The sequence below is a fragment of the Kribbella deserti genome (genome assembly GCF_042434725.1).
Taxonomy (GTDB): Bacteria; Actinomycetota; Actinomycetes; order Propionibacteriales; family Kribbellaceae; genus Kribbella; species Kribbella deserti.
The window spans coordinates 340,717-397,714 of the sequence record NZ_JBHLTC010000001.1 but is presented as its reverse complement, the minus strand read 5'-3'; the positions used below and the strand labels follow the sequence as shown (position 1 = coordinate 397,714).

The window sequence follows — 56,998 nt, the reverse complement described above, 5'->3', positions numbered from 1 at the left end:
CGTCGCCCGATAACTCACCCACAGGGACACAGATGACCTCCGAATCGTTCTCCGTCGAGCCCGTCGCAACCGTCGTCGGCGGACGCACCGAACCGACTGACGACTACTGGGGTGGCACGCAAGCCATCATCCGGATCGACAGCGACCGCTTCACGGCAGCGGCGACCGAAGGTCTCGAAGACTTCTCGCACCTCGAAGTCGTTTTTCACTTCCATCTCACCGACCAGAGCGACCTGAACCTCGGCTCACGTCGGCCTCGCGATAACCCAGACTGGCCCTCGGTTGGCATCTTCGGGCACCGCAACATGCGACGCATCAACTGGCTCGGCGTCTCTCGCTGCAAGCTGCTCAAGGTCGACGGACTCGATCTTCACGTTGAGGACCTCGACGCCGTCGACGGGACACCGATCCTCGACATCAAGCCCTGGTTCGCAGAGTTCGGCCCACGGGGCGACGTTCGCCAGGCCACCTGGACCACCGAGATGCTGGTCGACTACTTCGCACCGAAGCAGTCGTGAGCAGACTCTAGGGGGCCCAAATCGCGAAACTGGTCACGGAGTTGGTAACTGGAGCTGTGGCCAGGTGCCCCTGACTTGCATCATTGCAGGTCAGGGGCTTCTTCGGTGGGGCGGGTGGGACTCGAACCCACGACCCAGGGATTATGAGTCCCCTGCTCTAACCGGCTGAGCTACCGCCCCGGAACGGCCTCGTTGAGGACGTTTCGCCGGGAGATCGTATCCGGTCGGTGGGTGAACACGGCGCCCCAGGTGGTTGGGCGGGTCGGACCGCGGCGGGGCGGCGTGGGCGCGGGCGGTCTGCACGTTGGGGCGAAGCGCGCGGGGTGGCGTGGGAAATCAGGGGGTGGTCAGGGATGTGCCTGGGCGGGGAAGGGGGTGGGGCGCGAGATGATGGGGGTAGGTCTATCGAAGGGGACAGCGATGTTCTGGTTCATCCTGATCGTGCTCATTGTTGGTAGCGTCGCCGCGTGGAAGTTCCGGGTGCCGTTGCTGGCGAAGTTGACCGGGCAGCCGCAGCACCGGATTCAGCGGGCGATCGACAAGCGTAAGGAAGGTCGCTGATCAGGCTGTCGCTGAGCGGCGCCTGGGGAATCAGCACCCCCAGGCGCAGTAGGCGCCCTCACGCGCCGCAGGACTCAGGAGCGGAGGACTGGGCGCCGTAGGAGGCATTCGCGGCGGGCTGGGCGTAGGAAAGTCTGGGAGATGACGAGAGGCCGGTTCCCTGGTGGGGACCGGCCTTCGGTGGTGAGGCTGTTCTTGCTCCCGCGACTGGACTCGAACCAGTAACCTGCCGGTTAACAGCCGGCTGCTCTGCCAATTGAGCTACGCGGGATCGCGCTCGCCTCCCGATTTCCCGAAGGCTGGATTAGGTTAACAGGCCTGGGCCGCCCCTCAAAATCGGGTTTCCCGTCGCCCCTGCGAAGGGGTCGGGAGGGCCAGGCAGGTGCCCTCGGCATCGGTTGCGGGTCAGAGCCCGAGTTCGTCGCGGAGACCCTTGAGCGCGCCTTCCGCGGCGTCGATCAGACCGGGCCTGGTGGGCTCGATGCCCTTGTCCAGAACGAAATTCCAGGACACTTCGGCCGTGGTGTCAGCCGGATTGCGGCGGCCGACGACGCGGAGGCCCTTCTTGCCGGTGATCGGGTAGTGGCGCTGGATGACGATGCTCGCGCTGACCCGTTCGCGCAGGAGCTGGCCGAACTTGCCGAGGTCCTCGACCGGGAGGTGCGTTCCGGCCAGCGGCGTACCGAAGGCGGTGGTCTCCCAGACGTGCAGAATCGACTGCTCCGAGTCCCACTCGGCCCGCTCGATTTTCTCCCAGCCGATCCTCCGTACGTCGTACAACGGGCTGGCTCCGTCCGAGTCGGCGGCAGGGGCCGACGGCAGGTAAAGGGCGGAGCGGCCGCCCGCGAGCCAGCGGCCGTCGGGAAGCTGGATCGCGGACAGGATGCTCTCCTTGCCCACGCCGTCGGCTTCTGCGGCCAGCTTGACCGCGGTGGTGAGCTCGGGCGGCACTGGAGTACGGCGGAGTTTCAGCACCTAGCCATGATCGCAGGCGTCTAACAAGGGCCTTAGCCCAGGAGGAAGCCGGCGGCGAGCGTCGAGGCTTTGCCGCCGCTTGGGTAGAGGTGGCCCTTGCCTTCGTAGATGACGGCTCGGCCATCGGTGACGCCTGCAGCGGTACGTTCGAACAGATTGCGCGTATACAGCGGATCCTTCGCTCCACCGAGTACGAGGGTTGGAGCGGTCACATTCGACAGGTACGGCTCGGCGTCGAAGCGGTCCTCGGCCGACACAGTGGTGAGCATGTCGCCGTGGTCTACCCCGGAGACGGCTCGGCCGAGCAACCAGCCCATACCGCCTACAGGCCGCCGTAGAGCCCCGGGCGCGAGCACCCCGGCGAGATACGCGTAGGCGCCTCGTATGTCGCCTTCAGCCACTAGGCGCGCGAATTCCACCTGGATGTACCGGCCACGGTCCGAGAGGCTGCAGGCGGCTGACGCGATCACCATGCGCCGTACAAGCTGGGGGTTGTCCGCGGCAACCTGCAGCGCCACAGAACCGCCAGTAGAGGCTCCGTGCAGCAAAACCGGTTCGCTGAGCTCTTCGATGGCACTTGCGTAGTCAGTAGCTATATCCCGCAGCTCCCAGGTCTTGGGCATTCCGACGCGGCGCTGCAGCACATACACGGTGAAGTGCTGGGCGAACGGTTGAGCCGACGCCAAGGATGCGTGGCGGCTGAGACCGGTAGGAAGCTCGTTGGACGGCCCGAGGCCCGGCGACATCACTAGAACTGGCCCTTTGCCCAGCCGGAGGAACTCCAGGCCGTTCGCAAACCGGCCTTCGGTGGTCTCCGGCATGGGAAGTCCTCTCTAGTTGATCAAGGCGTTGCAGGGTTCGCGGCGGAGTCACGGACTATGAGGCGGGTGGCCAGCTCGACGTGGTGGGAGTCGACCTTCTCCCCTGCCGCCAACTGCAGGGCGGTACGCAGTGCGACGGCGCCCATCTCCTGCAGGGGCTGCCGCACGGTCGTGAGCTGGGGTGAAGCCAGACGAGCCACCTGAGTGTCGTCGAAGCCCACCACGCTCAGGTCCTCCGGTACGCGAAGACCGCGCGCCCGGGCCGCCTCCATCGCCCCGAGGGCCACCTCGTCGCTACCAGCGAAAATCGCGGTAGGCGGTTCTGGTAGATCCAGTAGCGCCGCACCACCCGCGAGGCCGTCGTCGTACAGGAACTCCCGCAGCCAGACGTACTCCTTGGGTACGGGCGCACCGGCCGCCTCCATCGCTCCGCGGAAGCCGTTCATCCGGGCCTGGTTGCAGCCCGAGGTCGGTGGTCCGCCGAGATAGGCGATCCGGCGGTGGCCGAGCGAGAGCAGGTACTGGGTGGCGGCCATTCCGCCCGCGAAGTTGGTCGAGCCGACGCTGGTGATATCCGGCTGGGCGATGTTGAGCGGGTCCACTACGACCAGCGGCAGGCGGGCTCGCGAAAGCGCGGCCAGGTCTGCCGCGGTCAGATCGCTGGTGATGCCGATCGCGGCACGCCGGCCGGTCGCGGTCAGCTCGCGGATCCACTGCGCAGCCCTACCGGTATTACGCGGCTGGTGCCGGTGCGGGCGCGAGCTCAGCACGACGTCGACCCCGGCGGCGTTGCCCGCTTCGAGTACGCCCTGGATCACTTCGATCGAGTAGCTGTTCAAGAAGCCCTGGTAGAACAGCTCGACCGTCGCCCGATCGACCGGTTCGGGCCGTCGCCCGACGTAGTCGTGCTGGCGCAGGATCTCCTGGACCCTGGCCCGGGTCGTCGGCGACACGTCGCTACGGCCGTTGAGCACCTTGGAGACGGTGGCGACGGAGACGCCTGCGGAGGTCGCGACGGTGGCCAAAGTGATGCGGCCGCTCACGGGCGGAACCTCCTCACGCTTCTCCTCCTGTCCTGAGGGCGTCGCCGGCGATCGGCGTCAGGTCAACAGGGGTCACCATCGTACGATCGTGTCCCACCAGACGCACATCTCCCACGATTCGCACGGTGCTCCGGCACGGCAGATCCATCGAGGACGTACCGGCGAGCACCTCGATGTCGCCCGGTTCGACAATCCGGCGCAGGTCCGCCGCGGTGTAGGCGGTGCGATCCGCGTGGACCTGGAAAGTGACGTCCACTCCGGCGCCGGGCTCCAGCGACACCCGCGCGAACCCGATCAGCAGCTTCAACGGCCGCGCGACCTGGGCCACCACGTCGTGCAGGTACAACTGAACGACCTCGTCCCCCGCCCTGGCCCCGGTGTTGCGAACCCGAACGGTTGCCGTGAACTCCCCGTCAGTCGGGATCTCCCCTGCGCTCATCCGCAGGTTCTCCACCTCAAAGCTGGTGTACGACGCGCCGAATCCGAACGGGAACAGCGGTACGGCGTCCAGGCCGCTGATGCCGGCGCTCTCCACACTGCCGAGAGGTGGTTGCAGGTACGTGCCGGGTTGTCCCCCAACGTGGCGCGGAATCTGCACGGGCAGCTTGCCGCCGGGCACAACCCTGCCGCTGAGGACCCCAGCAATCGCCGTACCGCCCTCTTGACCTGGGATGAACGCCTGCACCAGACCCGCGGCACGTTCCGCGAAGTCGCCGAGCGCGTACGGCCGGCCGGAGACCACTACGACGACTACCGGCGTTCCAGTATCTAGAAGCTGGTTCAGCAGTTCGTGTTGTACGCCGGGCAGGCGGAGGTCTTCGGCGTCGCAGCCCTCTCCCGACGAGCCGTGCCCGAACAGGCCGGACAAGTCGCCGACATAGGCGACACAAACGTCAGCGCTGCGAGCCGCCTCGACAGCCGCGGCGATCCCGGAACGGTCGTCTCCCAGCACTGAACAGCCTGGTTCGTGTACGAGCTCGATATTTCCGAGTTCGTCGCGCAAGGCGTCCACCGCGCTCTGCACCTCGATCCCGAGACCACGGTCGGGGTAACGCGGCAACACGTGGTTGGGGAACGCGTAGCACCCCATGAGCGTGCGGGGATCGCCCGAGCACGGTCCAACGACTGCTACCCGCTGCAGCGCGGGACGGTTCTCCCCGAGCAGCGGTAGGGCCGAACCGGCGTCCAGCAAGACGATCGACTTCTCGGCCACCTCCCGGGCAAGAGCCCGGTTAGCCGGGGAATCGAGATCCACCGTCTCCTTGCGGACTGAGCCTTTTGGAGTCCAGTCCGGGTCCAGCAGACCTAGTTGCGCCTTCTGTACGAGTAGACGCCGGGCGGCACGGTCGACCAGGTCCTCTGACAGTTGGCCCGACTTCACTCGTTCGACCAGGCCCGAGCCGAAGCCGAGCGTGTCCGGGAGTTCGACGTCCGTCCCGGCGGTGAGCGCGAGGGCGCCCGCGGCGTCGACATCCTCGGCCACGCGGTGCATCGTCGCGAGGAACGGGACCGCCCAGTAGTCCGAAACCACCGTGCCGGTGAAGCCCCAGGCGTCGCGGAGCAACTCCGTGAACAGCCACGGATCGGCGCTCGCCGGCAGGCCGTCGATATCGGAGTACGAGCTCATCACCGAGCCCGCGCCGGCCGTCGCGATCGCCATCTCGAACGTCGGCAGGATGACGTCGAGCAACTCGCGGCGGCCCATTGACACCGGGCCGTGGTTCCGAGCCGCCCGGGAGGCGGAGTACCCGGCGAAATGTTTCAGAGTGGCGATCACGCCGGCGCTCTGCAGACCGCGCACGTACGCCGAACCGAGCAGGCCCACCAGGTACGGGTCTTCGCCGATCGTCTCCTCCACGCGGCCCCAGCGATAGTCACGTACGACGTCGAGCACCGGCGAAAGGCCTTGGTGTACGCCGAGTGCGGCCATGTCGCTTCCGATCGCGGCGGCCATTCGCTCCACCAACGCCGGGTCGAACGTCGCGCCCCACGCCAGCGCCGTCGGGTAGACCGTGGCCCCGTAGGTGGTGAAACCGGTCAGGCATTCCTCGTGCACGAGCGCCGGGATGCCGAGGCGGGAACCGGCCAGGACCACCTCGTGCTGGCGGATGATCTCCGCGACGCCCTCGTCGACCGTGAGCGGGACGCTGCCCCAGACCCGGGTGAGGTGGCCCAGGCCGTTGCGGCTCGCCTCGTCCAGCGGGATCGTGCCGCCGGCCGCGAAGACGTCCTGCATCGGAGCGACGTTGATCTGCTCCTCGGTGGGCCGCTCGACGTCGGCCATGTCGTTGCCCGCCCACCGGCTGCCGAGCTGCGCGACCTTCTCATCGAGCGTCATCGCCTGCAGCAGGAGCTCGGCCCGCTTCTCGGCCGAGAGCGAGGTCTGCCACAAAGGCCGCTCGTCGGGACCGGTCGCCGCGTTAGAGCTCGTCACGAAATTCTCCCTGCTACTCAGCCAGTGTTGATGCGAAGTATCGAAAAGTTTCGAAGATTGCGACTACTGTCTTCAATGACAGTCGATCTGCCTTCGCTCGCTAGATTCCCTCGTAAATAGGTGAATCTGCCGAGTCACTCTCCCCCAGCAAAGCTGGGACTTCAAGACCTTGACAGCGTCATCTCCGAAACCTACGTTACGAAACACAGTTTCGACCGACAGGTGCTTCCGCTACCTCGTGGAGCAGTCGGCTCGCGCGGCTCAAGGTCGCGCCGACGGTCATCGCACCTGATAACCCACACGCCGTGGAGTGGTCCACGGCCACGGAGTACGGAGATCACGGTGGATCCCATCACGACATCCCGGCGCACTTTCCTCCGCTTGACCGCCGGCGGCGCGGTCGCTGCCGGGCTCGCCGCTTGCGGCACCTCCGGCCCACAGAGTTCCGGCGGCTCCTCCACCGGGGCGGGCACCGGCGGAGCCACCTACTGGTTCCTCACCGGCCAGCCTCAGCAGGCCATTCGCGAAGCCCAGGTCAAACGGTTCAACGAGGCGAATTCCGCCACCCCGATCAAGACCACCCAGTTCCAGAACGACGCCTACAAGCAGAAGATCAAGACCGCGATCGGCGCGGGTCAGGGCCCGACGCTGATCTGGGGCTGGGGCGGCGGCGGCCTGAAGAGCTACGTCGACGCGAACCAGGTCGAGGACCTTACCGACTGGTTCGGCCAGAACGCCGAGCTCAAGAACCAGATCTTCCCGTCGGCCTTCGGCGCGGCGACCGTGAACGGCAAGATCTACGCGATGCCGGTCGAGACCACCACCCCGATCGTTCTGTACTGGAACAAGAAGGTGTTCGACAGCGTCGGCGTGCAGCCGCCGCAGTCGTGGGGCGACATCATGGACCTGGTGCCGAAGTTCAACGAGAAGGGCATCGCGCCGTTCTCGCTCGGTGGCCAGTCCCGCTGGACCAACATGATGTGGCTGGAGTTCCTCTTTGACCGGATCGGTGGCGAAGAGGTCTTCCAGAACATCTTCGACGGCAAGCCGAACGCGTGGTCCGATCCCTCCTCGCTGAAGGCCCTCGAGGAGATGCAGAAGCTGATCAAGGCCAACGGCTTCATCAAGGGCTTCTCCTCCATCACCGCCGACTCGAACGCCGACCAGGCACTGCTCTACACCGGCAAGGCCGCGATGATGCTGCACGGCGCCTGGACCTACGGCGGCATGAAGGCCGACGGCGGCGACTTCGTCACGGGCGGACACCTCGGCTACATGAACTTCCCGCCGGTCGACGGCGGCAAGGGCGATCCGAGCAGCACCGTCGGCAACCCCGGGCAGTACCTCTCGATCTCGTCCAAGGCCACCGAGCAGGAGAAGGAGGTCGCCAAGAAGTTCCTGGCCACCTCAACGCTCGACGCCGCCTCGGTCGACGCCTGGATCGCCTCCGGCAGCGTGCCGGTGGTGAAGGGCACCGAGGCGAAGCTCAAGGCCGTCGCGGACAAGAACGACGCCGCCTGGCTCAGCTTCGTGTACGACACCTCGAGCAAGGCGAAGAACTTCGGCCAGTCCTGGGACCAGGCCCTCAGCCCGACCGCGGCGGAGACACTGCTCGACAACATCGCCAAGCTGTTCCAGCTGTCCATCTCGCCGCAGCAGTTCGCGGACAACATGAACGCGGTGATCGGCAAGTGACCGTGGCCGCTCCGCCCGATGCGCAGGTCGTTGGGCGGACCGCTCCCTCGCGCGCCGGGCGGAGCGGCCCGGTGGCCTGGATGGTGATCCCGGCGCTGCTGATCTTCGTGGTCTTCGGCGTCGTACCGCTGCTCGGGGTATTGCTGCTCAGCTTCGCCCAGTGGGACGGCCTCGGCCCGATCAGCCTGGCCGGGCTGTCGAACTGGCGCACCGTGCTCAACGACCCGGGCCTACCGCATACGGTCCTGGTGACGTTCGAGGTGATGATCCTGTCCTGGCTGGTGCAGACGCCGTTGAGCCTGTTGCTCGGGGTGTTCCTCGCGGGCCGCCAGCGCTATCGCGCGTTACTGGCGGTGCTCTACTTCATCCCCTTGCTGCTCAGCTCCGCGGCGATCGCCATCACCTACAAGGCCTTGCTGGACCCGAACTTCGGGCTCGGCGCCGGACTGAAGATCGGCTTTCTGACTCAGGACTGGCTCGGCAACAGCAACCTCGCCCTCGGCGTGGTCATCTTCGTTGTGTCATGGCAGTTCATTCCCTTTCACTCGCTCATCTATCAAGGTGGCGTCCGGCAGATTCCAGCCACCATGTACGAGGCGGCATCCATCGACGGCGCCGGCCGGATCCGCCAGTTCTTCAGCATCACCGTGCCTCAGCTGAAGTACACGATCATCACCTCCTCCACGCTGATGGTGGTGGGCTCGCTGACCTTCTTCGATCTGATCTTCGTCCTGACCGCGGGCGGTCCCGGCGACGCGACCCGGGTGCTCGCGCTCGACATGTACAAGCGCGGATTCCAGGCCAACCTGATGGGTCCCGCCAGCGTGATCGCGGTCCTGCTCGTACTGCTCGGACTTGCCTTGGCGTTGTTGCTGAGAAGGCTTGGCGGCAGTACGACGGCAAGCCAGCAGGAAGGGGCCTGACATGGCGGTGGTGACCAGCAACGTGGCCGCGCCGGCCGTGCGCGGTGGATCCTCCCGCGCCCGGCGGCTGCTCCGGCTGAACTGGCTCGGCGGCACCGCTGGCTGGATCTGGCTCGTGATCGTGTTGATCCCGCTCTACTGGATCGTGATTACGAGTTTCAAGGACCAGGGCGCGTACTTCACCCAGAACCCCTTCGCCTTGCCGACCGACCCAACCGTGGCCAACTACGGCCTCGTGATCAGGTCGGACTTCCCGCGGTACTTCCTGAACAGCGTGATCGTTACTATCGGCACCATCCTGCCCGCGGTCGCGATCTCTTTCATGGCGGCATACGCGATCGTGCGCGGTGCGGGTAGCCGCTTCCTCGCCGGCGTCAACGGGTTGTTCCTGATGGGGTTGGCGATTCCGCTGCAGGCGACGATCATTCCGGTCTATCTGCTGATCATCCGGATGAAGATGTACGACAGTCTGCTCGCGATCATTCTGCCCTCGATCGCCTTCTCGATCCCACTGTCGATCCTGGTGCTCACGAACTTCATTCGGGACGTGCCGAAGGAACTCTTCGAGTCCATGCGCGTCGACGGCGCGAGCGAGTGGGGAATGCTGCGCGGTCTCGCCTTGCCGCTGACCAGGCCCGCGCTGGTGACGGTCAGCATTTACAACGGTCTTGGCGTCTGGAACGGATTCCTGCTGCCGTTGATCCTGACGCAGAGCCCCGACAAGCGAACGCTGCCGCTCGCGTTGTGGACCTTCCAGGGGCAGTACAGCGTGAACGTGCCCGCGGTACTCGCGTCGGTCGTGCTCACCACCTTGCCCATCGTGATCCTGTACGCGATCGGGCGGCGCCAGCTGTTGAGCGGGCTCACCGCCGGATTCAGCCGCTGACCCTTCAACGCACGGCACGCCTTGCCGTCCTGGAGCCGAGGCCGGCAATCGCCGCGGGCCTCGGCAGGGCGGCTGGGCCCGCACTCGGTAACACCTTTGGTACGACAAGAGATGAGGACCACCATGACGGATGCCGACATCACCCCCACCCGGGAAGACAAGTTCTCCTTCGGCTTGTGGACGGTCGGCTGGCAAGGCGTCGACGTGTTCGGCGGAGCGGTACGCCCGGTGCTGGAACCGGCCGAGGCGGTACGCAAACTGAGCGACCTCGGCGCCTACGGCATCACCTTCCACGACAATGACGTCTTCCCGTTCGAGAGCACGGCCGCGGAGCGCGATGCCCACTTGAAGCCGTTCCGCGCTGCGCTGGACGAGACCGGGCTCGCCGTACCGATGGTGACCACGAACCTGTTCTCGCATCCGGTCTTTCGCGACGGCGGTTTCACCAACAACGATCGCGACGTACGCCGGTTCGCGATCCGCAAGACCGCCGACCAGCTGGACCTGGCCGCCGAACTGGGCGCCGAGACCTTCGTGGCGTGGGGTGGTCGCGAAGGCGCGGAGTCCGGCGCGGCCAAGGATGTCCGGGCCGCGCTTGATCGCTACAAGGAGGCCTTCGACATCCTGGGGTCCTACGCGATCGAACAGGGCTATGACGTCCGGTTCGCGATCGAGCCCAAGCCGAACGAGCCGCGCGGCGACATCCTGTTGCCCACGATCGGTCACGCCCTGGCCTTCATCGAAGAGCTGGAGCACTCCGAACGCGTTGGGCTGAACCCCGAGATCGGCCACGAGGAAATGGCCGGGCTCAACTACGCGCACGGCATCGCGCAGGCCTTGTGGCACGGCAAGTTGTTCCACGCCGACCTCAACGGGCAGACCGGGCCTCGGTTCGACCAGGACCTTCGGTTCGGCGCGGGCAATGTCCGTGGGGCCTTCTGGACGGTCGACGTTTTGGAGAACGGCGGCTACGAAGGGCCGCGGCACTTCGACTTCAAGCCGCCGCGCACCGAGGACATGGACGGCGTGTGGGCATCGGCCGAGGGCTGCATGCGCAACTACCTGATCTTGCGGAACAAGGTCCGGGCGTTCCGCGCGGATCCCGAAGTACAGCAGGCGTTGCTGGCTGCCCGGCTGGATCAACTCGCTCAGCCGACCCTGGACGCGGGCGAAACGGTCGCGACCTTGCGCGCCGAGGACTTCGATCCGGAAGCCGCCGCAACCCGCGGCATGGCCTTCGAACGCCTCGACCAACTCGCTCTCGAACACGTCTATGGCACCCGCAACTAGGCCCCGGCCGTGGTCTAGTGAGGCACGCGCCACCACCCACCACCAGCCAGTTGCCACCGCCCGCTCCCACGACCATCGGCGGTCGGGCAGCGTGCTTGCGGGTGGACGTTGGCGGTCGCGTGGCGTGGTTGCGGGTGGGTGGTGCTCGGGTGGTGTGGGGGTGGCGGGTGGTTGCCAACGGTTAGGCGGCGTAGTGGCGGAGGGAGTCGGGGCAGCGGCGTTTGAGGTCGCGGAGAGCTGCGGTTTCAATGCGTTTCACCTCCGTCAGGTTGAGTCGTAGGGCCTCGGCGGTTTCCTGCAGCGTGAACTGGCCGGAGCCCGCGAGGCCGAAGCGAAGGGCGAGCACGGCTTGGGCGCGTTCGTCGAGAAACGCGAGTTGGTGGCCGACGTCGCGGCGAATACCAGCCAGGGCGACAAGGCGTTCGTCGTCCACCGGCTGATCGAGGTCCGCCGCGTCGAGGGACTCCGGTTTCAGCCGCCAGGCGAAAGCCCGCTCCACCCTGGCCAGGCTGAGTGAGGCGGCGTCGGCCAGTTCGGCCTTGGTCGGTTCGCGGCCGAGGCTCTGGGTCAGCTCGCGCCGGATCGCTGTCACCCGGGCGGAGTCCATGCAGGCCTGCGCGGGCATCCGGACCAGGCGCGAGCGATCGGCGATGGCCCGGCCGATCGCTTGGCGGATCCACCAGATCGCATAGGTGGAGAAGCGATAGCCGCGGCGGTAGTCGTACCGCTCGACGGCGCGCATCAGGCCGACGTTGCCCTCCTGGATCAGGTCGAGCGGCGACATGCCTTGGCCGACGTACTTCTTCGCGACGGAGACGACCAGGCGCAGGTTGCCCTCGATCAACCGATCGCGGGCGCCGAGACCCGTCACGACGATCGACGGCAGCTCTGGCGTGGTGTCGCCGTCGGCTATCCGCTCGGCGGCGAGCAGGCCCGCTTCCACCCAGAAAGAGAGATCCTCGACCTCCTCGCTGGTGAGCACCTCCTGGCGGCCGATCCCGCGCAGATATGTCACCAGGGCATCAACGTCGGCCGGTTCGCAATCAAGTGGCAGCGCCATCGGACCCTCCCAGTCCCCGAGTTTGTCTCCTAGGGAGAGTGCCTCGAAATGGCCTGGGTTGGACCGGCGATTTTGGATCGGTGGACAACTTGCGAGCGAGCGTCCACCTGCCTGTGGATAACCTCCGGCGTCAGGCCGGCTTTTGTGCTTCGATCAGGAAACGCTCGCTCGTGGCGGCGAACGAGCCCTCGGCGCGGATCAACCGATCCAGCTCCGCCAGGCGATCGCGGTACTGCTCGACCGTGAAGCCCGGCACGATCCAGATCACCTTGCGAAGGAAGTGCACAACTGCAGCGATATCGAAAAACTCCATAGGCAACGATTCGGCGCGCAACTCGGCCACGGACAGGCCCACGGCCTCCGCGTCGGCGACCGCGCGGTCGTGCGCCCGGTTCTGGCTCACCGGCTGAGGTCCCATCATGAAGTCGGTCAGCTCGCGTACCGTGCCGGCGCCGACCTGCTGTGACAGATAGGTGCCGCCTGGGCGTAGTACGCGCGCGATCTCCGGCCAGATCACCACGGTCGGATGACGGCTGACGACCAGGTCGAAGGACTCCGCCTCGAACGGCAGCTCGTCGTGGTCCGCCACCTCGACGACGGTGCCGCCAAGCGGTGCGAGGTTGCGGCGAGCGACTGACAGGTTCGGCGGCCAGGACTCGGTCGCGACCAGGCGTGCGGGGGCGGCCGGGATGCTCGCGAGTACCTCACCGCCGCCGGTCTGCAGGTCGAGCGCGGCGGATGCCTTGGCCATGCGTTCACCCAGCAGCCGGGCATAGCCCCAGCTCGGGCGCTGCTCGGTCGCGCGTCCGGCAAACCAGGAGAAGTCCCACCCCTCGGTCGGTACCGCGTCACCCTCGGCCAGCAACTCCTCGAACGACGCCTCGCTCCGCCGAGCCGTTCCACCCGCAACGGATCCAGACGCGGCGGATCCAGACGCGGCAGGTCCCGGCGTAGCGGTTCCGGACGTGGCGGTCTGGTTGAAGTCGTCTGGCGTGGTCATAGGCCTCAGTGTTGCCGCGCCCCCGCAAGCCGGGCAACAGGATTAACAGCCCGACGACGAATAGCAACGAACCGGCGATGGGCACGCGCGGGACCGGCGACCGCCAAGCAACGAACCGGCGATGAAACCCGGCCGCTGGTGGTCAGGAAGTGCTGATGGCGCGTTCGCGGAGGTGGGCTCGGTGGCTTTCGAGGGCGATGAGTTCGCCGAACATGCGGTTGTACTCGTCTACTCGTTCGATGGGGTTGGTGCGCTGGAGTTTGGACTTCAGTTCGGTGATGCGGCGCATGCAGGTGAGTTCCTGCAGCCGGGCCAGGTGGGCTTCGGCGAAGCGCTCGTCGGGGTCGCGGTCCAGGCGCAACGGTTCGACCGCGAGGGCGCTGATCACGGCGACGGCTGGGTCCTCGCCCATCGCCTCGCGGACCGCGACCACCCAGGCCTCGCCGGGCTGGGCGTTCTCGGGGCCACCGGCTTTCGCCATCGCGGCACGGACGGACGCCAGCCACGGATGCGTGAAGTCCTCGTCGTCCAGCTCGCCGAACTTGCCGTGAACGAGGTGCGGGTACTGCATGACCATCTTCAGCACGTCCCACTCGATCATGAACCGCGGATCGCGTGGGCTCGGTACGTCGGGACGACGCGGCGGCGCCTCGGTCTGGGCCTGGACCCCGGCGCGCTGCTGGTGCTCGGGCTCGCGCTGCGGCGGGCGGCTCGCGGCTCGGTGTACCTCCGAGCGGACTTGCTCGACCTCAAGCCCGAGATGCCCTGCCAGTTCGCGGACGAAGCCGTCGACCTTGGACCGGTCCCGCACGCTGACGACCAACTGAGCCGCCTCGCGCAGGGCGTCCACGCGGCCGTCGGCCCGGTCGAGGTCGTACTTCGACAGCACATTGCCGAGCACAAAGCGGTACAGCGGAACGCGCCGGCCGATCAGCTCGCGCACGGCCGCGTCGCCCTTCTGCAGGCGCAGGTCGCACGGGTCCATCCCGTCGGGTTCGACCGCGACATACGTCTGAGCCGCGAAGGCCTGGTCTCCCCCGAACGCCTTGAGCGCGGCTCGCTGGCCGGCGCCATCGCCGTCGAAGGTGAAGATGACCTCGCCGCGGAACTGGTCGTTGTCCAGCAACAACTGGCGCAAGACCCGCGCGTGGTCCTCGCCGAACGACGTACCGCAGGTGGCGACGGCGGTCTGCACGCCCGCCAGGTGACACGCCATCACGTCGGTGTAGCCCTCGACCACGACGGCCTGCCGGCCCTTGGCGATCTCCCGCCGGGCCAGGTCGACGCCGTACAAGACCTTGGACTTCTTGTAGATCGCCGTCTCGGGTGTGTTGAGGTACTTCGCTTCGATCTTGTCGTCGTCGAACAACCGCCGCGCGCCGAATCCGATCACGTCGCCGCCAGCATCCCGGATCGGCCAGAGCAGGCGGCCGCGGAACCGGTCGTACGGACCGCGCTGGTTCTGCGCGCAGAGGCCGGACGCGACCAGTTCCTCGTTGCTGAAGCCGCGACCGCGTAGGTGCTTCAAGACGGCGTCGCCGCTGCGAGGGGCAAAACCGACGCCGAAGAGAACCGCCGCGTCACGGTCGAACCCGCGCTCCTTCAGGAACTGCCGGCCGGGCTGGGCCTCGGCGGCACCGAAGAGTTGCTCCACGTAGAACTCGGCCGCCATCTTGTGCGCGAGCACGAGCCGGGGGCGCTGGTTGGCCTCGCGTTTGGGCATCGGCCCGCCGGACTCGTCGTAGCGCAGTTGCACGCCGACCTTGGCGGCGAGCGTTTCGACGGCCTCATGGAACGTGATCTGGTCGATCTTCTGGATGAAGTCGATCACGTCTCCACCCTCCTGACACCCGAAGCAGTAGAAGAAGCCCCGGGCCGGGGTGACGTTGAACGAGGGCGACTTCTCGTCGTGGAACGGGCACAAGCCCTTCAGCGAGCCGCCGCCGGCGTTCTTCAAGGTCACGTAGGACCCGACGATGTCGTCGATCCGAGCACGCTCGCGAACCAGCGCGATGTCCTCTTCCTTGATCCGGCCTGCCACGTCGCGAGTCTACGGTCAGACCGAAGCGCCAGGTACGCCGGACGCCGCAACGGCCCACTTGAGCCGTCGCGGCGCACCGTCCCAGGGCTGGGGTTACAGCTCGTCGAGGCTGATCGACGGGTCCGCAAGCTTCGCCGGATCCACCGGTGCGTCGGAGGCGACGAGCTTGCGCAAGGCGTCGGTGGAGTCCCAGACGTTGACGTGCATCGCCGCGAGCACGTGGTCGGCGTCATCCAGCCAGAAGGCCTGGTACTCGTTGGTGGCGGGCTCACCGCGGACCACCACGTGGTACGACGCCCCTCGCGGTACGTCGCCGACGTACTCCATGCCGAGGTCGTACATGTCGGTGAAGAAGTACGGCACGGAGTCGTGCGAGACCTCCCGGCCGAACATGGCCTTTGCGGCGACGGCACCACTGTCCTTCGCGTTTGACCAGTGCTCGACGCGGATCGGCCGGCCCAGCGACGGGTGGCTCCAGCGCACGACGTCACCTGCGGCGTACACGTCGGGGGCCGAGGTCTTGAGGTCCGCCCCGGTGACGATGCCGCCGCCGTTGTCTGGAGTGGCTACCTCGATCCCAGCGGCCTGGGCGAGTTCTACGTTCGGCTGGACGCCTACGCCGACTACGACGAGATCAGCCGGTACGACGCCCTTGGCCGTCTGCACGCCGTTGACCCGGCCGTCGGCGCCGGTGAAGCCCTCAACGCCGGTCTCGAACTCGAAGACGACACCGTGGCGCTTGTGCAGGTCCATGTAGTAGCCGCCGACCTGTTCGCCGAGGACCCCGGCGAGTGCCGTCTTCTGCGGCTCGACCACCGTCACGTCGCAGCCGTGCTCCCTCGCGGCGGCGGCGACCTCCAGGCCGATCCAGCCCGCGCCGACGACGACCACCCGGGGCTTCACCGCGAGCGCCTCGAGCAGCGAAGCGGATTCCGCCGCCGTACGGAGATAGCGGATGCCGCCGAGATCGGCCCCTGGTACGTCGAGCTTGCGGACGCGGCTGCCGGTCGCGAGCAGGAGGCGGTCATACCCAAGGGTGGAGCCGTCCGGCAGCGTCACGGTATGACCCGCGGGGTCGATGGCCGAGACGGTGGTTCCGAGGCGAAGGTCGACGTTGTTGTCGTCGTACCACTGCTGGTCGTGGACCTGGGCGGTGACGGGTTCCTTCTTGCCGAGCAGGACGTCCTTGGACAGCGGTGGGCGCTCATACGGCAGTTCCGGCTCGGTGCCGATCAGCACCACCTCACCGGCGAAGCCCTCGCTCCGTAAGGTCTCCGCCGCCTTGGCTCCGGCCAGACTGGCCCCGACGATGACGATCCGTTCTACGTCGCTCATGGCCCCACGGTACCCACGCGTCACCGCGGCAGGCGGCTGTGCCATTCGACGGCGGACGGGTCGGTGAGCGAGGCCACCTGGTCGATCACCACGCGCAGCCGCGCCGCGTCGTCGACCGCGCGCACGAAATCCGCCGCGAACGCTGGATCGAGATCGCGCGGCGCCGACTTCCACAAGGCGGCGACCAGTTCGCCGAGGAGCTCCCGCTGCCGCGCATGCCGCCCTTGCCGCTCGGGTGAATGGAACGCGTGCCACATGCCGACGCCCTTGAGCACGCCGATCTCGGTCGCGATCCCGTCGGGAACGACCAGATCCGCCTCATAGCGAATCAGGCGGCCGCGACCGAAGGTGACGCGCGTGGCCTGCTCCGCGGCCGTGCAGAACCGCCCGATCAGCTGGCTGGTCAGGTCCTTCAGCCCGCCGAGGGCCCGGCGGCTGTCGTCGAACGGCCCGGACGGCCAGTACGTCGTACTGCTGAGGCGGTGCCAGGCTTCGTCTAGCTCGTCGTCGCTCGCCTCGGGCAGGTAGAACCGGCGCACGGTCTGCCAGTACGGCGCGGGGTCCTGCCCGACCCGGCCGAGATCGATGCTGTGGGCAACGATCCCGTCCTCGACGTCGTGCACGGAATACGCCACGTCGTCGGCGAAATCCATCACCTGGGCCTCGAGGCACCGCCGCTCGGCATGCGTGACGCCGTCGCGAAGCCAGCCGAAGACCTCGGCATCGTCGTCGTACACCCCGAACTTGCGCTCGCCCGGGCGCCTGGTCCACGGATACTTCGTGGCGGCGTCGAGGGTGGCGCGGCTCAGGTTCAGCCCGGCGCTACGGCCGTCGGGATCGAAGGCCTTCGACTCCAGCCGGGTCAGCAGGCGCAGGGTTTGGGCGTTGCCCTCGAAGCCGCCGATCTCGCGGGCACACTCGTCCAGCGCGCGCTCGCCGTTGTGCCCGAACGGCGGATGGCCGAGGTCGTGCGCGAGGCAGGCCGCGTCCACGATGTCGGGATCGCAGCCGAGAGCCGTCGCCAGTTCGCGCCCGATCTGCGCGACCTCCAGGCTGTGGGTCAGCCGGTTGCGCACGAAGTCGTCACTACCGGCGGTGAGCACCTGCGTTTTGGCCGCGAGCCGCCGCAGGGCCGCACTGTGCAGCACGCGCGCCCGATCGCGGGCGAAGGGTGATCGGCCGGGCCGTTTGGCCGGCTCGACCACCCATCGCTCCGCGTCGCGCTCGCCGTAATCCACGAGCCGTGCAGGTCCTGTCATCACCACCCACAGTAGTGGGCGGCACCGACATTTCCCGCGCTACTCAATCGCCTCATCCAAGCGGCCCGATCACCCCGGCCAAGCGCCTACCTGGCCGGGGCGCCGCACGGACCGCCCGCTCGAAGCTGGCCGGGTTATCCCCAGCCGCCCTGGGCCATGGTCTGGAACTTCCACTGGCCGTTGACCTTGAGCAGCAGATCGCCGTAACGCATCGGCATGGTCTGGCCGCCGAACGACATCGTGCCCTCGGTGACGACAAAAACCAGGCTCTCCGACAGGAAGTGCGGCGTCCGGGTCGACTCCATCTCCACGTCGGCCGGTCCGCCTCCGATCACCTGCTCCATCTGCGCGATGAACGCCTCGCGGCTGATGGATTCCGCTTTGCCGTTGCCGTTGCCGTCATCGCTGACCTCGTTGAGCGGGAAGACGGCTTGGTCGGCCATTGCCTCGTAGTCGTGCGCCGCCGCCAGGGCGTCGTACCGCTCGAACCACGCCTGAACACTCGCAAGATCCTCCTCGGTCGGCTCGAATCCACTGGTCGGCATGGTCTGTGTGTCGGTCAAGTCACTCCTTCGATCGATTAACTTCGTACACTGTACCCAGTAAGACGCCAAACGCAAACCTTTTGTTCCCCACTCCCCGAAATTTCTTCCGGCCCCGCTCCGGCGACCACTCCCAGAACCAGCAGAGACGGCGACGGCCCCACCCGGGTGGGGTGAGGCCGTCGCGGGTGAAGTGTGGGGTCAGATGTCGCGGAAGGTTTCGATCTGGGCGCCGAGGGAGTTCAGGCGGGTGGCCAGGTCCTCGTAGCCGCGGTTGATCACGTAGACACTGCGCAGTACCGAAGTGCCCTTGGCTGCCATCATCGCGATCAGGGTGACGACGGCCGGACGCAGCGCCGGCGGGCACATGATCTCCGCGCCGGAGAAGTGCGTCGGGCCTTCGACCATCACCCGGTGCGGGTCGAGCAGCTTGACCGAGGCGCCGAGCTTGTTCAGGTCGGTCAGGTAGATGGCCCGGTTCTCGTACACCCAGTCGTGGATCAGGGTTTGGCCGGTCGCGGTCGCCGCGATGGCCGCGAAGAACGGCAGGTTGTCGATGTTCAGGCCCGGGAACGGCATCGGGTGGATCTTGTCGATCGGCGCATGCAGTTCCGACGGCCGCGTGGTCAGGTCGACCAGGCGGGTCCGGCCGTTCTCGGCGAGGTACTCGTCGGTGCGGCTGTAGTCGAGGCCCATCTCCTCCAGCAGCGCCAGCTCGATCTCCATGAACTCGATCGGCACCCGCCGGATGGTGATCTCGGAGCTGGTCACGATGGCCGCGGTGAGCAGGCTCATCGCCTCGATCGGGTCCTCGGACGGCGCGTAGTCCACGTCCACGTCGATATCGGCGACACCGTGCACGGTCAGCGTCGTACTGCCGACGCCGTCGATGCGCACGCCCAGCAGGTCCAGGTAGAAGCAGAGGTCCTGGACCATGTAGTTGGAGCTGGCGTTCCGGATCACCGTGACGCCGTCGAAACGGGCGGCCGCCATGATCGCGTTCTCGGTGACGGTGTCGCCGCGCTCGGTCAGCACGATCGGCTTGCCGGGGCTGATCGCCCGGTTGACCACCGCGTGGTACTCGCCGGCCGTGGCCTTGATCTCCAGGCCGAACGGGCGCAGCGCGGCCATGTGCGGCTCGACCGTACGGGTGCCGAGGTCGCAGCCTCCGGCGTACGGCAGGTCAAAGGTGTCCTCGCGGTGCATCAGCGGGCCGAGGAACATGATGATGCTGCGCGTACGGCGGGCGGCCGCGGCGTCCATTCCGGCCAGATCCAGGTGGGCCGGCGGCACGATTTCCAGGTCGCCGGCGTCGTTCAGCCAGGTGGTCTTCACGCCGATGCTGTTCAGCACCTCGAGCAGCCGGTTGACCTCTTCGATCCGCGCGACCTTGCGCAGTGTGGTGCGGCCCTTGTTCAGTAGCGAGGCGCACAGCAGCGCGACGCCGGCGTTCTTGGAAGATTTAACGTCGATCGAACCCGACAGCGGGCGGCCACCGACAACACGAAGGTGGACCGGACCGCCACCGAGAGAGACAATTTCAGAGTCGAGTGCCTCGCCGATCCGGGCGAGCATCTCGAGAGTGAGGTTCTGATGGCCCTTTTCGATCCGGTTGACGGCGCTCTGGCTCGTCCCGAGCACGTCCGCGAGCTGGGTCTGGGTCCAACCGCGGTGCTTACGGGCATCCCGGATCAAGTTACCGATCCGGCTCAGGTAATCGACAGTCATGCGCCGGACTGTATCTCACATGTGAGATATCGCCACATCGCCACGCCGGTGTCGGCGGCCTGCCCATCGGCTGGCCCGGGCGCCACTCTACGCTGGTCCACCTGCACCGCCGAGAAGAGGAAACCAGATGGCCGCCACCGCTGGAAAATCCGGGTATGAGTGAGTTTCAGGCCGAGTCCTGGCCGCTTGAAGCCGCCGCGAGCAGTCTCGCCCAGGTGATCGACGGGTTCGCCCACGGCGACACCCGGCCGCTGGTCATCGGTGACGGCGACCAGCCGGTTCTGGTCGTGCTGTCGATCGCGGACCTGGCGGACTTCCGTTCCCGCTTGACGCACCTACTGGACAACCCGGTGGATGCAGGCTGGTTGCGCTACTACCTGCGCTCCAACTTCGACATGAGCTCCGAGACGCTTGTTGAGCTACTGGGCGTCGATACCGACCATGGCCTCACTTCGCTGTTGAGCCAGGTCAGCGTGGAGCAGGCCGCCGTACTGCTGCCTGACCATCTCCGGCGCGCCGAAGAAGGCGCCAACCCGCTGATGCTGATCGGCGACGGCCGGCTGGCTAGTGCGGCCCTTGTCTCGTTCAAGGCCTTCGCGGTCCTGCTGGAGATGGAGGGCGGCGGGAAGGCCGAAGAGGATCCGGACTCCTGCGCCCACGATCTCGAGGAGAAGCCGACTACGCCGCTGGAGACGCTCGCAGAGCGGCTAGGCCCGATTTCGACGCAGATCGTGGCCCAGCTCAATGCGGGCAAGGACGGCTCCGAGGTGCTGTTCGGCCTTCACTTCGAGGAAGAGCTGCTCGAACACCTCCGTGATCTGGAAGCCCGTGCGCAGCAAGCGCCGGGCGGCGGGGCGTACGACGAGCTTCGCGGCGTCTTGACCTCGCTGGACGAGATGCGCTCGGGCAAGGCGGACGTAGGTACCGAGGCCGAGGCCCCGTACCTGGAAGCGGCAGACCTGCCCGCGACGCTCCCCCAGCTTCGGGACCACTTCCGCGACGGCGAGGACGATCCGTACATCATCGGCATCGACGGACGGCCCTTGGCCGGTCTGATCACCTACGACGTCTACCAACTGCTGCAGGACATCTCGGTGAACATGAACGGCACCGAGGACGCCCCGGTCCTACCGCTGCCCGCGCCTGCCTGGGAAGACGGGCCGCCGGTGCAGACGTTCGAGGCGTCCCTGGAGATTGCGACGGCCGTAGTGGAGGACATCGCCGGTGGCGAGGGTTCCATCCTGTTCATTGCCGACCAGGACGGTGATCCCGAGCTGGTGATCGCGCCACTCGTCTGGCTGTGGGCGTACGTCGACTACCTGGACCTGGAGTCGGTCGAGGCCTGAACGACGTCAGGCGAACGGGAACAGCGGCTGCCACTCGGTGAGCAGCACAACCTCGTAGCAGTTGGCCGGGGTGTACGGATCCTTGGCCAGGATGTCGCGCAGCTCGGCCTCGTCCGCCACGTCGTAGAACAACATCGCGCCGGTCTGGTCGACGAACGGCCCGGCCGCGACAAGCTTGCCCGCCTCGCGAAGCTCGCCCAGGTACTCCCGGTGAGCGGGTCGCGCGGCCATCCGCCGCTCGTTGTCGGTGAACCTCAACTGCACCGCAAAAGTCGCCATAGCCCGACCCTATCCGCCCAGGTCGGACGACTGCAGACCGGAACCAGTCGCGGGTACGGACTATCTGAGCCTTGCGCCGATTGGTCTGGGCTGTGGGGTCAGCGCTTGGGGGCGGTGGTTAGGCCGGTTAGGTAGCGTTTGGTTACTTGGCCGTGGTGGTTGGTGTTGATGAGGGTGGCGATGCAGGCGTAGAGGGAATCGCGGGCCTCGGGGGGCATGGCGCGGTGGCCGGAGTACGTGGAGAGCAGGTCCAGGTATTCCGATGTCGTGTAGGTGAGGTCCCAACCCCAGCGGTTGAAGCGGACCGGGCCGAAGAGGCCGGTTCGGTCGTACTCCCCCGGGTCGTCGGCCGTCGCGTCCTCCGGTGGCAGGCGCAGGCCTGGTTTCGTTTCCGGGTCGAACCGCTCGTAACACGCTTGTACGTCGTCGAAGAACTGCTGCGTACCGCCCGCGACGTGGTACGTCGACACGATGGCCAGCGAACCGCCCGGGCGCAACGCCTGCGCGGCCTTCACCATTCGTACCTCAGGATCGATCCAATGCCAGGACGTCGCCGCGATCACCAGCTCGAACGGTTCGGCCGGTAGCGGCCAGTCCTCGAACGACGCCGTCACCACCTCCGCCTCCGGAAGGTTGCGCCGGGCAACGGCTGACAGCGCCGGGCTGAGCTCAACCGCCGTGACCGACCACCCGCGCTCGATCATCGACCGGGTGGCCTGCCCGGTGCCACACCCGATCTCCAGCACCCGCGGCTCACCCAGCGCCCCGGCGGCTAAAGCGCCCGCGCCCTCCGCCGGCACCCCGCCAGCAGCAGATCCAGGCCCAGCAAGGACCTCGGCCAACGTGTCGAACAGGCCCGGTGGATAGCCCGGGCGCATGCGATCGTAGAGCTCGGGGTCTTCGCCGAAAGTCAGCCGGAGTTCTTCGCGTCCCATGTGCTCGAATCTAGGGGCAGCGGCGTCATCCGCCAGCGATTTTCGATCCAGCGGATGCGCTGCCGCCAGTCGCGCCGCCCTTTCGGACCGTCGACGGCGATCGTCACATCGAGGTCCTGCCGCGCGATCGACGACCAGGACACCCCGGCGAGCCGCCAGCCTTCGCCACCAACGACTGCGAGCCGGCGGCCGGCGTCATCGGGTGCTTCGTCGAGATTGCCCAGGTGGAGCCGCAGCGCCGCCTCGTCTTTTTCCTGCAACAACTCCAGGTACGTCGCGACGTAGCCGCGCAGGCTGTGCACGTCCATCGGCGCGGGTCGCGCCGCACATCCGGTCATCCCCAGTAGTGCCGCCACCACGGCAAGCACCATGCCCAGCTTCATCGTCTTCCCCGTCCGTCGCCTCACATACCTCTTGCTCTATGTACGAGAGACGGTTCACGGCGGGTAACGCTGCGACCGTGCAGGAACCGGCCACGGTCGCAGCCCAACAGGCGAGCCGGGCTAAAGGGCGGCGCGACCGGCTTCCAGACGCGCGACCGGCACCCGGAACGGCGAGCACGATACGTAGTCGAGGCCCACCTGGTGGAAGAAGTGAATGCTGTCGGGATCGCCACCGTGCTCGCCGCAGACCCCGAGTTTGAGGTCCGGACGGGTTTCGCGGCCGCGCTCGGCGCCGATCTTGACCAGAGCGCCGACGCCGTCGGTGTCGATCGACTCGAACGGCGAGACGGCGAAAATGCCCTTCTCCAGATAGCAGGAGAAGAACGCGCCCTCCACGTCGTCCCGGCTGAAGCCCCAGGTGGTCTGGGTCAGGTCGTTGGTGCCGAACGAGAAGAACTCGGCCGACTCGGCGATCTGGCCGGCGGTCAGCGCGGCCCGGGGCAGCTCGATCATCGTGCCGATCGGGCTGTGCACGTCGACGCCCTCGGCCTCGGACACCTCGCGCAGCACCTTCGCCACCTCGTCGCGAGCCAGTTCCAGCTCCTGTACGGCGCCGACCAGCGGGATCATGATCTCGGGCCGCGGATCCAGGCCCTGCTTCTTCAACCGCGCGGCCGCAGAGGCGATCGCCCGCACCTGCATGGCGAACAGCCCCGGAATCACCAGGCCGAGTCGTACGCCGCGCAGCCCCAGCATCGGGTTCTGCTCGTGCAGCCGGCGTACGGCGGCCAGCAAGGTGGCGTCGCGGCCCGGGTCCTCCCCGCGCTCTTCGGCGAGTGCGACCTTGACGGCGAGTTCTTCCATCGAGGGCAGGAACTCGTGCAACGGCGGGTCGATCAGCCGGATCGTGACGGGCTGTCCGTCCATCGCCTTGAGGATCTCGCAGAAGTCCTCGCGCTGCAGCGGCTCCAGCTCGGCCAGGGCCGCATGACGCTCGGCGTCTTCCTCCGCGAGGATCAGCCGCTCGATCGCCTCGCGCCGTTCGCCGAGGAACATGTGCTCGGTGCGGCACAGACCGATGCCCTGGGCGCCGAACCGCCGGGCCCGGGCGGAGTCGTCACCGGTGTCGGCGTTGGTCCGCACCTCCAGGCGCCGTACGCCGTCCGCGTGCGAGATCAGCCGGTGCACACTCGCCACCAGGTCGTCGCCCGACGCCGGGTCCAGGGTGCCTTCGAAGTACTGGACTACGGGCGACGGAACCACCGGCACCTCGCCGAGAAAGACCTCGCCGGTCGTACCGTCGATGGAGATGACGTCGCCCTCGGAGACGCTGGTGCCGTTGACCTGGATGGTCTTCGCCGAGATGTCGACGCGTAGTTCCTCCGCACCGCAGACGCAGGTTTTGCCCATACCGCGGGCGACAACCGCCGCGTGCGAGGTCTTGCCGCCGCGGCTGGTGAGAATGCCCTGGGCCGCGATCATGCCGTGCAGGTCGTCCGGGTTGGTCTCGCGCCGGACCAGTACAACCTTCTCGCCACGCTTGGCCGCCTCGACGGCCGCGGCGGAGGTGAACACCACCTTGCCGCAGGCCGCGCCCGGGGAGGCGCCGATCGCCTTGGTCAGCAGGTGCTTTTCGGCGTCCGCGTCGAACCGCGGGAACATCAGCTGCGCGAGCTGAGCGCCCGTCACCCGCTGCAGCGCCTCGTCGATCGAGATCATGCCCTCGTCGACCAGGCTGGTCGCGATCCGGAAGGCCGCGCCCGCCGTGCGCTTACCGACCCGGGTCTGCAACATCCAGAGCTTGCCGCGCTCGACCGTGAACTCGATGTCGCACAGGTCGCGGTAGTGCCCTTCCAGCTTCGCCATGATCGCCATCAGGTCGTCGTACGACTTTTTGTCGATCTGTTCGAGGTCGGCCAGCGGCACGGTGTTGCGAATACCCGCGACCACGTCCTCGCCCTGGGCGTTCTGCAGGTAGTCGCCGTACACGCCGGGCTGGCCGCTGGACGGATCCCGCGTGAACGCGACGCCGGTGCCGGAGTCCATGCCGAGGTTGCCGAAGACCATCGAGCAGATATTGACCGCCGTACCGAGATCGGCCGGGATGCGCTCCTGGCGGCGGTAGAGCACCGCGCGCTCGGAGTTCCACGAACCGAAGACGGCCGCGATCGCGAGGTCCATCTGCTCGCGGGGGTCCTGCGGGAAGTCCCGGCCGGTGTGGTCCCGCACGGCCGTCTTGAACATGTCCACCAGCTTGCGCAGGTCGTCGGCGTCGAGATCCAGGTCGTTGGTGGTGTTCTTGGCGTCCTTGGCCGCCTCGATCGCGTCCTCGAACACGTCACCGGGCATGTCCAGCACAGTCTTGCCGAACATCTGGATCAGCCGCCGGTAGGCGTCCCACGCGAATCGGGGATTGCCCGACTGGTGCGCGAGGCCGTTGACCGAGTCGTCGTTCAGGCCGACGTTGAGAACGGTCTCCATCATGCCGGGCATGGAGAACTTCGCGCCGGAACGGACCGAGACCAGCAGCGGATCGTCGGCCTGGCCGAGCTTCTTGCCCATCTTCTGCTCGAGGGCGGCGACATGGTGATCGATCTCGTCGGCCAGCTCAGCCGGCATCGCGCCGGTGGTGAGGAAGACCTTGCACGCTTCCGCCGAAATGATGAAACCGGGCGGCACCGGCAGGCCCAGATTGGTCATCTCGGCCAGGTTCGCCCCCTTTCCACCAAGTAGATCCTTCATGTCCTTGTTGCCTTCGGCGAAGTCGTAGACGAGTTTCGGCACGATGACTCCCTGAGTGTGGGCGAGGCTCCGGAACGCGGCATGGTGACCGCTGGCCCGTCGACTCCAGTGGCGGGGGCGTCCTCTCAGCGTACGCCGAAAAAGCAGTCCACTTTGTCACTGGTCTCACATAAGACATCGTGACGATGACCACACCAGTGAGTGCACTGGATCACTGTTTTCCGGGTACGGATATGCCTCGTACTGACAACGAGAGTCAGCGGAAAAGCCTTACCCAGTAGGTCAGGACGACTCGCGCTGCGCCTTCTTCCGGCGCTTGCCCTCGTGCATCGCGACCACCCGCGGAATCGGGATCGCCCGGCCCTGCTCGACCAGCTCGGCCGGCAGTTCCTGCGGCTTCGGCATCGCCGCGGCCCACGGGTCGTCCGCCCCGAGCCGCTCCAGCGCCGTACGGATGGTGAAGTCACCCGGAGTCACGTTGTCGAGGTCGTCCCAGCCCACCGGGAACGACACCGGCACACCCGGCCGGGCCCTCGGGCTGTACGCCGCGACCACGGTGGCACCGCCCGAGCGAGTGGAGTCGAGGAAGACCTTGCCCTCGCGTTCTTCCAGCAGGTACGCCGTGGTGGCGACGGCTGGATCGAGCTGCTCGGCCCGTACGGCGAGGGCGCGGGCGGCCGCCGCGACCTCCTCGGCGGACGCGTCGACCGGAACGAAGATGTGCAGGCCCTTCGCACCACTGGTCTTCGCCACACCGGACAGGCCGAGATCCGCCAGTGCCCGCTGGACCAGCCGGGCCGCGGCGACCACGGTTTTGAACGGCGCGCCCTCGGGCGGATCGAGATCCATCACCAGGTGGGTGGTGCGTTCGGGCTGGCCGATCCGGAACAACGTCGGGTGGTATTCGACCGCCCGCTGGTTGGCGAACCACAGCAGCGTGCGCCGGTCGTTGCACAACGCGTACGACACCTCGCGCTTGGAGGCCTCGGCCCACAACGGCACGCGCTCAACCCAGTCCGGCGTGTACTTCGGCAGGTTCTTCTGCATGAACCGGTCCTGGCCGCGCAACACCCGGATCACCGACAACGGCCGATCCCGAAGGCCGGGCAGGATCCGGTCCCGCACCCCGTCGAGATAGTCGACCAGCTCCCGCTTGGTCGCCCCCGCCCCCGGAAACAACTCCTGGTCCAAATTCGTCAGCGGCACATCCTCGCGAGACTCACCCATCTCCTCACCTTAGGTATTTTTGCGTTCGTTCGCCGGAATACGGCCGGTATCTCTCTCGTATACCGGCCGTATTCCGGCGAACGAACGCAAGGGTGCACGCCAGGAGGGGCTACGTGGCGGGGGTGACGCGGCCGCCGCTGAAGAGGTAGCGGGAGCCATCGGGGAAAGTGCGGAAGGTGACCGGCGTCCACGGCTGGTCGGGGCCTTCGCGGAGCAGGAAGTGGTCGCCGCCCGGATCGGCCGGAGCGAGGTCGTACGTCCGCTCCGGGAAGTCCGCCAGCGAGGCCCGCGCCCCCGTCGCCCGTACCAGCGCGCGCAATCCGCCCGGTCCCACGCTGACATCGAAAGTCACACCACTCCGCAGGTATGTCCCGGTATGACGCTCGAGACCTTCCGGCGCCGGCCCGTCGTAGGGCTCGGGTGTGCCAGGCATCACCACGCCGTACTGCGCGAACACCTCGCGGAACAGCGCCTCGTACAACGCGGGCGCGTTCGGCGAGTTCGTCAGCAGGCATACCGCCACCCGCGCGACCGGGTCGATCCGCACAAAGGCGAACTGCCCCACGGTCACGCCGTCGTGCCCGTACAGCCGCCGATCACCCCAGTCGTTCAGCCGCCAGGTGAGACCGACACCGCTCATGCCGCTGGCTCCGGAAACCGGCACGGCCAGTTCGCGCATCGCGGCCGCGGCCGACGCGTCAAGTAGCCGGTTCCCACCCGGAGCCACCCCGTCATCGAGGTGAAGCCGGGCGAACGCGAGCAGATCGCCCGCGCTCTGGGTGATCAGCCCGACCGGCGTCAGGCTACGCGGCAACATCCACGAGGTGACCGCCGATCCGTCGACCTGGCTGTGCCCGACGGCCGCCCGGTGCAGGATCGCGTCTTCGGGCAGGGTGACGGTCTGGTTCAGCCCGAGCGGTTCCACCAGGCGTACGCGCAGCGACTCGTCCCAGACCCGGCCGTCGAGCACCTCGATGATGCGGCCGAGTACGCCGAATCCGCTGTTGCAGTAGGAATACGCGGCACCCGGCTCGAAGATCTGCATCGCCTCGGGCAGGATCGCGACGTACTTCTCCAGGTAGTCGTCACCCCGGCCGGTATCGGTGAAGATGTCGCCGTCGATCCCGCTGGTATGCGTCAGCAGGTGCCGCACGGTAACGCGATCCGCCGTCGCGAAGGTCGCCTCCGGAAGCAGGTCCGCCACCGTATCGTCGAGCCCGAGGCGGCCCTCGGAAACCAGTTGCATGATCATCGTGGCGGTCCAGACCTTGGTGATAGACCCGATCTGGAAGACCGATTCGGCCGTCACCTCGACCCCGGTGGCCCGGCTCAGCACGCCGTACGGCGCTAGGGTCTGCTCGCCGTCGGCCCAGATGCCGAGCACGGCCCCTGGTACGTCGGCCGCCGCGGCGAGTTCGGCCAGTCTGGCGGTCCAGTCAGTCACCATGGCGGCCACTATCTCAGCACTGGCTCCGCACGTAATTGGTCAGGGCCCAGCCCGTTCGCCCGTCCGGGAGGCGCACGGTGACCTTGCGTTCATTCGTCGGAATCCGCCCGCAGCCATCTGACCGCGAGCCGGGTTCCGGCGCGCCTACCGGCTTGTGGCACGACTACCGGCTTTTGGCACGGCCGCTACCGAGTTTTTGCCCGTCTACCCGGTTGCAGCCAGGTAGCCGGGCAAAAACCCGGCACTCGACCACCTCGGGGACGGGTGGCATCCGTCGGATCCCGGGTGGCGTCCGCCGGGTCCCGGGTGGCGTCCGCCGGATCTCGGCTGGCTTGTTCCGAGGGTCGACCGTCGGAATAGGGGGTGGACCCATCAGGTTTGACAGGTCGACCCCCGACTTCAAAGGTCGACCCGGTGAGTGGGCGAGGTAGAACCCGTTCGTCCGCAGGCGCGGGCCACTGCTGATCCCGATATGGGACCACCCGAGGCAACCGGCCAGACCCCGCTCGTCCCCTGATAGCCCGCTGCCCTTGGCCGAAGCCGCGCGGGGCAAGGGCGCGCACGCGTCGGCGAAGCCCGATTCCTAACCCTTGACGCGGGCCGGTTCGGCCTGACCATTCGCGACTCCTCAGGGGACGGGTGCCCACGGCTCATCGCGGCTTCGGTGATTCGAGCCGAGACAGCGACGATTCGTCCGAATTCGCCCGCTCACGTCGGCGACCACGGCGGGCGGTAGTGCCGGATCGACGTAGTCGTCGCGATCGCGGGTATCGCCGCGCGCCGCCGTCCAGAGGGGCGAGCGAATGCGGACGAATCGACGCCAACACGGTGGGAGACGTTGCGGCGAATGAACGGGCAGAGGGCGGGGATAGGGTGCGGGCATGGGTGTGCCGGATGTGATCGGGCCAGGGCTTCGTGTGTTGTTCTGCGGGATCAACCCAGGACTGGTGACGGCGGCGACCGGGCATCAATTTGCCCGGCCTGGGAACCGCTTCTGGCCGGCGCTGTACAAGTCCGGTTTCACCCCGCGGTTGTTCCGGCCTGACGAGCAGGCCGAACTCCTTTCGCTCGGCCTGGGAATCACGAATGTGGTCGAGCGGGAAAGCGCGCGGGCCGACGAGATCACTCGCGCGGAGTTCGTCGCGGGTGGCGAGGCCTTGGTGACGAAGGTGGTGAAGTACCAGCCGAAGTGGCTCGCGGTCGTTGGGATCACGGCGTACCGCGACGCCTTTGGTGAACGCAAAGCGGTGATGGGACGGCAGGACCGCCGGATCGGCGAGACCCAGGTCTGGATCCTGCCGAATCCCAGCGGTCTCAACGCCCACTACACCGCAGACACACTCGCCGCCGCCTTTGCCGAACTCCGCAAGGAAGTCGACTGACGGTGGCGAGTGGGCCTTTACCGGTGGATCAGCCGGCGAGGGCCTGACGGATCAGGTCGGCGACGGCGTCCGGCTGCGAGACGGCCACGGCGTGCGAGGCGGCGACCTCAACCGTGGTGGCGTTGGCGCGCTTGGCCATCGAACGCTGCGCCTCGGGGTGGATGGCCTGGTCCTGGTTCGCGACGAGGTCCCAGGACGGCAGGTTCTTCCAGGCCGGCTCGACCGCGAGCGCTTCCTCGAGACCCGGCGCGGCGATGGGCCGCTGGCCGACCGCGAGCACCTTCGTCAGCTCGGCGGGCAGGTCCGCCGCGAAGACCTCCGGGTAGAGCGCGTAGTCGAGGTGCAACTCGGTGCCCTCGGTGCCGTCGGGCAGCGGGTACGCCGATGGGCGGATGGCCGCGCCGAACGGAGTCTCCGGGAAGTTGCCGCTGATGCTGGCGAGACTTTCGCCCTTCTCCGGCACGAAGGCGGCGATGTAGACGAGGCCGGTCACCTGCGGCAGGTCGGCCGCGGCCGCGCTGATCACGGCACCGCCGTACGAGTGGCCGACCAGCAGAACCGGGCCCTCGATACTGCCGACAAAGCTCTTCAGGTACGCCGCGTCGCTGGTCAGGCCGCGCAACGGGTTGGGCGGCGCGACAACGGAGGTGCCGTCGGCGAGCAGACGCTCGATCACGCCGTTCCAGCTGGCCGAGTCGGCGAATGCACCATGAACGAGAACAACGGTGGTCATCTCAATCTCCTAAAGGGTTTCGGGCTACTGCAGAGTTGTTGGAGCTACCGCAGAGTTACTGCAGGGCGGAGCGGAGCGTGCTGATCGCGAGGTCGATCGCGGCCTGTGCGGCGTAGGTGTCGCGCAGCGCGTCGAGCATCACGAAGTCGTGGATGATGCCCTGGAAACGGACGGCGGTGACGGGCACGCCGGCCTCGCGCAGCTTCGCCGCGTAGGCCTCGCCCTCGTCGCGTAATACGTCGGCCTCACCGGTGATCACCAGGGCGGGCGGTAGACCGGTCAGATCGTCGAGGCTCGCGCGCAACGGCGAGGCGGTGATCTGCGCGCGCTCGGCCGGATCGATCGTGTACTGGTCCCAGAACCACTGCATGCCCTCGCGGGTGAGGAAGTAGCCCTCGGCGAACTCGCGGTACGAGCCGTTGTCGAAGTTGGCGTCGGTGACCGGGTAGAAGAGCACCTGGTGACCGAACCGGACATCCCCGCGCTGCTTCGCGAGCAGGGTCAGGGCCGCCGCCATGTTGCCGCCGACCGAGTCACCCGCGATGGCCAGCCGGGCCGGGTCCAGGCCGTACGTCGAGCCCTCGGCCACGATCCACTGCGCCGTCTGGTAGTTCTGCTCGATCGCGACCGGGTAGCGCGCCTCGGGCGAACGGTCGTACTCGGGGAAGACCACGGCCGCGTCGGCGCCGACGGCCAGTTCGCGGACCAGCCGGTCGTGGGTGTGGGCGTTGCCGAAGACCCAGCCGGCGCCATGGATGTACAGCACCACCGGCAGCACGCCGGTGCTTCCGGCCGGGCGGACGATCCGCGCTCGCGGTCCGCCCGGGATCTCCACCCAGGTCTCGTCCACGTCGGGCCGGGCGTAGTCGGTGGTCTGCACGTCGTCGACGGTCTTGCGGCCGTCGGCGGGCTCCAGCTGGAAGAGGAACGGCGGAACGGCGGTGGCGTCGGCAAAAGCCTTCGCGGCCGGTTCGAGCACTACGGACATCGGAGCCTCCGGATGGAAATCTGAGTCGAACTCAAGTGGAGAACGTTCGTTCTCCCTCGATGTCCGCTACTCTAGGAGAACGTTGGTTCTCACGCAAGTCCCGATTCGAGGTGACCGCAAATGACGCTCGACACAGCCACGGCGCAGGCCCAGGTGCTGGACGCGGCAGACCGGTTGTTCTACGAGCGCGGTGTGCAGTCGGTCGGCATGGACGCGATCCGCGCCGAGTCCGGCGTCTCGCTGAAGCGGCTCTACCAGCTCTTCCCGGCCAAGGACCGCCTGGTCGAGGCCTATCTGGAACGCCGCAATCAGCAATGGAGCATCATGCTCGCGGAGTACGTCGACGTCGATCAGTCGCCGCGGGAGCGAATCCTGGCGGTGTTCGACTTCCTGCACGCCTGGTTCCAGCAGCGCGACTATCGCGGGTGCGCCTTCATCAACTCGTTCGGCGAGCTCGGCGCGGTTTCGCCGAAGGTCGCCGAGCTGGCCCACGATCACAAGGCCGAGTTCCGGTCGGTGCTGTCCGGGCTCGCCGCTTCAGCGGGTGCGGCCGATCCGGATCGGCTGGCCGATCATCTGGTTCTGCTGGCCGAGGGCGCGATCACCACCTCGGCCATTGCGGGATCGCCCTTGCCGGCGGTTCGCGCCAAGGAGGCCGCCGGCCTGTTGCTGGACGCAACCTTGCCCGCCTGATCCAGTCGCGCCAGGCGTCGTACCCGACCACCTCCCGAGCCGGGCCGCGCGTCGTACCCGACCGCCGCTTGGGCCGGGCCGCATGGATGATGGAATGGGCCGATGCGAGCTGCGGAGGTCCTGCGCACCATCGATCCCCTGCCGTACGGCGACCGCATGCGGTTCGTCGCGGCCACGGCACGGCACCTTCGGGGCACGCCCGAACTGACGTCACTGCTGGCCGAGCTGGCAAGCCTCGGGCCTTTCGAACGCGGGCTGAGCCTGCAGCTGGCCCGAATCGCGAACGAGACCGAGCACGTCGCCAGCCTGCTGCTGGACCCTGACCCGGCTCTGCGCGCACGAGCCATCGCGGCGGTCGGCCGCGGTGTTCCGGTGCCGGATTCCGTATTGCGCGGGCTGTTCGAAGACGCCCCGGCGGTGGTCAGGCGCCAACTGCGCAAGGTCCTTCACGGCCGCCCGGAACTCGTCGGCAGCCTGATCGACGAGCAGCGCAAGCTCTGGGGAGACCCGACGGCGGCGGACTTGCTGATCGACGCGGATACCACCACCATCCGGCGGTTGCTGCCCGAGCTGTCCTACTGCCTGAGCGTCGGCCAATGGCGCCGGCTCGGCAGGCGGCATCCCGCGTTGGTACTCGACCGGGCCGAGGCCGCGCTGGCCGGGGTGAACGACAACGAAGGCCGCAAGCGCTGGTGGAACAGCCTCGGGTACGGCGTCGCCGCGGCTCTCCCGATCCACCCTGCACGTGTGACCGTCCTGATCGCGAAGGCCTTGCCGGCAACCGACGTACCGCGTGCCGTCATCGACGTGCTCGGGCCACTTGTCGAGGCGGACCCGGCCCTCGTTCTCGCGTTGTTCGACAACCGGGCGAAGTCGATCCGGCCCGCGATGACCTTGGCCTTCCGGCGCCGGCTCTGGCGATTCAGCGACGAGCAACTCGCGCGTTGGGGCGCGCTCGCCTGGCCCGACGAGACCGTACTGGCCGGCCTACTCGACCGCCTTCCGCCTTCGCGTCGTACGGCGGTTTTCCGGGCCGCGCTCGCCTCGGTCGAGTTGGGGCAGACCGTCTTCTCCCCCGCCCTGGTCGACGTACTGCCGACGGCCGAGCGGCATGCCCAGGCGCGGCGCATGCTCGCCCTCAAGAAGGTGAAGGACGATCAACGGCTCCGCTGGCAGGTCACCTCGTACCTGCCGTACGACGAGGCCTTCGCTTTGCTGGAAGCGGAGATCCAGCAGCCCGAGGCGGACGACCGTACGGCGATCTACGAGGCGGTTCTCGGGGCGGCCGGGCGGTCCCGCGATCCGGAGGTGGTCACGCGGGCGCTGGCGTGGATCACCCGGATGCGCAATGACCGGGAGCCGGTCCGGACCGCGGTTCTGAACGCCGCGGCGCGTATCAGCGTCTCGTTGCTGACCGACGCGCAGGTGCCTGCGCTCACCACTCTGCTGACCGACGCGCTCGAAGCCCGGGACACCTCGTGGGCCACGCGAGCCGCCCTCACCTCGCTTGCGCAGAACGCCGTTCGTCAAGGCTCGCTGCGCGCCCAGCCGCACCTGCTGCGCTGGGCTGTCGACGCGCACGCGAGCCTGTCGGGATCAGTCGGTTCGGTGCAACTGCGCGGTCTCACCGACGGGCTGCCGCGGGGAGACGAACTGGCCGTGTACGAAGCGCTCAAGCCGTACATCGACGCGGGCGCGGACCGGCTCGAGTTCGATCTGGCCTTCGCGGTGGCGGCGTCGTTCCACCGCCGGGGCTGGGGCATCGACCACTTGGACAAGGTGCTGGAGAAGGCCGTCTGGTCGAACCAGGAGTACACGGTCGGCGATGCCGTGCGCTATTGGCTCGCACCGCCGGCCACCCGCGCCGAACGGGTCCAGCGGATCATCAAGCGGGATGTCGGCATGGCCCAGTGGGACCCCGTCTGGACCGCGGTAACCGAAGGTCGCACCGATCTGCTCGACAAGGTTCTGGCGAAGCCCCGGCGCATCCGGCGGTTCGAGTACAACTACCCGCGCTGGGAGGTCTCATCCCGGGCGATCGCGCGGTGGCTCCCCCGCCAACACCAGCGGTACGCGGATCTCGTAGCCGATGCGGCCCGGGATGAGCGTATGCCCGAGTGGTCCCGGGCTCAGGCCATCGAAACCCTCGGGCGCATCCCCCAGCTCGGACGACGACTTGTAGAGCCTTTCCTCCGTAGTAGCGAGGTGTTGTTGGTAGAGGCCGCACTAGCCGCTCTGGCCTGGACCGACCACCCGGACGAGGTTGTGCCTACTCTGCTCACGTACGCCGGGAACGACCGGGCTCGGGTGGCTATCTACGCAGCCGCTCGAGCAGTCCGGTATGTACGGCCTAGCCAGCTCGCGTTGGCCCTCAGCCCTTTGCTGCTTGGGGAAGGCGCGAAGGTCACCTCCCGCAAGGAAGCCGCCCGGCTCCTCGGGGAACTCCGCGCGCCGGGTGCGGTCGACGTACTGGCTCAGGCCTGGCCTAGCGCGCACCGGGATGTTCGGGCGGCAATCACCAGTGTGGTCGCGCAGTACCTGCTGCACGATCCGTCGGCATGGGACGTGCTTCGCCTTGCGGTGGACGATTCAGTCGCGACGGCCCGCACGTTGGTCGCCCGTCCACCGCTCAGCGTGCCTTCGGAATGCCGGACGCGGTACGGCGGACTCGTGCTGGCTGTGACGAACAGGCCCGAGTCGGAGGCCGTATGCGCCGCGCTGTCGGCCTTGGAGACTTGGGGCCGGTGGACGCCTGCCACGGGTTCTGCCTGTTCGATGTTCGTCACGGACCTTGGAACACCTAGCTTGGTTTGGCGGGCCGCTGCAAAGACCTTGGCTGCAGTAACCGCCATTGGTTGTACGGACGACACCATCGAGGTTCTCCAACTCCTGGCCCAGCTGGACGAAAGCCCGACTAGGCCCGAGGCCGAGGCCGACCGGGACCGCCCGGCCCGACAACGCCTCCTAGTGGTTGTAGGCCTACTTGCGTCGACCCTCCGCAGGGAAGCGCCAGAGCGCCGTACGAGCCTTCGGGAGATTGCAGACAGCCTCCCCGACTCGTACCTCCCGCAAAGGCTTGACCTCCTTCTGGCCACGCTGGAGGGAAATGCCCTGATCAAGGCCTTGCCAGAGTTGGCGGACCTTGTGGCGGGTAGTCCCTACACGGCGGTGGTCCTCGGCCAGAAAGTCGGTAGCGCACTCAAGGCCGACACGAAGACCTGGAACCTGGAAGACGTCGACACCACGTTCGCCCGGCTCTACGGACGCTCCGACCTCGCAGGCGGTCTAATCGCTTTGGCCCTCGTCGGCGCCACCGGCCAACGCACCCAGTGGTCCCCCGAATGGCGAGCCCGCCTGATCGACCTCCGCCGCCACCCGCACCCGGACATTCACCACGCCGCCCTGACCATCACCACCGCCCCCGAATAGCCCAGCCTCAGTAGCGAACCAGGACCTGATCGAGGGACTTGCGGCGCAGATCGGGTACGACGCAGTCGTCCGCGGGATAGCCGACGGGGATGACCGCGAAGGCCTTCTCGTTGCGTGGACGTTCGAGCAGTTCGCCGAGGAACCGCATCGGCGACGGGGTGTGCGTGAGCGCGGCAAGGCCCGCCAAGTGCAAGGCGGTGAGCAGCATGCCGACGGCGATCCCGACCGACTCGTCGCCGTAGTAGTGCTTGCGGGTGGTGCCGTCGTCCGCGAGGAAGTACCGCTGCTGGAACACCACGATCAGGTAGGGCGCGTCGGTGAGATGGCTCTTCACCGAGTCCGTGCCGAGCGGACGCAACGCGGACAGCCATTCCTCGCCCAGCCGGCCGTCGTACGAGATCCGTTCCTCTTCCTCGGCCGCCTCCCGGATCCGCCGTCGCAGCTCGGGGTCCTCCACCAAAGCGAACGTCCACGGTTGCTGATGGGCACCACTCGGCGCGGTCGAGGCGACCGCGATCGCGTCGAGCACCGCCTGTTCCGGAACCGGATCGGCCGAGAACATCCGGACCGTGCGCCGCTCATTCATCCGCTCGCGCAGTTCCGCCGCACGCGCCAGCGATTCCTCGGCGGACAGTCGTTCCGGGCAGTACGGCACCGGCTGGTACGCCCGGCCGTGATCAGGGGTCCACATATCGCGAAGCTACCCGGACGGCGCGCCGGCCAGTACAAAATGTCGTGAAGTGGACGTGCCACCTGTGCTTGGCTGCGACCTATGCGCGAAGCTCCTGGGTTCGTATCTGCTGGGGATGTGCTGGCTGTTGTGCGGTCGCACTGGGCGGTTGAGGTGGACGCGGTGGAGCATTTGCCGGTGGGGTTCGGGGCGTACCACTGGCGCGGTTCGTACGGCGGGGTGGCGCGGGTGTTCGTCACGTTGGATGGGCTTGAACCGCGCCATTCGGTGGAGTCGCTCGAGGGGGCGTATGCCGGGGCGGCTCAGCTTGCGGCGAGTGGGTTGGAGTTCGTGGTGGCGTCTTTGCCTACGCGCGACGGGGTCTTTACGGCATCGCTCGCCGACGGCCGGATCAGTTGTGCGCCTTGGCTCGAGGGGAAGGCGACCGGGGAAGGACCGATCGGCAGCGAAGACCTGGCTCGGCAGAACGTGGCCGCGCTGAGCCGGTTGCATGCGGCGACACCACCGTCGGGTATTCCGAAGTGGCGGCCGTTGGTTGGAGAGGACTTCGCCGACTCGTTGAGCGAATTGCTGCGCGACACGTGGCGGACCGGCCCGTACGGCGAACGTGCCCATCGGGCGGTTGGTGAGCGGCTCGAGGCGATCCGGCGGTGGACAGCGTCGTACCACGCGTTGGGGCGGCAGGCCCGTGAGCGGCCGTGGGTGCCGACGCATGGTGAGCCGCATACGGTCAACCAGGTCCGCACGGATGACGAGGTGGTGTTCGTGGATTGGGAGTCGCTCGCATTGGCACCGCGGGAGCGTGATCTGCGCAGCCTGGTCGATGCCGGTTATGCCGACCTGGTCGCGCCCGATCGGGACATGCTCAGGTTGTTCGACCTGGAGTGGCGCCTGGACGAAATCTCCCAGTACGCCACCTGGTTCTCCCAACCCCACACCGGCACCGCCAACGACCAGGTCGCCTTCACCGGCCTACTCGAAGAGCTAGCCCGGCCCGACTGATCCGCATCCTTCTTCTGCCGCGAGTGGTCGCCTCTGAACCGGGCGGCGGCTCGGCAGAGGTCGGCGTCACGGTTCAGAGGCGACCACTCGCGGCAGAAAAAGCTGGTCAGCCGCCGGAGATGCCGATTTCGGCTTCGGACATGTCGGTGCTCAGGCCGTCGGTGTCGTCGAGCCAGCCGTACGGGAGGATCACGTGGTCGCGAGGTCCGCCCTGACGGCCGCGGGGCGCGCCCAGTTCGCGGACCGGGAACGGCGCGTCGTGGTCGAGTTGCGAGAGCAGGGCGTCCAGCTCGGCGAGGGACGAGACCGTGCCGAAGGAGGCGCGCAGTTCGCCGCCGACGGGGAAACCCTTGAGGTACCACGGCATGTGCTTGCGCATGTCGCGCAGACCGCGGTTCTCCCCCATCAGATCCGCGAGCAGTTCTGCGTGCCGGCGCATCACCGCCGCGACCTCACCGAGAGCCGGCAGGTTGAGCGCCTCACCACCGGCGAAGGCCACCGCCAGATCGCGGAACAACCACGGCCGGCCAAGGCAGCCGCGGCCAACGATGACGCCCGCGCAGCCGGTTTCCTCGACCATGCGCAGCGCGTCCGAGGCCTCCCAGATGTCGCCGTTGCCGAGGACCGGGATGCTCACGTGCTGAACCAGCTCCGCGATCTTCGACCAGTCGGCCTCACCCGAGTAGGCCTGGGCCGCCGTACGACCGTGCAGGCCGATCGCCGCGCAGCCCGACTCCTCGGCGATGCGCCCGGCGTCGAGATAGGTCTGGTGCTCGGAGTCGATCCCGATCCGGGTCTTCATCGTCACCGGTACGCCGTACGGCGTCGCGGACTTCACCGCCGCGTGCAGGATCGCGCCGAGCAGGTTGCGCTTCCACGGCAGGGCCGCGCCACCGCCCTTGCGGGTCACCTTCGGAACGGGACAACCGAAGTTCAGGTCGATGTGGCGCACGCCGTACGAATCGCAGAGCAGTTCGACGGCCCGGCCGATGTAGACCGGGTCGACGCCGTACAGCTGAACCGAGCGAACCGTCTCGCGCTCGTCGAACGTCAGCATGTCCAAGGCCTTCTGATCGCCCTCGACGATGCCGCGCGAGGTGATCATCTCGCAGACGTACAACCCGGCGCCCTGTTCGGCGCACAACCGCCGGTAGGCCGCGTTGGTGATACCGGCCATCGGCGCGAGCACGACGGGGGTGTCGATGGTGAGATTTCCGAGCTGCAACATTCTCAGGCCTTCGCCACCAGGACCCGGCCGTCGCCGGAGACCACTGCCTTGTAGGGCTGGACCGCGTTCGCCGTGGTGGTCACGTCGCACGCGATGCCCTGCTGGTCCGCGTGATTCACCACCGCGACGGCCTCCATCGTGCAGGTCACCTGCGCTGCGCCGGGCGCCGTACGCTGCACCGCGTCGACCACCTTGACCCGGGTGATCGGTACGAACTCGGAGGTGAACTTGTAGGTCGCGGAGTACTGCTTGGCCTCGACAACAAGCTGGCCCGAGTACGGGCGGCCCGCATACGTCACCTTGCAGGTCAGATCGTGCCGCCCGGGCTTTTCGGCGTGCTCGAGCCCCGGACAGTTGACCGTTGTCGCGGCCGCCCGGCCCGCCGCGATCTGGGCCTGCCGCGCGATGGCGAAGGTGATCCGATCGGCCAGCGGCGCGTCGTCGGCCGGCGTACCGGTCACCTTCGGCGTCGGCCACGGCTTCGACGGCGAGGGCAACGGCGTCAGCTCCGGCGTGGAGGCCGTCGGCAACGTCGGAGCCGTCGGAGCGCTGCTCTGCAGCGGCGGCGGCGTCGGGCTCGCGCTCGGGGTGGCCGAAGGCGTGTCGGTGCAGCCCGTGGTGACGGCCAGTACAGCCGCCACCGCCAGCACCACCGTGGCACGCATGATCAGCAGCCCACCAGACGCTGCGCCAGATAGCCGGTGACCTCGGTCAGCGCGACCCGCTCCTGCTTCATCGAGTCCCGTTCGCGAATCGTCACCGCGTTGTCGTCGAGCGTGTCGAAGTCGACCGTGATGCAGTACGGCGTACCGATCTCGTCCTGGCGGCGGTAGCGACGGCCGATCGCGCCGGCGTCGTCGAAGTCCACGTTCCAGTTCTTGCGCAACTCCGCGGCCAGGTCCTTCGCCTTCGGAGACAGGTCCGCGTTCCGCGACAGCGGCAGCACGGCCGCCTTGACCGGCGCGATTCGCGGGTCGAACCGCAGCACCGTGCGCTTGTCGACACCGCCCTTGGCGTTCGGCGCCTCGTCCTCGGTGTACGCGTCGAGCAGGAAGGCCAGCACGTTACGGGTGAGACCGGCCGCCGGCTCGATCACGTACGGCGTCCAGCGCTCGCCCTTCTCCTGGTCGAAGTACGACAGGTCGACGCCGGACTCCTTGGAGTGGGTGGACAGGTCGAAGTCGGTGCGGTTCGCGATGCCCTCGAGCTCGCCGAACTCCGAACCGCCGAACTGGAACTTGTACTCGATGTCGACCGTGCGCTTCGAGTAGTGGCTCAGCTTTTCCTTCGGGTGCTCGTAGTACCGCAGGTTCTCCGCCTTGATGCCGAGATCGACGTACCAGTCCCAGCGGGCCTTCAGCCAGTACTCGTGCCAGTCCTCGTCCGTGCCCGGCGCGACGAAGAACTCCATCTCCATCTGCTCGAACTCGCGGGTCCGGAAGATGAAGTTGCCCGGCGTGATCTCGTTACGGAAGCTCTTGCCGACCTGGGCGATGCCGAACGGCGGCTTCTTCCGGGCGGTGCCCATCACGTTCGCGAAGTTCACGAAGATGCCCTGCGCGGTCTCGGGCCGCAGGTAGTGCAGGCCTTCCTCCGACTCGACCGGGCCGAGGTAGGTCTTCAGCAGGCCGTTGAACATCTTCGGCTCGGTGAACGTGCCCTTGTTACCGCAGTTCGGGCAGGGCACCTCGGCCAGCTTCACGCCCGCCTCGTCCTTGCCCTTGCGCGCGGCGAACTCCTCGCGCAGGTGGTCCTCACGGAAACGCTTGTGGCAGGACTGGCACTCGGTCAGCGGGTCCACGAACTCCGCGATGTGCCCACTGGCCACCCAGACCTGGCGCGGCAGGATCACCGAGGAGTCCAGGCCGACGATGTCGTCGCGACTCGTCACCATCGAGCGCCACCACTGGCGCCGGATGTTCTCCTTCAGTTCCACGCCGAGCGGTCCGTAGTCCCACGCCGAGCGGGTGCCGCCATAGATCTCGCCGCACGGGTACACGAAGCCCCGGCGTTTGCTCAGGCTGACGACGGCATCGACGGTATCCACGGGCACTTTTCGACTCCAGAAGGTGGTACGGGCAAGAATCCAGGCTATCGGGCCGAGGTGCTGGCCGTCACAATCGCCACCGTGACTGGCGCGACCAACAAGTCTTCGGTGTCTGCGAGGTCAGGAAAGGGCGGGGTCGAGCGGGTCGTAGGCGGTGGGTTCGTCGATCGCCAGCGACAGCAGCGGTACGGCCGCCATCTTCACCTCGAACGGCGACAGCGCCCGGCGGTAGCTGCCGATGTTCTCCCACTCCATCGACAATGCCAGCAGTTCCGGGTCGTCGGCGTTGCGGCCGGTCCGGGCCGCGACAAAGCCCTTCTGCCGCGACAGCACCTCGACCGCCGTCGCCAGCCGGCCGACGAACTCGTCCTGCCGGCTTTCCTCCACCCGGAACCTGATCACCACGAACACGCCGCCACCCTACGGCGTCGGCCTCACTCGCTGTCACCGGCCCGTACCGGCCGACTGGATCGGACCTGGGAGGATGGCCAGATGAGTAGTGCGAACGCCTCCCAGCCGACCGGGCCGGTCAGCCCTCTGCGGGCGCGGATCACCAAGGCCAGTTACCCGTTGATCGCCCGGCTGCACGGCATGCCGAAGCTGACCCTGCCGATCATCACCTTGCTGCTGGTGGTGATCGGCGCCTTCGCCCCGGTGGCCGCCGGAGTGCCGGCGCTGATCCTGCTCGCCGCGCTGCTGGCCTGGCTCGGCTTCCTGTCCTGGCCGGTGGTCAGCGGCGGCAGCAAGGCGCTGCGCATCTTCGCCGTCCTGGTCGTCGGCTTCTTCGCCATCTCCCGCATCGTCAGCGGCTGACAACTCTCGCATCGTCAGCGGCTGACAACAGCCGCGTCGTCAGGTCAGCGGCTGACGGGTGGTAGGCCGAGCGCGGCGCAGGCGGCGTCGACGGCGGCGGCGCGCAGTTCGGCCGGATCGTCGTCGCCGAACATGACGGCACAGTCGGACAGGCCGCCGATCGCCACCATCAACCTGGCCCGCTCACGCAGATCGGGCTTGGAACTGGCCAGCAGGGTGGTGACGCGGAGCCGCCAATCGATGAAGCGTTGTGCCAGTTGATAGCGAGTCAATACGCCGAAGTCCTGGATCACCAGCTGAAGCAGGCCGCGATGGCGATGCAGTTCATCGAAGTAGGAGTTGAGCAGCTCGCGTGGGTCCATCGGCACCCGCGCCTCGAGCTCGGTCGCATACGCGTCGAGCTCGTCGAGGAACGGCAGGAACAGGCTGCCGACCAGGTCGTCGCGCGACTTGAAGTGGTAGTACAGCGCAGGCTTGGTGAAGCCGAGGCGGTCCGCGATCTGCTGCAGACTCGTCTGCTCGACGCCCTGCGCGAGGAACAACTCCAGCGCGGTCGCCTGGATCCGCTCGCGCGTCTCGCCGCTCTTCACCCTTGGCACCTTCCGGACATTACCTGACTTACCGATAAGTAAGCCATTGACAATCCCCCGCCCGGTTTGCTTACCTTCCGTTAAGTAAGCCTAGGAGGCGGCGATGACCAAGGTGTTGATCTCCGGTGCGAGCGTGGCCGGTCCCGTGCTGGCGTACTGGCTGAAGCGGTACGGATTCGAGCCCACCGTGGTCGAACGCGCGCCCGCCTTGCGGCACAGCCTCGGCGGTCACGCGATCGACCTGTTCGGCCCGGCGATGGAGGTGGCCGAGCGAATGGGCCTGCTCACCGAGGTGTACGCCGCGCGGACCGGGACCAAGACCATGACCATGTACCGCCCGGGCCGGCCGCCGATCGACGCGGACGTGGATCGCCTGGCCGCGGGAATCTCCTCCCGGCACGTCGAGATCATGCGCGGCGAACTGACGAAACTCCTGTACGACGCCTCGGCCGACGACGTCGAGTACATCTTCGGCGACTCGATCGCCTCGCTCGACGATGACGGCGAAGGCGTGGACGTCACCTTCGAGCAGGGCGAACCGCGGCGGTTCGACCTGGTCATCGGCGCCGACGGCCTGCACTCGAACGTACGACGTCTGGCCTTCGGGCCGGAGGCGTCGTACCTGAAGTACCTCGGGGGCTATCTGGCCGTCTACACCGTGCCGAACTACCTCGGGCTGGATGGCCAGATGCTGGTGCATCCCGCGATCGGCAAGCTGGTTGGGACCTACCCGGTCCACCAGACCGGCCAGGCCCGCGCGTTGTTCCTGTGGAGAAGGCCCGAGCCGTTGTCATACGACTACCGGGATGTCGACCAGCAGAAGGACCTTCTGCGACAGGAATTCGCCGGAAGTGGTTGGGAGGTCCCGAAGTTGTTCTCGTACTTGGACGAGGCCGAGGACTTCTACCTGGACTCGATCAGCCAGATCACCTTGGACCACTGGCACCGCGGCCGAGTCGCCCTAGTCGGCGATGCCGGCTACTCCCCTGGACCAGCCGTTGGCGGCGGAACCAGCCTCGCAATGGTCACGGCGTACGTGCTGGCAGGAGAGCTCGCGTCGTACGCCGACCCGGTGGCGGGCCTGCGCGCGTACGAAGACCAGGTGCGGGATTTCGTACTTGAGAACCGCAAGGTGGGTCCGAGCATGATGAAGGCGCTAGTGCCGACTAGTAAGGCCGGAGTCTGGTTGACCGTGCATGCGCTGCACCTGATCAACAAACTGCCCACAGGCCTTCAGAACCTCGTGACGCGGCAAAGCCTCGGATTCGCCAAGGCACTCGACTCGATCGAGCTGAAGGACTACCAACCGTCCAAGGTCGGCTAGGGCTCGACCCACTGAAGCCGCGAGTGGTCGGTCGATGGGCACCCGTCCCCCTGGAGTCTTTCGAATGGTCAGGTCGGTTCGGGCCGCGTCAAGGTTTTGGGAATCACCTGTGGTGACGCTGCCGCCGCGCACACGCTCCCGGGGGCCATGCGGGGCAGGCCCGGCATCGGACGTCACAAAACTGGTCGAGTTGGCTCAGTTGGATGGGTGGACTGTTCAGGTGTTGGCGACACAGGCGGCCGTTGACTATTTCGTTGACTTACACGAACTTGAGCGAATCTCCGGGCGAATAGTCCGCACAACATATCAGCAGGCGTCAGACCGCCCTGTAGGAAAACCTGACGCCGTGATCGTCGCACCAGCGACATACAACACGATCAACAAATGGGCGCATGGAATTGCGGACAACTATGTGCTGAGTCAGCTCGCTGAACTGAGCGGACTCGGCGTCCCGATCGTGACCCTTCCTTTTGTGAACCAGGCGCTCGCCGCTAACCCCGTGTTCCTTCAAAGTGTTGCGATGCTGAGAAGCGCAGGGGTTCGCATTCTATTCGGACCGGGCGAATTCGAGCCGCATCCGCCACGAACTGGCGGCGAGGCGTTAAAGCGATTCCCGTGGAGTCTGGCGCTGACCGCTGCGACAAGGCACCCGAATACATAGGCGCCGAACTGCAAAAAAAGCCGATCTCAGTTCGGGCTCAGCCTTTTTGTTGTTCATCACTCATTCATTGCACGCAGGATTGACGACATAGGCGAGCTGTGTGTCGTGGGCGCTGCGATGTGTTTCCGCCATGGCGAGGATTCGGTATGCGGGGTGGTGACAAGGCGGCGGGTTGCAAGGACAGGGGTTGCACTCACCGCGGCTCCTCATCCAGGGCGACTCGCTGTCGATCCTCGTCGCGGATGCACAGACGCTGGCCACCGCCGTCCAAGCCGGTGCGGACGCCCAGGACCTGGCCACGCAGCCGCTCCGGCCGCAAACGGCCGCTCATAGCCGATGAGGGGTCGCCTCCAGCAGGGAAATCGCGCGAATCCAGCACCAGGTCGCCGGCCAAGTAGCCGCCAGTCCAGCCTATGTCCAGCTTGGACCAGGTGCGGGCGGAGTACGGGCGGAGTACGGGCAGCGCCTTACCGGTGGCGCACCTTAGCCTTTCGTGTGAGCCGAGGGTGCGGGTCGAGCCATGACGATAGGAGCGGCGTGCACCCTTCCGCGACCAGGGCCAAGCCTGGCCGCCGACTGACCTCGACATTCGCTCCGGTGCTCTTTGGGCTGTATTGGCTGGTGCGTTATGTCCAGAGTCGGCGAAATTTGCAGAGAGGACAGCACCATGCTGCGTCGATTGGTTTTGCACAGCAAAATGCGATGGGCGGTGGTCCCCACGCTCGCGGCGGTCACGGTGGCCGCCGTCGCGACCGCGGGCCCGGCAACCGCGCAGACCCAGGAAGGCGCCGCCCCGTATATTCCTGGTCGTTATACGTCCCAGGTCCTTGACTGGCATCTGTGTGCCGAAGGCGAGTTGCCTCCGTCGTCACGGGAGGGCGTCGACGAGCTGGAGTGCGCGAGTTACCGAACGCCGCTCGACTGGAACAACGCCGACGAGCGGCTGGACATCACCATCGCCGTGAGCAGGCTGCCTTCGACCGGTGCGACAACGGACAGCCTGCTGATCAACCCCGGCGGCCCTGGCGCGCCCGGGCGGACCTATGCCGCCAAGGTGTACCACCGCGACCGGGTGCGCGAGCACCATGAGGTCATCGGGTTCGACGTGCGCGGTACCGGCGGGAGCGACAACGTCACCTGCGGTGGCGGCGTCGGTACGGAATTCCAGTTCGACATGCGCGACCGGAGTGCGGAAAACCTTGACGCCATCCTCGATCAGGTCGAGGGCACCGTCGACAACTGTCACCGGCTCTCCGGTGACCTCGGGCCGCTGATCAACCAGTTCCAGACCACTCACGACCTGAACCTGCTGCGGGTGCTCCTGCGCCGCGACAAGATCGACTGGCTGGGGTTCTCGGCGGGCACGTGGCTCGGCGCGCACTACGCGCAGCGGTTCCCCGGGCACGTCGACAAGGTCGTGCTCGACTCGGTCGGCGACCTCACGCTGAGCCTCCACGAGTCGTGGGACCAGCAGCCGCTGGGATTCGAACGGCGATGGCGTACGGACTTCCTGCCGTGGCTGGCCAAGTACCACAAGCAATACGGCTACGGCACGACCGCGGAAGCGGCACGGCTGACATACGAAAAAGTTCGTGCCGCCCTTGCCGAAGAGCCGGTCGAACTCGGCGGACTGCCGCTGGGCCCGAGTCAGTATGACTGGGACATCGACGGCGGGCTGTACTGGAAGGGCTACTTCGCCGACACGGCGGACTACATGGCGGCTGTCAAGACCCTTGTTGACGAACGGTCCACAGCTGGGGAGAAGTCCGCCGCGCGCACGACTGCCGAGAAGGTAGTGGCGAAGCACGACCGAGGCCCAAGGGGTCCGCGTCCGCTGGTGGCAGGCGACTACGCGACGGCAGCCTACGACGACGCATACGACGCCAGCTTCTGGCACTACTCGTGCAACGACGGACCGATCACCGGTGACCGCCAGTCGCAGATCAAGAACTCGACAGAGCAGGGCACGCGGTACCCGAAGATCGGCTGGAGCTGGGTGGCTCTGCCCTGCATCTTCTGGAACAACCGACCAGCCGAGCAACAGGAACTCAACGGCGAGGGCGTGCCCCCGGTGCTGATGGTTCAGTCGGAGCGCGACCCCGCGACCCCGATCGAAGGCGCCCGCAACGCACACAAGGCGTTCAAGGGATCCAGGATGGTGACCATCACCAACGACGGAAACCACGGCATCTACGCCAGCGACAACACCTGCGCCAACGACGTCGTCGAGGACTACCTCGTCGGTGGCGTGGTGCCCGCGGACCGCACGTGCCCAGGCACCCCGCTGCCGACGCCGTAACACGGACATGAAACGGACGCGGTCGTGGTTACCGGAAGGCCCCCGACCGCGTCCGTTTCTCCGGCCGCAGTCACCCTTTGCCCTCCTGGAGGGCAATCACACGTGCACGGGTTCTCACAACCAACCCAAGGGTGGGTCCGACGTACCACAAGGCGAATCAGAACCCACGCTGAGTCGGGACCGAAGGAACGCACTCCGATAGCCGCTATCCGGTCTGCTGGATGTCCGCTTCGCACCCGCGTGTTGGAGCAGGAGCCGTTTCGCAATTGGCGGCTTTGGTCGAGGTGGCGCGCCGCAGAATGCATCCGGGGCAGGGTGAGCTGGACTTGAGCGCCGGGGCGTGGTGCCGGCCGGTCAGGCGGTGATCACCTCGAAGTCCAGTGCTGTGCTGTGGCAGGTGTTGTCGGGTAGGTAAGAGCGGTTGGGGTTCGTGGCTCAATCCAACTCGTAGAGGGTCTCAAGGCACCGCCGTATCCCGGGTGGCTGGAACGCGGCGACCAGTCGCGGGATCTGAGCCTGAGCGTCGGCTGGGTTTCCGCTGATCGGGACCATGGGCAGCACGTGCTGGGAAAGGCCGGCGACCGGGTATCCCTGATCCACGAGGGCCGACTCGAGCGCGAGCACCAGGCGGTCGGGCTGCCGCCAGGTGCCGAACCACCAGAGCACGGCCATGCGCGGCTCGACGCCAGCCGTGAAGAACCCGGACGCGTCCACCCATTTCCGTCGGGCGACCGGTCCGAGCGGTGCCACGAAGGCCACGCCGTTCCAGGCCCAGACCGCGGTACGGCCAGTGGCGAGCATGCCGCGGCCGGGGAGCATCCTGCCGACCCTCCACCCCGGTCGCACCGCCGTGATCGAGCCGATCTCGAACTGGCTGAAGAGCACGACGTGGGGTCGCAGGAACGGAGCGAACGACCCGATCAGCAGCCCGCGGTCGAGCACGACGACCTTCTCGCCGCCCAGGTAAGCCATGATGATCCACGTGAGCATCACCCAGGCGGCAAGCACCGCCAGCGCGCCGCTGACGCTGCGCGAGTCGCTGAAGACGCCCGCCGTGCAAAGGAGCAGGAATCCGGCCGTGATCCACCACGCCTTGGGCGAAGGCGGATTGGCCTCGACGTGCCGGATCCGGCCTAGTTCGGGGAGTTCCGCGGCGATCCGGCGGACCTTCCGGGTGAGCCGGTCACCAGTGATCGAAGGGGTAGTTGCCGCGCTCAACCGAGCTCCTCAAAATCCGAAATAGTCCGAAAAGGTCCGAATCCAGCCGTCCAACGCCGCGGACCTTATCGCCTGCCAAGGTCTAAGTGGTCTATTTCGGCGGTAGCAGGGTGAGTTGGGCAGTGCGGGTTTCGACGATCGAGGCGGCGAGGGACTTTACCTCCGGGTGCTTACCTGCGGTGGCGACGCTCTTCGCGACGACGATCGACAGTTCGGCGTGCTCACGCAGGTTCTTCGCGAAGAGCCGGTCGAACGCCGCGCCTCGAGTGTTGCTGAGAGCAACCACCTCGGGTTCGGTCATCATGCCGGGCATGTCGTGACCCGCGTGCTGGTTCGCGGTCGGCGCCTTCGCCTTGGCGCGCAGGGCCTTCAGCCGGGCGAGTTCGGCGCGCCGGTCGTTCGCCGTACCGGCCGCGAGCCGTCGCAATTCGGGATCGACCGTGTGCCTGGCAGCCAGGTCGAGCACCCGCAGCAGTTGTTCGTCCATCGGGATCATCAGTTGCAGCCAGGCCAGGTCGGTCGGGTTGAACGCGTTATCGCCGACCACTGGCTGGGCCGTCTGATGCCCGGCGTGATCCGGCGCGACGGCAGCCGGTTCGGACCGACCACAACCGGCGACCAGCAGCACGCACACGACGCACAACCACTTCATGACCGCGCCTCCGTTGGCTTCGGTGTCCCCTGCTGCGAGTGGTCGCGTCCGAACGCGACCACTCGCGGCAAAGCAAGGTGATTACGGACGGCCGTTGGCGCCGCACTTGATGATCGGGCGGATGCAGTCGTGCACGCGCCGGGCCATCTCCTCGACCGGCCAGGCGTTGAAGAAGTCGCCGTGCATGGTGAATCCGCCGCCCGAGGCCAGCCGGAAGTTGGCCGGGTTGCCGTTCACCGGGTAACGCAGTACCTGACGGAGCTTCGGAACCGGCACCGGGTGCGTCGACGGGCAACCACCGTTGACCGGATACGCCATATGGCTCTTGTGATCCGGTGAGTCCAGGTCATGCCCGTTCCAGCACTGCGGGAAGTCCAGGTACGACTCGAGCATCGTTCCCGCCGGGCAGTTCACGAAGTCGTGCGACGAACCGACGTGCCCCGCGTGCAGGCAGGACCAGCGCGAGATGGTGTTGTCGTTCGGGCCGGCCGCCTTCGCGTTGCCCGCCACGATGCGCAGGCCGAACGGCAGCGGCTGGGTGGTCGCGATCACCTCGTCGCGAACGCCTTCACCCAGGTAGTAGAAGGTGGTCCCGGTCGGCTCGACCGGCTGGTTGTTCACGTACAAGGTCGGCACCCAGTACGACGACTTGTCCTCGGCCGGATTGCAGTTGGTCGGCGCGTTCTTCAGGGTGTCGATCGTGGTGTGCGCGTTGACCGTCGTACTGCCGAAGAAGCTGTGCATGTGCGAGGCGCCCGGCATACCCGGGAAGATGATCGGATCATCCGGAAGCCGGTGGCTGAACGGGCAGTCCGCCAGGAACTCGGCCACTCGCACGATCGGGCCACCGCCGGCAGTACCGCCGTACACCTGGAACTCGCGCGCGTACGCGGCCTCCCAGCCGAGCTGAACCCGGGTAAAGGCCTGCGACGAGCCGAGGTCGACCTGCAGCCACTGCGGATCGCCGAAGGCGCTGCCCCAGCGAGTTCCGTTGTTGCCGTCGACGGCCGCGCCGGCCGGGAACGCGCCACTCTCCACCGAGGAGGCGAGGGCCGGACGTCCTTGGGAAAGCAGGGTTTCCGCGGCGCTACTGGTCGTGCTCGTCGCGACCAGGTAGGTGGTGAGCACCGCGGCTAGTGCCACGACAAGCGTGACCAGGCGGATTGGATGGAAGTGCGGGGCGGAACCTTCCATGCGGACTCCTAGTGGTTTGGTGCCGTGGGCCCGGCCAGAGCTGGACCCACGGCGTTATTCACTTGTAGACGCGGACGTAGTCCACGAGCATCCGCGCGGGGAACGGCGTACTGGCGTCGGGCGGACCCGGCCAGTCACCACCGACCGCGAGGTTGAGAATGATGTAGAACGGGTGGTCGAAGACCCACGGGCCACGAGTCGCCTCAACCTGGGCCTTGTCGATCGTGACGACCGTGCGGCCGTCGAGCGAGTAGGTGATGCCCTTGCTGTTCCAGGTCGCTGCCCAGGTGTGGAAGTCGTCGGACAGGTCCGCGCCGTTCGGCAACGTGTAGGAGCCACCGACACCACCGGCACCGTTGTACGCCGGGGCGTGCAAGGTCGAGTAGGCCGTCTTCACGTCCTTGCCGAGCACCTCGAGGATGTCGATCTCGCCGTTGTACGGCCACGGACGGCCGGTCAGGAAGTCCGCGCCCATCATCCAGAAGGCGGGCCACAACCCGTTGCCCTTCGGGACCTTCACCCGGGCCTCGATCTTGCCGTAGGTGGTGTGGAACTTGTTGCCGGTGTTCATCCGGTGCGAGGTGTACTGGCAGGTGCCACTACCCGTCAGCGGATCGGTCGGGCAGGCCGACCCCGGCGTGGCCTCCTTACGGGCCTCCATCACCAGGTTGCCGGCGCCGTCCATCGAGGCGTTGTTGTTGTTCGTGTAGTACTCGAGCTCGTTGTTCGGGCCGGTGCCCGGGTCGATCGTCCACTTGGCCGGATCCGGCTTGCTACCGGCCGTGCCGTTGAACTCGTCACTCCAGACCAGCGTCACCGGCGGGTTGGCTGGATCGGCTGGCGGCGTCGGTGGCGTGTTCGGCGCGCCACCCGTGCCGTAGACGTCGAAGGCCCAAAGCGAGTAGCCGTACGGCGTGTTGCGCTGCGTGCCGTACATCCGCACGTAACGGCCGGAACCGGTGATGTTCAGGGTCTCCTTGAATCCAGGACCGGCGGTGGTGCCGTAGATCCGGGTCCAGTTCACCGCGTCGTTCGAAACCTGGATCTCGTACGACTTGGCGGACGCGGGATCCCACTGCAGCACCACCTTGTCGATCTGGGCGGTCGCGCCGAGGTCGACGTAGATCCAGCCCGGGTCCACCCAGCCGGAGTCCGTCGCGGTGGCCCAGCGGCTGGCCGGGTCGAGGTCGAACGCCCGGGCCGGGGTGCACTCCCAGCAGTTCGAGTCGTGCTGCTGGGTGGAGGCGAAACCGGGCTTGTTGTACGACAGCAGCTTGCCGCCCGGGCCGGTGCCACCGCCGGTCGTGCCGAAGACCTTGAACTCCCAGAGCGAATAGCCCCACTGGGTGGCGCGCTGGGTGCCGTACATCCGGACGTACCGGCCGCTGCCGGTGACGTTCAGCGTCTGCTCGCCACCCGCGCCGGTGGTGGTCGAGTAGATCGGCGTCCAGTCCGTGCCGTTGGCCGAGGTCTGGACCTGGAAGGCGCGAGCAAACGCTGCCTCCCAGCTCAGCACAACCTGGTTGATGGTGGCCGACTGGCCGAGATCGATCTGGATCCACTGCGGGTCGGCGAAGGCGCTGGACCAGCGCGTGCCGCCGTCGCCGTCGACCGCCGCGGCGGCGGGAAAGACCGCGTTCTCGGTGGACGACGCGGTGGCGGTTTTGCCTTGGGACAGCAGGATGTCCGCGGCGCCGGCCGACTGCGGAACGGTGAACAGCGCCGCGATCAGACCGGCGGCGAGGGTGAACAGGATTCCCGTACGCAGCCGATTCGGGCGTGCGGGACTTCGAGACGAACGCATGGCATCTCCTGTTGGGCGGTCCGGAAAACTGCCGGGGAACGTTCCCTGAGGTGAGCGTGCTGGTCCCGTCACCCGGTGTCAAGACCTCGGTCGAAACCTGCCCGTAACCTTGGCGGTGCTCGTGGTCCAGGGCTTGACGGTGGTGCCGGTCACGACCGATGCTCGTTCCAGGGAACGCTCCACCGCTTCACTCCTGTCCGCCCACGCCGACGACCACGGAGGCCCCGACGTGAGACGGCCCACCTTGCACGCGGTCGCCGCCCGCGCCGGCGTTTCGAAGTCGAGCGTGTCGCGAGTGATCAACGGCGAGCCCACGGTGGCGCCCGAGATCCGCCAGATCGTGCTGCGGGCCGTGAACGAACTCGGCTACGTGCCGAACGGCGCCGCCCGCAATCTGGTCACCCAGCGGACCAATACGATCGCGATCATCGTCTCGGATCCACCCGCGGGCCTGGTCTCGGACGATCCGATGTTCGCGATGGTGGTTCGTGCGGCCAGCCGTGAACTGGAAGCCGCCGGCAAGCAGGTATCGCTCGTGCTGGCGGGATCACCCGAGAGCCGCTTGCGCGTCGAGCAGTACGTCGCGGCCGGGCACGTGGACGGCGCGATGCTGGTCTCGATGGACGGCGCCGACCCGCTACCGGCGATGCTGGCCCGGACCGGAATTCCGGTGGTCTCGCACGGGCGGCTCGCGACGGACCTGATGCCCTGGGTCGACAACGACAACGTCGGCGGCGCCACCAAGGCTGTTCAGCACCTGCTGGATCGGGGCCGCCAGCGCATCGCCACGATCTCCGGCCCGTTGGACATGCCCGCCGCCCAGGACCGGCTCGCGGCGTACCGGGACACGTTGAAGGACACGGGCCGGCGGTCGATCGTCGCGCTCGGCGACTTCACCCGGATCTCCGGCGCGGACGCGATGCGGCAACTCCTGGACGACGATCCGGACCTGGACGCGGTCTTCGCGGCGAACGACCTGATGGCGATCGGCGCGCTGCGTACGTTGCGCGAGGCCGGGCGGCGTGTACCGGATGACGTGGCGGTGGTGGGGTTCGACGACATCGAGGCCGCGTCGTACACCGCTCCCCCACTTACCACCGTGCGCAGTCCGATGGGCGATCAGGCCACCCGGACGGTGCAACTGCTGCTCAGCCTGTTCAAGGACGGCAGCGCCGAACCGGTCCTGCTGCCCACCGAGGTCGTCGTCCGCGAATCCAGCTGAGTCTCAGGCCTCGGTGGGTGTGGGTTCGACCGACTCGATCTCGTTGCTGCGCAGTTCGGGCGAGCGATGTGCCACGGCCATCGCCGCCAGCGCCGTGGTCAGCGGGACCGCAGCCATGATGCCGAGGCTGCCGATCAGGCCGCGGAAGACCTCGATGACAACCTCCTCGGTCGAAATGGCGTAGCTGCCCGGTACGGCGCCCATCGCGAACACCATCAGCAACGGCAGGGCGGCACCGGCGTACGCGAGCACGAGCGTGTTGACGACCGACGCCACGTGCGCCCGGCCGATGCGCAGGCCGGCGCTCATCAGCGCCCAGCGGGACGCGCGGGGATTCGCGGCGGACAGCTCCCAGACCGCGGTGACCTGGGTGACGGTGACGTCGTCGAGCACACCCAGCGTTCCGATGATGATCCCGGCGGTGACCAGACCGGCCAGATCGACCTGATTCGCGAACTCGAACAGCGTGCCGGCATTGTCCAGCGACATTCCGGTGATGTACGAACCACCGATGAACAACGTGCCGACCAGGGCGGTCAGTGCCAGCGCGGCGATCGTGCCGATCAGCGCGATCGACGTCTGCGCGTTCACGCCGTGGGTCATATAGAGGGCGGCCACCATGATCACCACGCCGCCGACCACCGCGACCAGCACCGGATCGCTGCCGCGCAGGATGGCGGGCAGGATGAACTTGAGGATGAGTACGGCCGACAGCGCGAGGGCCAGCAGCGCCGCGACGCCCTTCCAGCGCGACATCGCGACTACGGCGACCGCAAAGATCACCGAGATCAAGAGCAACGGCGTACTGCGGTCGAAGTCCACAAAGCTGTATCGATCGGTGAGCGGGGCCTTCGGATCGGCACCGAGCATCACCTTCTCGCCCACTACGACCTGCTGCGCGCCTCTGCCCTTGGCGACCGGCGCCGGCACCTCCTTGCCGACATCGGCCTTGATGTTCGCCGAGGTCAGCTTGACCATCGCGATATCGCAGTCGGCCGGCGTCTCGACACAGGGCTTGATCGACTGCACGACACCGCGAGCCTGATCGGTTTTGATGGCGTCGACCTGCACGTTGCCGGTCGGCCAGAGCAGCACCATCGCGACCAGCGCGGCCGCGATCAGCGGGATCAGCAGGCCGATCACGCCCAGGCGGATGCGCCGCGCCACCACGGCGTCGGCGTCCACCACAGAGGTATCGACCACCGACTCTCCGTGACCGTGGCCGTGCCCATGACCGTGCCCCGGCACCGGGATCCGCCCAGGCCGACGCTCCGCGCGCCGGCGTCCGGCGTGCCGCTTCACCATCACTGACTCCCTGCTTTGACAATCATTGCCAGGTAAATGAAAATGATTGTCATGAGATCTCGTTCCTTCGCCTTTTCCGGCGCCGTCCTCGCCGTTACCGCCCTAGCCTCCGTCACGCTCGTGGGCTGCGGTGACTCGGGGTCGGCCAATGCAGCCGGGGACGGTGCCAAGCTCAACGTCGTCGCGTCGTTCTATCCGCTGCAGTTCGTTGCCCAGCAGGTCGGCGGCGACAGCGTGCAGGTGGAAACGCTGACCGCGCCGGGCGTCGAGCCGCACGACCTGGAGCTCACCCCCAAGCAGGTCGGCACGCTGGCCGACGCGAAGGTGGTGCTGTTCGAGAAGGGCCTGCAGCCGGCCGTTGACGAGGCCGTCGAGCAGAACGCGAAGGACGCCGGGTTCGACGTCTCCGCCGCCGCGAAGCTCGAGGCCACCGGTGCCGAGTTCGAGCACGAGGAGGAGGGCGAGGCCCACGAGGGTGAGGAGGCCGATGGCGAGGAGGCCCACGCCGACGAGCTCGACCCGCACTTCTGGCTCGACCCGACCAAGCTGGCCGACGTCGCCGACGCCGTTGCCGGCAAGCTGGGCGAGGCCGACGCCGCGAACGCCGACGCCTACAAGCAGCGCGCCGCGACCCTGCGCGCGGAGCTGGTCAAGCTCGACGGCGAGTTCAGCACCGGCCTGAAGAACTGCGAGCGAAAGGCATTTGTGACCAGTCACGAGGCCTTCGCCTACCTCGCGAAGCGGTACGGTCTGGAGATGGTCGGTATCGCGGGCTTCACCCCCGACGCCGAGCCCACCCCCGCCCGGATCAAGGAGGTGCAGGACATCGTCCGCAAGGAGAAGGTGACCACGATCTTCTACGAGGAGCTGGTCAGCCCGAAGGTCGCGCAGTCGATCGCGTCCGACCTCAAGGTGAAGACGGCGGTGCTGAGCCCGATCGAGGGCCTGTCCGACGCCAACTCCAACGAGGACTACTTCTCCTTGATGCGCGAGAACCTGCAGGAGCTTCGGAAGGCGAACGGCTGCGCGTGACAGTTGACCCAAAGCAATCCGCTTCGGCGGCCCGGGCCGTTCAGGTCACCGATTTGTCGGTGGACCTGGGCGGCCGTCCGGTGCTGCGTGGCATAGATCTGGAGATCCGGGCCGGCGAGGTTGTGGTCGTGCTCGGCACCAACGGCTCCGGCAAATCCACCCTGATCCGGACCATGGTCGGCCTGCTGCCGGCCTCCCGTGGCCAGGTCTCCGTGTTCGGAACACCGGTGCCGAAGTTCCGCCAGTGGCATCGCGTCGGCTATGTGCCTCAGCGCATCACCGCCGCCAGCGGCGTACCGGCCACCGTGAACGAGGTGGTCGCCTCCGGGCGGTTGTCCCGGCGTAAGCTCTTCCGCCCGCTCAATGGCACCGACAAGGCCGCGATCGACGAGGCCCTTGAGGTCGTCGGCATGGCCGATCACCGCAAGGCCGGGGTGGCGGACCTGTCCGGCGGCCAGCAGCAGCGCGTACTGATCGCCCGGGCCCTCGCGTCCGACCCCGAGCTGCTCATTCTCGACGAGCCGACCGCGGGTGTGGACCTGGCCAGCCAGGGCGTTTTCACCGCCGCGATCCGGGCACGGGTCGCCCGCGGCACCACCGTCGTACTGGTGAGCCACGACCTCGGCCCGATGGACAGCCTGATCGACCGGTCGGTGGTGCTGCGCCGCGGCCGCGTGGTGTACGACGGCGCGCCGCACGGCACCGAGACCCACGCCCACGTCCACGCCCACCACGGGCCGGGACCCGACGAGCCGGGATGGCTGCCGTCATGACCTTGTTCGAGCTGGAGTTCATGCAGCGGGCGCTGATCGCCGGGCTGCTGACGGGCCTCGCCGCTCCCGCGATCGGCACCTACCTGGTGCAGCGCCGGTTGTCGCTGATGGGCGACGGTATCGGCCACATCGCCATCACCGGTGTTGCCCTCGGCCTGCTCACCGGTACGGCGCCGGTACTCACCGCCGTACTGGTCGCCATCGCCGGGGCCACCGCGATCGAGTTCGTCCGGGCCCGCGGCAAGGCCAGCGGTGACGTCGCTCTGGCCCTGTTGTTCTACGGCGGTATCGCCGGTGGTGTGCTGCTGATCGGTCTGGCCGGTCAGGGCGCGGCCACCTTGAACACGTACCTGTTCGGTTCGCTCACGACGGTCTCCCCCACCGATCTGTGGATCGTGGTCGGGCTGGCCGCGACGGTGCTCGTGGTCGCGGTCGGGCTGTCCCCGCAGCTGTTCGCGGTGTGCCAGGACGAGGAGTTCGCCCGGGTCACGGGCCTGCGCGTGCAGGTGCTGAACGTCCTGATCGCGGTGATGGCCGCGGTGACCGTGACCGTCGCGATGCGTACGGTCGGCCTGCTGCTGGTCAGCGCGCTGATGGTGGTACCGGTGGCGACGGCCCAGCAGGTGACCCGTTCGTTCCGCAGCACCTTCGCGGTGGCCTGCGGGCTGGGCGTGACCGCGTGTCTGGCCGGCATCATCACCTCGTACCACGCGGACGTGGCGCCCGGCGCCACCATCGTCGTACTGGCTCTCGCCGGGTTCGTGGTCGCGGCGATCGCGGGCACGGTGATCCGGCGCCGGCGTGGCGTCGCGCCGCTCGCGGACGAGGAGCCCGAGGTGCCCGTACCGGACCCCGCGCCGCACGTGGTCAGCGCCAGCCACGCGCACGGACACGACCGGGACTGCGGTCATCCCGCGATCAAGCACGGCGATCACGTTGACTATGTTCACGACGGCCATCTGCACGCGGCCCACGGCGACCACTGGGACGAACACTGACGGGCCGCTAGGGTCCTGGGGAGTTCACAGGTTTTTCACTTCTGCGAGACTGGCGGGTAGCAAACGAGATGTCAGGAGGAACGGTGGCCATCGGAACACGCTCGACCCGCCAGCGCGCGGCGGTCGCGACCGTGCTCGAGACGCTGGACGATTTCCGCACCGCGCAGGAGATCCACCAGGAGTTGCGCAACGGCGGCCAGGCCGTCGGGCTGACCACCGTCTATCGCACCCTGCAGGCGCTCGCGGACTCCAGCGAGGTTGACGTACTGCGCACCGCGGACGGCGAAACCGCGTACCGGCGCTGCTCGAAGGGCCATCACCACCACCTCGTCTGCCGCAACTGCGGCCGCACCGTGGAGGTGGAAGGACCTGCCGTCGAGCGCTGGGCCGACAAGATCGCCGGCGAACACGGCTACTCCGACATCAGCCACACCCTGGAGATCTTCGGCA

The 56,998-nt window shown here is 67.4% G+C and carries 51 protein-coding genes and 2 tRNA genes (3 of these 53 only partly in view); 21 read left to right on the top strand and 32 right to left on the bottom strand.

The genetic code is table 11. The annotated features are described in order from the left end of the window. On the top strand, window positions 1-13 hold the 3' portion of the coding sequence (locus tag ACFFGN_RS01835) for an NsdA family TPR-like regulatory protein (protein WP_380043458.1). Its footprint begins 1,379 nt before the window's first position; only the last 13 of its 1,392 coding nucleotides appear in the window; its start codon lies off the left edge, out of view; its stop codon occupies window positions 11-13. Continuing rightward, a protein-coding gene (locus ACFFGN_RS01830; protein WP_380043457.1) for an SAM-dependent methyltransferase crosses the window boundary here: on the top strand, window positions 1-518 show its 3' portion. The gene continues 37 nt to the left of window position 1, outside the view; 518 of the gene's 555 nt are visible here — the last part of the coding sequence; the start codon falls outside the window, past its left edge; it ends in the stop codon at window positions 516-518. The genes ACFFGN_RS01835 and ACFFGN_RS01830 overlap by 50 nt, the downstream gene beginning before the upstream one ends. A gap of 106 nt (window positions 519-624) precedes the next feature. Here ACFFGN_RS01830 and ACFFGN_RS01825 read toward each other — a convergent pair. Continuing rightward, window positions 625-698: transfer RNA gene (locus ACFFGN_RS01825), tRNA-Ile, on the bottom strand. Between the two features lie 240 nt (window positions 699-938). On the opposite strand from ACFFGN_RS01825, the gene ACFFGN_RS01820 reads away from it, so the two are divergent. After that, window positions 939-1,079 (top strand): hypothetical protein, encoded by a 141-nt coding sequence (locus ACFFGN_RS01820; RefSeq protein ID WP_380043456.1) that lies wholly within the window; start codon window positions 939-941, stop codon window positions 1,077-1,079. 198 nt (window positions 1,080-1,277) lie between these two features. On the opposite strand, the gene ACFFGN_RS01815 is transcribed toward ACFFGN_RS01820, so the two are convergent. The 5 genes from ACFFGN_RS01815 to ACFFGN_RS01795 all read right to left on the bottom strand — a co-directional run bounded on the left by ACFFGN_RS01815 (window position 1,278) and on the right by ACFFGN_RS01795 (window position 6,352). After that, window positions 1,278-1,350, bottom strand: a tRNA-Asn gene (locus ACFFGN_RS01815). Window positions 1,351-1,484: 134 nt separating this feature from the next. Then, window positions 1,485-2,054, bottom strand: a complete 570-nt coding sequence (locus ACFFGN_RS01810) for a hypothetical protein (protein WP_380043454.1) — start codon at window positions 2,052-2,054, stop codon at window positions 1,485-1,487. A 32-nt stretch (window positions 2,055-2,086) separates the two neighbouring features. Next, window positions 2,087-2,875 (bottom strand): alpha/beta fold hydrolase, encoded by a 789-nt coding sequence (locus ACFFGN_RS01805; RefSeq protein WP_380043453.1) that lies wholly within the window; start codon window positions 2,873-2,875, stop codon window positions 2,087-2,089. A 20-nt stretch (window positions 2,876-2,895) separates the two neighbouring features. Further along, window positions 2,896-3,918: a LacI family DNA-binding transcriptional regulator gene (locus ACFFGN_RS01800; RefSeq protein ID WP_380043452.1), complete on the bottom strand. Its 1,023-nt coding sequence runs from the start codon at window positions 3,916-3,918 to the stop codon at window positions 2,896-2,898. A 13-nt stretch (window positions 3,919-3,931) separates the two neighbouring features. Beyond that, window positions 3,932-6,352, bottom strand: a complete 2,421-nt coding sequence (locus ACFFGN_RS01795; RefSeq protein ID WP_380043451.1) for a glycoside hydrolase family 3 N-terminal domain-containing protein — start codon at window positions 6,350-6,352, stop codon at window positions 3,932-3,934. A 342-nt stretch (window positions 6,353-6,694) separates the two neighbouring features. Here ACFFGN_RS01795 and ACFFGN_RS01790 point away from each other — a divergent pair, with 342 nt between their 5' ends. From ACFFGN_RS01790 to xylA, 4 genes are all read left to right on the top strand, one after another. Continuing rightward, window positions 6,695-8,047 carry an extracellular solute-binding protein gene (locus tag ACFFGN_RS01790; protein ID WP_380043450.1) on the top strand — a complete coding sequence of 451 codons (1,353 nt, stop codon included), beginning with the start codon at window positions 6,695-6,697 and terminating at the stop codon, window positions 8,045-8,047. Window positions 8,048-8,127: 80 nt separating this feature from the next. Continuing rightward, complete coding sequence (locus tag ACFFGN_RS01785) at window positions 8,128-8,970, top strand: carbohydrate ABC transporter permease (protein WP_380043653.1); 843 nt, start codon at window positions 8,128-8,130, stop codon at window positions 8,968-8,970. A gap of 1 nt (window position 8,971) precedes the next feature. Further along, window positions 8,972-9,856: a carbohydrate ABC transporter permease gene (locus tag ACFFGN_RS01780; RefSeq protein ID WP_380043449.1), complete on the top strand. Its 885-nt coding sequence runs from the start codon at window positions 8,972-8,974 to the stop codon at window positions 9,854-9,856. 123 nt (window positions 9,857-9,979) lie between these two features. After that, window positions 9,980-11,146 (top strand): xylose isomerase, encoded by a 1,167-nt coding sequence (xylA, locus tag ACFFGN_RS01775; protein WP_380043448.1) that lies wholly within the window; start codon window positions 9,980-9,982, stop codon window positions 11,144-11,146. Between the two features lie 181 nt (window positions 11,147-11,327). Here xylA and ACFFGN_RS01770 read toward each other — a convergent pair whose 3' ends face one another. The 7 genes from ACFFGN_RS01770 to ACFFGN_RS01740 form a co-directional block, all read right to left on the bottom strand. Next, window positions 11,328-12,206, bottom strand: a complete 879-nt coding sequence (locus tag ACFFGN_RS01770) for a sigma-70 family RNA polymerase sigma factor (protein ID WP_380043447.1) — start codon at window positions 12,204-12,206, stop codon at window positions 11,328-11,330. Between the two features lie 130 nt (window positions 12,207-12,336). Further along, entirely contained in the window at window positions 12,337-13,206 is an 870-nt protein-coding gene (locus ACFFGN_RS01765) for a class I SAM-dependent methyltransferase (RefSeq protein ID WP_380043446.1), read from the bottom strand. Window positions 13,207-13,348: 142 nt separating this feature from the next. After that, window positions 13,349-15,247 (bottom strand): DNA primase, encoded by a 1,899-nt coding sequence (gene dnaG, locus ACFFGN_RS01760; protein WP_380043445.1) that lies wholly within the window; start codon window positions 15,245-15,247, stop codon window positions 13,349-13,351. 93 nt (window positions 15,248-15,340) lie between these two features. Next, window positions 15,341-16,582, bottom strand: a complete 1,242-nt coding sequence (locus ACFFGN_RS01755) for an NAD(P)/FAD-dependent oxidoreductase (protein ID WP_380043444.1) — start codon at window positions 16,580-16,582, stop codon at window positions 15,341-15,343. Between the two features lie 20 nt (window positions 16,583-16,602). Further along, window positions 16,603-17,841, bottom strand: a complete 1,239-nt coding sequence (locus ACFFGN_RS01750; RefSeq protein ID WP_380043443.1) for a deoxyguanosinetriphosphate triphosphohydrolase — start codon at window positions 17,839-17,841, stop codon at window positions 16,603-16,605. Window positions 17,842-17,975: 134 nt separating this feature from the next. After that, window positions 17,976-18,404 (bottom strand): nuclear transport factor 2 family protein, encoded by a 429-nt coding sequence (locus ACFFGN_RS01745; RefSeq protein WP_380043442.1) that lies wholly within the window; start codon window positions 18,402-18,404, stop codon window positions 17,976-17,978. A 180-nt stretch (window positions 18,405-18,584) separates the two neighbouring features. Further along, window positions 18,585-20,111 (bottom strand): helix-turn-helix domain-containing protein, encoded by a 1,527-nt coding sequence (locus ACFFGN_RS01740; RefSeq protein ID WP_380043441.1) that lies wholly within the window; start codon window positions 20,109-20,111, stop codon window positions 18,585-18,587. A gap of 155 nt (window positions 20,112-20,266) precedes the next feature. Here ACFFGN_RS01740 and ACFFGN_RS01735 point away from each other — a divergent pair, with 155 nt between their 5' ends. After that, entirely contained in the window at window positions 20,267-21,457 is a 1,191-nt protein-coding gene (locus tag ACFFGN_RS01735; RefSeq protein ID WP_380043440.1) for a hypothetical protein, read from the top strand. Window positions 21,458-21,463: 6 nt separating this feature from the next. Here the strand turns inward: ACFFGN_RS01735 and ACFFGN_RS01730 are convergent, their stop codons facing one another. From ACFFGN_RS01730 to ACFFGN_RS01705, 6 genes are all read right to left on the bottom strand, one after another. Next, window positions 21,464-21,736: a YciI family protein gene (locus tag ACFFGN_RS01730; protein ID WP_380043439.1), complete on the bottom strand. Its 273-nt coding sequence runs from the start codon at window positions 21,734-21,736 to the stop codon at window positions 21,464-21,466. A 98-nt stretch (window positions 21,737-21,834) separates the two neighbouring features. Beyond that, window positions 21,835-22,671, bottom strand: coding sequence for a class I SAM-dependent methyltransferase (locus ACFFGN_RS01725; RefSeq protein WP_380043438.1), 837 nt, complete (start codon window positions 22,669-22,671; stop codon window positions 21,835-21,837). Then, the gene (locus ACFFGN_RS01720) at window positions 22,647-23,054 is read right to left on the bottom strand and encodes a hypothetical protein (protein WP_380043437.1); all 408 of its coding nucleotides are present in this window, start codon (window positions 23,052-23,054) and stop codon (window positions 22,647-22,649) included. The genes ACFFGN_RS01725 and ACFFGN_RS01720 overlap by 25 nt, the downstream gene beginning before the upstream one ends. Before the next feature lie 120 nt (window positions 23,055-23,174). Beyond that, window positions 23,175-25,841, bottom strand: coding sequence for a pyruvate, phosphate dikinase (ppdK, locus tag ACFFGN_RS01715; RefSeq protein ID WP_380043652.1), 2,667 nt, complete (start codon window positions 25,839-25,841; stop codon window positions 23,175-23,177). Window positions 25,842-26,078: 237 nt separating this feature from the next. After that, window positions 26,079-27,023 carry a non-homologous end-joining DNA ligase gene (ligD, locus tag ACFFGN_RS01710; RefSeq protein WP_380043436.1) on the bottom strand — a complete coding sequence of 315 codons (945 nt, stop codon included), beginning with the start codon at window positions 27,021-27,023 and terminating at the stop codon, window positions 26,079-26,081. A 109-nt stretch (window positions 27,024-27,132) separates the two neighbouring features. After that, a complete protein-coding gene (locus tag ACFFGN_RS01705) occupies window positions 27,133-28,470 on the bottom strand; it encodes a serine hydrolase domain-containing protein (protein WP_380043435.1) in 1,338 nt (445 codons plus the stop codon). Window positions 28,471-29,351: 881 nt separating this feature from the next. On the opposite strand from ACFFGN_RS01705, the gene mug reads away from it, so the two are divergent. Continuing rightward, window positions 29,352-29,852: a G/U mismatch-specific DNA glycosylase gene (gene mug / locus ACFFGN_RS01700; protein ID WP_380043434.1), complete on the top strand. Its 501-nt coding sequence runs from the start codon at window positions 29,352-29,354 to the stop codon at window positions 29,850-29,852. 28 nt (window positions 29,853-29,880) lie between these two features. Here the strand turns inward: mug and ACFFGN_RS01695 are convergent, their stop codons facing one another. Next, window positions 29,881-30,585, bottom strand: coding sequence for an alpha/beta fold hydrolase (locus tag ACFFGN_RS01695; protein ID WP_380043433.1), 705 nt, complete (start codon window positions 30,583-30,585; stop codon window positions 29,881-29,883). Between the two features lie 55 nt (window positions 30,586-30,640). Next, complete coding sequence (locus ACFFGN_RS01690) at window positions 30,641-31,573, bottom strand: alpha/beta hydrolase (RefSeq protein ID WP_380043432.1); 933 nt, start codon at window positions 31,571-31,573, stop codon at window positions 30,641-30,643. Window positions 31,574-31,693: 120 nt separating this feature from the next. Here ACFFGN_RS01690 and ACFFGN_RS01685 point away from each other — a divergent pair, with 120 nt between their 5' ends. Together ACFFGN_RS01685 and ACFFGN_RS01680 are read left to right on the top strand one after the other, a co-directional pair. Continuing rightward, on the top strand, window positions 31,694-32,266 hold the full coding sequence (locus ACFFGN_RS01685) for a TetR/AcrR family transcriptional regulator (protein WP_380043431.1): 573 nt from the start codon (window positions 31,694-31,696) through the stop codon (window positions 32,264-32,266). 102 nt (window positions 32,267-32,368) lie between these two features. Then, window positions 32,369-35,695: a hypothetical protein gene (locus tag ACFFGN_RS01680; RefSeq protein ID WP_380043430.1), complete on the top strand. Its 3,327-nt coding sequence runs from the start codon at window positions 32,369-32,371 to the stop codon at window positions 35,693-35,695. Window positions 35,696-35,702: 7 nt separating this feature from the next. Here the strand turns inward: ACFFGN_RS01680 and ACFFGN_RS01675 are convergent, their stop codons facing one another. Then, a complete protein-coding gene (locus ACFFGN_RS01675; RefSeq protein ID WP_380043429.1) occupies window positions 35,703-36,386 on the bottom strand; it encodes a nitroreductase family protein in 684 nt (227 codons plus the stop codon). Window positions 36,387-36,467: 81 nt separating this feature from the next. Between ACFFGN_RS01675 and ACFFGN_RS01670 the strand changes: the two genes are divergently transcribed. After that, on the top strand, window positions 36,468-37,388 hold the full coding sequence (locus ACFFGN_RS01670) for a hypothetical protein (protein ID WP_380043428.1): 921 nt from the start codon (window positions 36,468-36,470) through the stop codon (window positions 37,386-37,388). A 106-nt stretch (window positions 37,389-37,494) separates the two neighbouring features. Here ACFFGN_RS01670 and dusB read toward each other — a convergent pair whose 3' ends face one another. The 4 genes from dusB to ACFFGN_RS01650 form a co-directional block, all read right to left on the bottom strand. Beyond that, on the bottom strand, window positions 37,495-38,616 hold the full coding sequence (dusB, locus tag ACFFGN_RS01665; RefSeq protein WP_380043427.1) for a tRNA dihydrouridine synthase DusB: 1,122 nt from the start codon (window positions 38,614-38,616) through the stop codon (window positions 37,495-37,497). 2 nt (window positions 38,617-38,618) lie between these two features. Further along, window positions 38,619-39,281, bottom strand: coding sequence for a hypothetical protein (locus ACFFGN_RS01660; protein WP_380043426.1), 663 nt, complete (start codon window positions 39,279-39,281; stop codon window positions 38,619-38,621). A gap of 2 nt (window positions 39,282-39,283) precedes the next feature. Beyond that, window positions 39,284-40,669 carry a glycine--tRNA ligase gene (locus tag ACFFGN_RS01655; RefSeq protein ID WP_380043425.1) on the bottom strand — a complete coding sequence of 462 codons (1,386 nt, stop codon included), beginning with the start codon at window positions 40,667-40,669 and terminating at the stop codon, window positions 39,284-39,286. 114 nt (window positions 40,670-40,783) lie between these two features. After that, a complete protein-coding gene (locus ACFFGN_RS01650) occupies window positions 40,784-41,074 on the bottom strand; it encodes an antibiotic biosynthesis monooxygenase family protein (RefSeq protein ID WP_380043424.1) in 291 nt (96 codons plus the stop codon). An 81-nt stretch (window positions 41,075-41,155) separates the two neighbouring features. Between ACFFGN_RS01650 and ACFFGN_RS01645 the strand changes: the two genes are divergently transcribed. Beyond that, window positions 41,156-41,476: a DUF6703 family protein gene (locus tag ACFFGN_RS01645; RefSeq protein WP_380043423.1), complete on the top strand. Its 321-nt coding sequence runs from the start codon at window positions 41,156-41,158 to the stop codon at window positions 41,474-41,476. A gap of 44 nt (window positions 41,477-41,520) precedes the next feature. On the opposite strand, the gene ACFFGN_RS01640 is transcribed toward ACFFGN_RS01645, so the two are convergent. Continuing rightward, window positions 41,521-42,066 (bottom strand): TetR/AcrR family transcriptional regulator, encoded by a 546-nt coding sequence (locus ACFFGN_RS01640; protein WP_380043422.1) that lies wholly within the window; start codon window positions 42,064-42,066, stop codon window positions 41,521-41,523. 103 nt (window positions 42,067-42,169) lie between these two features. On the opposite strand from ACFFGN_RS01640, the gene ACFFGN_RS01635 reads away from it, so the two are divergent. The 3 genes from ACFFGN_RS01635 to ACFFGN_RS01625 all read left to right on the top strand — a co-directional run bounded on the left by ACFFGN_RS01635 (window position 42,170) and on the right by ACFFGN_RS01625 (window position 46,350). Further along, entirely contained in the window at window positions 42,170-43,390 is a 1,221-nt protein-coding gene (locus tag ACFFGN_RS01635) for an FAD-dependent monooxygenase (protein ID WP_380043421.1), read from the top strand. Between the two features lie 34 nt (window positions 43,391-43,424). Beyond that, window positions 43,425-44,051, top strand: a complete 627-nt coding sequence (locus ACFFGN_RS01630) for a flavoprotein (RefSeq protein ID WP_380043420.1) — start codon at window positions 43,425-43,427, stop codon at window positions 44,049-44,051. 667 nt (window positions 44,052-44,718) lie between these two features. Continuing rightward, window positions 44,719-46,350: an alpha/beta hydrolase gene (locus ACFFGN_RS01625; RefSeq protein WP_380043419.1), complete on the top strand. Its 1,632-nt coding sequence runs from the start codon at window positions 44,719-44,721 to the stop codon at window positions 46,348-46,350. Between the two features lie 435 nt (window positions 46,351-46,785). On the opposite strand, the gene ACFFGN_RS01620 is transcribed toward ACFFGN_RS01625, so the two are convergent. The 4 genes from ACFFGN_RS01620 to ACFFGN_RS01605 form a co-directional block, all read right to left on the bottom strand. After that, the gene (locus ACFFGN_RS01620; RefSeq protein WP_380043418.1) at window positions 46,786-47,568 is read right to left on the bottom strand and encodes a hypothetical protein; all 783 of its coding nucleotides are present in this window, start codon (window positions 47,566-47,568) and stop codon (window positions 46,786-46,788) included. Between the two features lie 91 nt (window positions 47,569-47,659). After that, a complete protein-coding gene (locus ACFFGN_RS01615; RefSeq protein WP_380043417.1) occupies window positions 47,660-48,220 on the bottom strand; it encodes a DUF305 domain-containing protein in 561 nt (186 codons plus the stop codon). A gap of 81 nt (window positions 48,221-48,301) precedes the next feature. Continuing rightward, complete coding sequence (locus ACFFGN_RS01610; protein ID WP_380043416.1) at window positions 48,302-49,414, bottom strand: DUF1996 domain-containing protein; 1,113 nt, start codon at window positions 49,412-49,414, stop codon at window positions 48,302-48,304. A 58-nt stretch (window positions 49,415-49,472) separates the two neighbouring features. After that, window positions 49,473-51,218, bottom strand: a complete 1,746-nt coding sequence (locus ACFFGN_RS01605) for a galactose-binding domain-containing protein (protein ID WP_380043415.1) — start codon at window positions 51,216-51,218, stop codon at window positions 49,473-49,475. Between the two features lie 229 nt (window positions 51,219-51,447). Between ACFFGN_RS01605 and ACFFGN_RS01600 the strand changes: the two genes are divergently transcribed. Then, window positions 51,448-52,440 (top strand): LacI family DNA-binding transcriptional regulator, encoded by a 993-nt coding sequence (locus ACFFGN_RS01600; protein WP_380043414.1) that lies wholly within the window; start codon window positions 51,448-51,450, stop codon window positions 52,438-52,440. 3 nt (window positions 52,441-52,443) lie between these two features. Here the strand turns inward: ACFFGN_RS01600 and ACFFGN_RS01595 are convergent, their stop codons facing one another. Next, window positions 52,444-53,643, bottom strand: coding sequence for a YibE/F family protein (locus ACFFGN_RS01595; protein WP_380043413.1), 1,200 nt, complete (start codon window positions 53,641-53,643; stop codon window positions 52,444-52,446). Window positions 53,644-53,796: 153 nt separating this feature from the next. Between ACFFGN_RS01595 and ACFFGN_RS01590 the strand changes: the two genes are divergently transcribed. The 4 genes from ACFFGN_RS01590 to ACFFGN_RS01575 form a co-directional block, all read left to right on the top strand. Further along, window positions 53,797-54,777, top strand: a complete 981-nt coding sequence (locus ACFFGN_RS01590; RefSeq protein WP_380043412.1) for a metal ABC transporter substrate-binding protein — start codon at window positions 53,797-53,799, stop codon at window positions 54,775-54,777. Next, on the top strand, window positions 54,774-55,550 hold the full coding sequence (locus ACFFGN_RS01585) for a metal ABC transporter ATP-binding protein (RefSeq protein WP_380043411.1): 777 nt from the start codon (window positions 54,774-54,776) through the stop codon (window positions 55,548-55,550). The genes ACFFGN_RS01590 and ACFFGN_RS01585 overlap by 4 nt, the downstream gene beginning before the upstream one ends. Continuing rightward, window positions 55,535-56,548, top strand: coding sequence for a metal ABC transporter permease (locus ACFFGN_RS01580; RefSeq protein WP_380043410.1), 1,014 nt, complete (start codon window positions 55,535-55,537; stop codon window positions 56,546-56,548). The genes ACFFGN_RS01585 and ACFFGN_RS01580 overlap by 16 nt, the downstream gene beginning before the upstream one ends. Window positions 56,549-56,631: 83 nt before the next feature. Continuing rightward, window positions 56,632-56,998, top strand: the 5' portion of a protein-coding gene (locus tag ACFFGN_RS01575; protein ID WP_380043409.1) for a Fur family transcriptional regulator. 29 nt of this gene lie beyond the right edge of the window; only the first 367 of its 396 coding nucleotides appear in the window; it begins with the start codon at window positions 56,632-56,634; its stop codon lies beyond the right edge, outside the window.

Bases quoted from the DNA above. Each gene is read 5' to 3' on its own strand.
- ACFFGN_RS01820 (WP_380043456.1), top strand. From the start codon at position 939: ATGTTCTGGTTCATCCTGATCGTGCTCATTGTTGGTAGCGTCGCCGCG.
- ACFFGN_RS01805 (WP_380043453.1), bottom strand. From the start codon at position 2,875: ATGCCGGAGACCACCGAAGGCCGGTTTGCGAACGGCCTGGAGTTCCTC.
- ACFFGN_RS01785 (WP_380043653.1), top strand. From the start codon at position 8,128: ATGGTGATCCCGGCGCTGCTGATCTTCGTGGTCTTCGGCGTCGTACCG.
- ACFFGN_RS01780 (WP_380043449.1), top strand. From the start codon at position 8,972: ATGGCGGTGGTGACCAGCAACGTGGCCGCGCCGGCCGTGCGCGGTGGA.
- xylA (WP_380043448.1), top strand. From the start codon at position 9,980: ATGACGGATGCCGACATCACCCCCACCCGGGAAGACAAGTTCTCCTTC.
- ACFFGN_RS01770 (WP_380043447.1), bottom strand. From the start codon at position 12,206: ATGGCGCTGCCACTTGATTGCGAACCGGCCGACGTTGATGCCCTGGTG.
- ACFFGN_RS01765 (WP_380043446.1), bottom strand. From the start codon at position 13,206: ATGACCACGCCAGACGACTTCAACCAGACCGCCACGTCCGGAACCGCT.
- ACFFGN_RS01755 (WP_380043444.1), bottom strand. From the start codon at position 16,582: ATGAGCGACGTAGAACGGATCGTCATCGTCGGGGCCAGTCTGGCCGGA.
- ACFFGN_RS01750 (WP_380043443.1), bottom strand. From the start codon at position 17,841: ATGACAGGACCTGCACGGCTCGTGGATTACGGCGAGCGCGACGCGGAG.
- ACFFGN_RS01740 (WP_380043441.1), bottom strand. From the start codon at position 20,111: ATGACTGTCGATTACCTGAGCCGGATCGGTAACTTGATCCGGGATGCC.
- ACFFGN_RS01735 (WP_380043440.1), top strand. From the start codon at position 20,267: ATGAGTGAGTTTCAGGCCGAGTCCTGGCCGCTTGAAGCCGCCGCGAGC.
- ACFFGN_RS01730 (WP_380043439.1), bottom strand. From the start codon at position 21,736: ATGGCGACTTTTGCGGTGCAGTTGAGGTTCACCGACAACGAGCGGCGG.
- ACFFGN_RS01725 (WP_380043438.1), bottom strand. From the start codon at position 22,671: ATGGGACGCGAAGAACTCCGGCTGACTTTCGGCGAAGACCCCGAGCTC.
- ACFFGN_RS01720 (WP_380043437.1), bottom strand. From the start codon at position 23,054: ATGAAGCTGGGCATGGTGCTTGCCGTGGTGGCGGCACTACTGGGGATG.
- ligD (WP_380043436.1), bottom strand. From the start codon at position 27,023: ATGGGTGAGTCTCGCGAGGATGTGCCGCTGACGAATTTGGACCAGGAG.
- ACFFGN_RS01705 (WP_380043435.1), bottom strand. From the start codon at position 28,470: ATGGTGACTGACTGGACCGCCAGACTGGCCGAACTCGCCGCGGCGGCC.
- mug (WP_380043434.1), top strand. From the start codon at position 29,352: ATGGGTGTGCCGGATGTGATCGGGCCAGGGCTTCGTGTGTTGTTCTGC.
- ACFFGN_RS01695 (WP_380043433.1), bottom strand. From the start codon at position 30,585: ATGACCACCGTTGTTCTCGTTCATGGTGCATTCGCCGACTCGGCCAGC.
- ACFFGN_RS01690 (WP_380043432.1), bottom strand. From the start codon at position 31,573: ATGTCCGTAGTGCTCGAACCGGCCGCGAAGGCTTTTGCCGACGCCACC.
- ACFFGN_RS01685 (WP_380043431.1), top strand. From the start codon at position 31,694: ATGACGCTCGACACAGCCACGGCGCAGGCCCAGGTGCTGGACGCGGCA.
- ACFFGN_RS01680 (WP_380043430.1), top strand. From the start codon at position 32,369: ATGCGAGCTGCGGAGGTCCTGCGCACCATCGATCCCCTGCCGTACGGC.
- ACFFGN_RS01675 (WP_380043429.1), bottom strand. From the start codon at position 36,386: ATGTGGACCCCTGATCACGGCCGGGCGTACCAGCCGGTGCCGTACTGC.
- ACFFGN_RS01670 (WP_380043428.1), top strand. From the start codon at position 36,468: ATGCGCGAAGCTCCTGGGTTCGTATCTGCTGGGGATGTGCTGGCTGTT.
- dusB (WP_380043427.1), bottom strand. From the start codon at position 38,616: ATGTTGCAGCTCGGAAATCTCACCATCGACACCCCCGTCGTGCTCGCG.
- ACFFGN_RS01660 (WP_380043426.1), bottom strand. From the start codon at position 39,281: ATGCGTGCCACGGTGGTGCTGGCGGTGGCGGCTGTACTGGCCGTCACC.
- ACFFGN_RS01645 (WP_380043423.1), top strand. From the start codon at position 41,156: ATGAGTAGTGCGAACGCCTCCCAGCCGACCGGGCCGGTCAGCCCTCTG.
- ACFFGN_RS01635 (WP_380043421.1), top strand. From the start codon at position 42,170: ATGACCAAGGTGTTGATCTCCGGTGCGAGCGTGGCCGGTCCCGTGCTG.
- ACFFGN_RS01630 (WP_380043420.1), top strand. From the start codon at position 43,425: ATGGGCACCCGTCCCCCTGGAGTCTTTCGAATGGTCAGGTCGGTTCGG.
- ACFFGN_RS01625 (WP_380043419.1), top strand. From the start codon at position 44,719: ATGCTGCGTCGATTGGTTTTGCACAGCAAAATGCGATGGGCGGTGGTC.
- ACFFGN_RS01615 (WP_380043417.1), bottom strand. From the start codon at position 48,220: ATGAAGTGGTTGTGCGTCGTGTGCGTGCTGCTGGTCGCCGGTTGTGGT.
- ACFFGN_RS01610 (WP_380043416.1), bottom strand. From the start codon at position 49,414: ATGGAAGGTTCCGCCCCGCACTTCCATCCAATCCGCCTGGTCACGCTT.
- ACFFGN_RS01605 (WP_380043415.1), bottom strand. From the start codon at position 51,218: ATGCGTTCGTCTCGAAGTCCCGCACGCCCGAATCGGCTGCGTACGGGA.
- ACFFGN_RS01590 (WP_380043412.1), top strand. From the start codon at position 53,797: ATGAGATCTCGTTCCTTCGCCTTTTCCGGCGCCGTCCTCGCCGTTACC.
- ACFFGN_RS01580 (WP_380043410.1), top strand. From the start codon at position 55,535: ATGGCTGCCGTCATGACCTTGTTCGAGCTGGAGTTCATGCAGCGGGCG.